Origin of the sequence: Streptococcus agalactiae (genome assembly GCF_949788565.1) — a bacterium.
Lineage (GTDB): Bacteria > Bacillota > Bacilli > Lactobacillales > Streptococcaceae > Streptococcus > Streptococcus agalactiae.
Genome location: NZ_OX460931.1, coordinates 1,789,116 through 1,846,786, shown reverse-complemented (window position 1 = coordinate 1,846,786; position 57,671 = coordinate 1,789,116). Strand labels below are relative to the sequence as shown.

The 57,671-nt window shown below is 36.1% G+C and carries 59 protein-coding genes and 3 pseudogenes (2 of these 62 cut by a window edge); 53 read left to right on the top strand and 9 right to left on the bottom strand.

Annotated features, from left to right (window positions below):
• Window positions 1–19 carry the 5' end (the start) of a replication-associated recombination protein A gene (locus tag QOR44_RS09380; protein WP_000774763.1) on the bottom strand. The gene continues 1,250 nt to the left of window position 1, outside the view, so only the first 19 of its 1,269 coding nucleotides appear in the window; its start codon is at window positions 17–19; the stop codon falls past the left edge of the window.
• Complete coding sequence (locus QOR44_RS09375; RefSeq protein WP_001883431.1) at window positions 12–503, bottom strand: GNAT family N-acetyltransferase; 492 nt, start codon at window positions 501–503, stop codon at window positions 12–14. The genes QOR44_RS09380 and QOR44_RS09375 overlap by 8 nt, the downstream gene beginning before the upstream one ends.
• 533 nt (window positions 504–1,036) lie before the next feature.
• Between QOR44_RS09375 and QOR44_RS09370 the strand changes: the two genes are divergently transcribed.
• The 6 genes and pseudogenes from QOR44_RS09370 to QOR44_RS09345 all read left to right on the top strand — a co-directional run bounded on the left by QOR44_RS09370 (window position 1,037) and on the right by QOR44_RS09345 (window position 3,542).
• On the top strand, window positions 1,037–1,225 hold the full coding sequence (locus QOR44_RS09370) for a helix-turn-helix transcriptional regulator (RefSeq protein WP_001082463.1): 189 nt from the start codon (window positions 1,037–1,039) through the stop codon (window positions 1,223–1,225).
• A gap of 2 nt (window positions 1,226–1,227) precedes the next feature.
• Window positions 1,228–1,755: a DUF3278 domain-containing protein gene (locus QOR44_RS09365; RefSeq protein WP_001031089.1), complete on the top strand. Its 528-nt coding sequence runs from the start codon at window positions 1,228–1,230 to the stop codon at window positions 1,753–1,755.
• A gap of 73 nt (window positions 1,756–1,828) precedes the next feature.
• Window positions 1,829–2,299, top strand: a complete 471-nt coding sequence (locus QOR44_RS09360; protein ID WP_001051342.1) for a DUF3013 family protein — start codon at window positions 1,829–1,831, stop codon at window positions 2,297–2,299.
• A gap of 42 nt (window positions 2,300–2,341) precedes the next feature.
• Complete coding sequence (locus QOR44_RS09355; protein ID WP_001868493.1) at window positions 2,342–2,650, top strand: ASCH domain-containing protein; 309 nt, start codon at window positions 2,342–2,344, stop codon at window positions 2,648–2,650.
• Window positions 2,643–3,100, top strand: a pseudogene (locus tag QOR44_RS09350) (NUDIX hydrolase). The gene QOR44_RS09355 and the pseudogene QOR44_RS09350 overlap by 8 nt, the downstream one beginning before the upstream one ends.
• Entirely contained in the window at window positions 3,072–3,542 is a 471-nt protein-coding gene (locus QOR44_RS09345; RefSeq protein WP_000631756.1) for a GNAT family N-acetyltransferase, read from the top strand. The pseudogene QOR44_RS09350 and the gene QOR44_RS09345 overlap by 29 nt, the downstream one beginning before the upstream one ends.
• A 38-nt stretch (window positions 3,543–3,580) precedes the next feature.
• On the opposite strand, the gene QOR44_RS09340 is transcribed toward QOR44_RS09345, so the two are convergent.
• Window positions 3,581–4,297: a MerR family transcriptional regulator gene (locus QOR44_RS09340; protein ID WP_000859570.1), complete on the bottom strand. Its 717-nt coding sequence runs from the start codon at window positions 4,295–4,297 to the stop codon at window positions 3,581–3,583.
• A 117-nt stretch (window positions 4,298–4,414) separates the two neighbouring features.
• Between QOR44_RS09340 and QOR44_RS09335 the strand changes: the two genes are divergently transcribed.
• From QOR44_RS09335 to QOR44_RS09250, 17 genes and pseudogenes are all read left to right on the top strand, one after another.
• Window positions 4,415–4,879: a MepB family protein gene (locus QOR44_RS09335; protein ID WP_306768180.1), complete on the top strand. Its 465-nt coding sequence runs from the start codon at window positions 4,415–4,417 to the stop codon at window positions 4,877–4,879.
• The gene (prmA, locus tag QOR44_RS09330) at window positions 4,876–5,829 is read left to right on the top strand and encodes a 50S ribosomal protein L11 methyltransferase (RefSeq protein WP_001099293.1); all 954 of its coding nucleotides are present in this window, start codon (window positions 4,876–4,878) and stop codon (window positions 5,827–5,829) included. Before QOR44_RS09335 ends, prmA begins: the two co-directional genes overlap by 4 nt.
• Window positions 5,829–6,569, top strand: coding sequence for a 16S rRNA (uracil(1498)-N(3))-methyltransferase (locus QOR44_RS09325; protein WP_001188242.1), 741 nt, complete (start codon window positions 5,829–5,831; stop codon window positions 6,567–6,569). The genes prmA and QOR44_RS09325 overlap by 1 nt, the downstream gene beginning before the upstream one ends.
• Entirely contained in the window at window positions 6,566–7,126 is a 561-nt protein-coding gene (locus QOR44_RS09320) for a nucleoside/nucleotide kinase family protein (RefSeq protein ID WP_000582346.1), read from the top strand. The genes QOR44_RS09325 and QOR44_RS09320 overlap by 4 nt, the downstream gene beginning before the upstream one ends.
• 129 nt (window positions 7,127–7,255) lie before the next feature.
• The gene (locus QOR44_RS09315) at window positions 7,256–8,137 is read left to right on the top strand and encodes a substrate-binding domain-containing protein (RefSeq protein WP_000716331.1); all 882 of its coding nucleotides are present in this window, start codon (window positions 7,256–7,258) and stop codon (window positions 8,135–8,137) included.
• 14 nt (window positions 8,138–8,151) lie between these two features.
• The gene (gene pstC / locus QOR44_RS09310; protein ID WP_000814831.1) at window positions 8,152–8,997 is read left to right on the top strand and encodes a phosphate ABC transporter permease subunit PstC; all 846 of its coding nucleotides are present in this window, start codon (window positions 8,152–8,154) and stop codon (window positions 8,995–8,997) included.
• A gap of 1 nt (window position 8,998) precedes the next feature.
• A complete protein-coding gene (pstA, locus tag QOR44_RS09305; RefSeq protein WP_000427927.1) occupies window positions 8,999–9,877 on the top strand; it encodes a phosphate ABC transporter permease PstA in 879 nt (292 codons plus the stop codon).
• The gene (gene pstB / locus QOR44_RS09300) at window positions 9,870–10,619 is read left to right on the top strand and encodes a phosphate ABC transporter ATP-binding protein PstB (RefSeq protein WP_000041121.1); all 750 of its coding nucleotides are present in this window, start codon (window positions 9,870–9,872) and stop codon (window positions 10,617–10,619) included. Before pstA ends, pstB begins: the two co-directional genes overlap by 8 nt.
• A complete protein-coding gene (gene phoU, locus QOR44_RS09295) occupies window positions 10,616–11,272 on the top strand; it encodes a phosphate signaling complex protein PhoU (protein ID WP_000621376.1) in 657 nt (218 codons plus the stop codon). Before pstB ends, phoU begins: the two co-directional genes overlap by 4 nt.
• The gene (locus tag QOR44_RS09290) at window positions 11,272–11,949 is read left to right on the top strand and encodes a winged helix-turn-helix domain-containing protein (protein ID WP_000638642.1); all 678 of its coding nucleotides are present in this window, start codon (window positions 11,272–11,274) and stop codon (window positions 11,947–11,949) included. Before phoU ends, QOR44_RS09290 begins: the two co-directional genes overlap by 1 nt.
• Entirely contained in the window at window positions 11,942–13,597 is a 1,656-nt protein-coding gene (locus tag QOR44_RS09285) for a sensor histidine kinase (RefSeq protein WP_000162288.1), read from the top strand. The genes QOR44_RS09290 and QOR44_RS09285 overlap by 8 nt, the downstream gene beginning before the upstream one ends.
• 157 nt (window positions 13,598–13,754) lie before the next feature.
• Window positions 13,755–15,938, top strand: a complete 2,184-nt coding sequence (locus QOR44_RS09280) for a PTS transporter subunit IIBC (RefSeq protein ID WP_000795065.1) — start codon at window positions 13,755–13,757, stop codon at window positions 15,936–15,938.
• A 53-nt stretch (window positions 15,939–15,991) separates the two neighbouring features.
• The gene (locus tag QOR44_RS09275) at window positions 15,992–16,807 is read left to right on the top strand and encodes an endonuclease/exonuclease/phosphatase family protein (RefSeq protein ID WP_001029869.1); all 816 of its coding nucleotides are present in this window, start codon (window positions 15,992–15,994) and stop codon (window positions 16,805–16,807) included.
• Between the two features lie 276 nt (window positions 16,808–17,083).
• A complete protein-coding gene (locus QOR44_RS09270; RefSeq protein WP_001019933.1) occupies window positions 17,084–17,836 on the top strand; it encodes a response regulator transcription factor in 753 nt (250 codons plus the stop codon).
• Between the two features lie 68 nt (window positions 17,837–17,904).
• A pseudogene (locus QOR44_RS10275) lies at window positions 17,905–18,203 on the top strand (GHKL domain-containing protein).
• A gap of 122 nt (window positions 18,204–18,325) precedes the next feature.
• On the top strand, window positions 18,326–19,174 hold the full coding sequence (locus QOR44_RS09255; protein WP_000926589.1) for an ABC transporter ATP-binding protein: 849 nt from the start codon (window positions 18,326–18,328) through the stop codon (window positions 19,172–19,174).
• 5 nt (window positions 19,175–19,179) lie between these two features.
• Entirely contained in the window at window positions 19,180–20,334 is a 1,155-nt protein-coding gene (locus QOR44_RS09250) for an ABC transporter permease subunit (protein WP_000623426.1), read from the top strand.
• Here the strand turns inward: QOR44_RS09250 and QOR44_RS09245 are convergent.
• Window positions 20,329–20,511, bottom strand: coding sequence for a hypothetical protein (locus tag QOR44_RS09245; RefSeq protein WP_001866975.1), 183 nt, complete (start codon window positions 20,509–20,511; stop codon window positions 20,329–20,331). The two genes, QOR44_RS09250 and QOR44_RS09245, sit on opposite strands and share 6 nt — an antisense overlap.
• A 51-nt stretch (window positions 20,512–20,562) precedes the next feature.
• On the opposite strand from QOR44_RS09245, the gene QOR44_RS09240 reads away from it, so the two are divergent.
• The 8 genes from QOR44_RS09240 (at window position 20,563) to QOR44_RS09205 (ending at window position 28,041) form a co-directional block, all read left to right on the top strand.
• On the top strand, window positions 20,563–21,597 hold the full coding sequence (locus QOR44_RS09240; protein ID WP_000369169.1) for an acyltransferase family protein: 1,035 nt from the start codon (window positions 20,563–20,565) through the stop codon (window positions 21,595–21,597).
• 247 nt (window positions 21,598–21,844) lie between these two features.
• Window positions 21,845–22,270 (top strand): PTS sugar transporter subunit IIA domain-containing protein, encoded by a 426-nt coding sequence (locus QOR44_RS09235; protein WP_000823122.1) that lies wholly within the window; start codon window positions 21,845–21,847, stop codon window positions 22,268–22,270.
• A gap of 17 nt (window positions 22,271–22,287) precedes the next feature.
• The gene (locus QOR44_RS09230) at window positions 22,288–22,779 is read left to right on the top strand and encodes a PTS sugar transporter subunit IIB (protein ID WP_000632641.1); all 492 of its coding nucleotides are present in this window, start codon (window positions 22,288–22,290) and stop codon (window positions 22,777–22,779) included.
• Window positions 22,780–22,794: 15 nt separating this feature from the next.
• A complete protein-coding gene (locus tag QOR44_RS09225; protein ID WP_000605775.1) occupies window positions 22,795–23,604 on the top strand; it encodes a PTS mannose/fructose/sorbose/N-acetylgalactosamine transporter subunit IIC in 810 nt (269 codons plus the stop codon).
• Window positions 23,601–24,428, top strand: coding sequence for a PTS system mannose/fructose/sorbose family transporter subunit IID (locus tag QOR44_RS09220; protein ID WP_000841956.1), 828 nt, complete (start codon window positions 23,601–23,603; stop codon window positions 24,426–24,428). Before QOR44_RS09225 ends, QOR44_RS09220 begins: the two co-directional genes overlap by 4 nt.
• Window positions 24,429–24,565: 137 nt before the next feature.
• Complete coding sequence (locus QOR44_RS09215; RefSeq protein ID WP_001215136.1) at window positions 24,566–26,215, top strand: sensor histidine kinase; 1,650 nt, start codon at window positions 24,566–24,568, stop codon at window positions 26,213–26,215.
• A gap of 3 nt (window positions 26,216–26,218) precedes the next feature.
• The gene (locus QOR44_RS09210) at window positions 26,219–26,992 is read left to right on the top strand and encodes a response regulator transcription factor (protein WP_000286068.1); all 774 of its coding nucleotides are present in this window, start codon (window positions 26,219–26,221) and stop codon (window positions 26,990–26,992) included.
• 11 nt (window positions 26,993–27,003) lie between these two features.
• The gene (locus tag QOR44_RS09205; RefSeq protein ID WP_000660658.1) at window positions 27,004–28,041 is read left to right on the top strand and encodes an extracellular solute-binding protein; all 1,038 of its coding nucleotides are present in this window, start codon (window positions 27,004–27,006) and stop codon (window positions 28,039–28,041) included.
• 221 nt (window positions 28,042–28,262) lie between these two features.
• Here the strand turns inward: QOR44_RS09205 and QOR44_RS09200 are convergent.
• From QOR44_RS09200 to QOR44_RS09185, 4 genes and pseudogenes are all read right to left on the bottom strand, one after another.
• Window positions 28,263–28,760: pseudogene (locus QOR44_RS09200) on the bottom strand (kinase).
• Complete coding sequence (locus QOR44_RS09195; protein ID WP_000450418.1) at window positions 28,760–29,797, bottom strand: M42 family metallopeptidase; 1,038 nt, start codon at window positions 29,795–29,797, stop codon at window positions 28,760–28,762. Before QOR44_RS09195 ends, QOR44_RS09200 begins: the two are co-directional and overlap by 1 nt.
• A 10-nt stretch (window positions 29,798–29,807) precedes the next feature.
• Entirely contained in the window at window positions 29,808–30,263 is a 456-nt protein-coding gene (gene nrdI / locus QOR44_RS09190; protein ID WP_001125401.1) for a class Ib ribonucleoside-diphosphate reductase assembly flavoprotein NrdI, read from the bottom strand.
• 156 nt (window positions 30,264–30,419) lie between these two features.
• Window positions 30,420–32,822, bottom strand: a complete 2,403-nt coding sequence (locus QOR44_RS09185; protein ID WP_000033922.1) for a bifunctional 2',3'-cyclic-nucleotide 2'-phosphodiesterase/3'-nucleotidase — start codon at window positions 32,820–32,822, stop codon at window positions 30,420–30,422.
• Between the two features lie 259 nt (window positions 32,823–33,081).
• Between QOR44_RS09185 and QOR44_RS09180 the strand changes: the two genes are divergently transcribed.
• From QOR44_RS09180 to QOR44_RS09165, 4 genes are all read left to right on the top strand, one after another.
• Window positions 33,082–35,298, top strand: coding sequence for a RelA/SpoT family protein (locus QOR44_RS09180; RefSeq protein WP_000237872.1), 2,217 nt, complete (start codon window positions 33,082–33,084; stop codon window positions 35,296–35,298).
• 9 nt (window positions 35,299–35,307) lie between these two features.
• Window positions 35,308–35,751, top strand: a complete 444-nt coding sequence (dtd, locus tag QOR44_RS09175; RefSeq protein WP_000691434.1) for a D-aminoacyl-tRNA deacylase — start codon at window positions 35,308–35,310, stop codon at window positions 35,749–35,751.
• A 254-nt stretch (window positions 35,752–36,005) separates the two neighbouring features.
• The gene (locus tag QOR44_RS09170; RefSeq protein WP_000822452.1) at window positions 36,006–36,929 is read left to right on the top strand and encodes a metal ABC transporter solute-binding protein, Zn/Mn family; all 924 of its coding nucleotides are present in this window, start codon (window positions 36,006–36,008) and stop codon (window positions 36,927–36,929) included.
• A 26-nt stretch (window positions 36,930–36,955) separates the two neighbouring features.
• A complete protein-coding gene (locus QOR44_RS09165) occupies window positions 36,956–39,538 on the top strand; it encodes a pneumococcal-type histidine triad protein (protein WP_001080379.1) in 2,583 nt (860 codons plus the stop codon).
• 281 nt (window positions 39,539–39,819) lie between these two features.
• On the opposite strand, the gene QOR44_RS09160 is transcribed toward QOR44_RS09165, so the two are convergent.
• Window positions 39,820–40,596: a DeoR/GlpR family DNA-binding transcription regulator gene (locus QOR44_RS09160; protein WP_000919190.1), complete on the bottom strand. Its 777-nt coding sequence runs from the start codon at window positions 40,594–40,596 to the stop codon at window positions 39,820–39,822.
• A gap of 208 nt (window positions 40,597–40,804) precedes the next feature.
• Between QOR44_RS09160 and QOR44_RS09155 the strand changes: the two genes are divergently transcribed.
• The 18 genes from QOR44_RS09155 to rseP all read left to right on the top strand — a co-directional run.
• A complete protein-coding gene (locus QOR44_RS09155; RefSeq protein ID WP_000458427.1) occupies window positions 40,805–41,278 on the top strand; it encodes a PTS sugar transporter subunit IIA in 474 nt (157 codons plus the stop codon).
• 1 nt (window position 41,279) lies between these two features.
• Window positions 41,280–41,585: a PTS sugar transporter subunit IIB gene (locus tag QOR44_RS09150; RefSeq protein WP_000590543.1), complete on the top strand. Its 306-nt coding sequence runs from the start codon at window positions 41,280–41,282 to the stop codon at window positions 41,583–41,585.
• A gap of 39 nt (window positions 41,586–41,624) precedes the next feature.
• Complete coding sequence (locus tag QOR44_RS09145) at window positions 41,625–43,073, top strand: PTS galactitol transporter subunit IIC (RefSeq protein WP_001195839.1); 1,449 nt, start codon at window positions 41,625–41,627, stop codon at window positions 43,071–43,073.
• A 240-nt stretch (window positions 43,074–43,313) separates the two neighbouring features.
• Window positions 43,314–45,764 (top strand): sialidase family protein, encoded by a 2,451-nt coding sequence (locus tag QOR44_RS09140; RefSeq protein ID WP_000176336.1) that lies wholly within the window; start codon window positions 43,314–43,316, stop codon window positions 45,762–45,764.
• 246 nt (window positions 45,765–46,010) lie between these two features.
• Window positions 46,011–46,436 carry a galactose-6-phosphate isomerase subunit LacA gene (gene lacA / locus QOR44_RS09135; RefSeq protein WP_000152527.1) on the top strand — a complete coding sequence of 142 codons (426 nt, stop codon included), beginning with the start codon at window positions 46,011–46,013 and terminating at the stop codon, window positions 46,434–46,436.
• A 20-nt stretch (window positions 46,437–46,456) separates the two neighbouring features.
• A complete protein-coding gene (lacB, locus tag QOR44_RS09130) occupies window positions 46,457–46,972 on the top strand; it encodes a galactose-6-phosphate isomerase subunit LacB (protein WP_000686154.1) in 516 nt (171 codons plus the stop codon).
• Window positions 46,973–46,982: 10 nt separating this feature from the next.
• On the top strand, window positions 46,983–47,915 hold the full coding sequence (locus QOR44_RS09125; protein ID WP_000604241.1) for a tagatose-6-phosphate kinase: 933 nt from the start codon (window positions 46,983–46,985) through the stop codon (window positions 47,913–47,915).
• A gap of 1 nt (window position 47,916) precedes the next feature.
• Window positions 47,917–48,894, top strand: coding sequence for a tagatose-bisphosphate aldolase (gene lacD, locus QOR44_RS09120; protein WP_000524690.1), 978 nt, complete (start codon window positions 47,917–47,919; stop codon window positions 48,892–48,894).
• A gap of 53 nt (window positions 48,895–48,947) precedes the next feature.
• Window positions 48,948–49,844, top strand: a complete 897-nt coding sequence (locus QOR44_RS09115; RefSeq protein WP_000996586.1) for an aldose 1-epimerase family protein — start codon at window positions 48,948–48,950, stop codon at window positions 49,842–49,844.
• 94 nt (window positions 49,845–49,938) lie between these two features.
• A complete protein-coding gene (locus QOR44_RS09110) occupies window positions 49,939–50,790 on the top strand; it encodes a helix-turn-helix domain-containing protein (protein WP_000345946.1) in 852 nt (283 codons plus the stop codon).
• A 100-nt stretch (window positions 50,791–50,890) separates the two neighbouring features.
• The gene (locus QOR44_RS09105; RefSeq protein WP_000229966.1) at window positions 50,891–52,024 is read left to right on the top strand and encodes an ABC transporter ATP-binding protein; all 1,134 of its coding nucleotides are present in this window, start codon (window positions 50,891–50,893) and stop codon (window positions 52,022–52,024) included.
• A 128-nt stretch (window positions 52,025–52,152) separates the two neighbouring features.
• Window positions 52,153–53,760, top strand: coding sequence for a glycoside hydrolase family 13 protein (locus tag QOR44_RS09100; RefSeq protein ID WP_000716717.1), 1,608 nt, complete (start codon window positions 52,153–52,155; stop codon window positions 53,758–53,760).
• Between the two features lie 87 nt (window positions 53,761–53,847).
• Window positions 53,848–54,843, top strand: coding sequence for a UDP-glucose 4-epimerase GalE (gene galE / locus QOR44_RS09095; RefSeq protein ID WP_000279629.1), 996 nt, complete (start codon window positions 53,848–53,850; stop codon window positions 54,841–54,843).
• Between the two features lie 185 nt (window positions 54,844–55,028).
• Window positions 55,029–55,373, top strand: a complete 345-nt coding sequence (locus QOR44_RS09090; protein ID WP_000286792.1) for a DUF6568 family protein — start codon at window positions 55,029–55,031, stop codon at window positions 55,371–55,373.
• A 76-nt stretch (window positions 55,374–55,449) separates the two neighbouring features.
• Window positions 55,450–55,791, top strand: a complete 342-nt coding sequence (yajC, locus tag QOR44_RS09085; RefSeq protein WP_000056607.1) for a preprotein translocase subunit YajC — start codon at window positions 55,450–55,452, stop codon at window positions 55,789–55,791.
• Between the two features lie 166 nt (window positions 55,792–55,957).
• A complete protein-coding gene (gene uppS / locus QOR44_RS09080) occupies window positions 55,958–56,710 on the top strand; it encodes an undecaprenyl pyrophosphate synthase (protein ID WP_000469560.1) in 753 nt (250 codons plus the stop codon).
• Between the two features lie 14 nt (window positions 56,711–56,724).
• Window positions 56,725–57,519 (top strand): phosphatidate cytidylyltransferase, encoded by a 795-nt coding sequence (locus QOR44_RS09075; RefSeq protein WP_000664686.1) that lies wholly within the window; start codon window positions 56,725–56,727, stop codon window positions 57,517–57,519.
• 30 nt (window positions 57,520–57,549) lie between these two features.
• Window positions 57,550–57,671, top strand: partial view of an RIP metalloprotease RseP gene (rseP, locus tag QOR44_RS09070; RefSeq protein WP_000900645.1) — the beginning only. The gene runs 1,138 nt beyond the window's last position; only the first 122 of its 1,260 coding nucleotides appear in the window; its start codon is at window positions 57,550–57,552; its stop codon lies off the right edge, out of view.

The following is a 57,671-nucleotide window of genomic DNA, read 5'->3' as shown; positions in this document are numbered from 1 at the left end:
GAGCAAGATTGTCAGCCATGATTATTCTCCAAATCTTTTGCGAAAATTAAAGCATCAACATAATGATTTTTAATGAAAAAGGCTTTAGTGATTCGAGCCTCTTCGGTAAACCCGTATTTTTGATAGAGGGAAATGGCTCTGCTGTTATTGCCCATGACATGCATGGCAATCTTGATATAACCTTGAGCTTTAGCCTCAGTTAGCAGAGCTTTCAAGAGAGTTTTACCCAGCCCCTGACCTTGGTAGGGTTCAGCGATGAGAATGCCGAAAGTGGCAACATGCTTGCCAGCTGGGAAAGGATAGTAGGGACCAAAGTCCAAGACGCCAGCGATCTTATCATCGACCTCAGCGACAAAGAAGGACATGCCATTTGCCAGATTCTTCTCCAAGTCACTCTCAGTCCACTTGCGGTCATAAACAGGAGAGGTAAGAGCAGTCCAGCCTGTATTTTGTAAGGTCAGAACTGCCTCACGGTCGCAGTCCTGCATAGGTCTGATAATCATAATTGATGATACAAAGGGACGGTTCGGTTTACGAAAATTAGTCCCGTGTTCAAATCCTTTCTATTTTTATATAGAGTCTTTCTCTTAGCTGACGCTTTTAATATAGTATAAAGCCGAGGCTGGGCAAAAACTTCTAGGTCTCTTAATTTTTTGTAGTCTGATTTGCAAGACGCAGTGGTTGAGTGGGTTCTAATTCGTTGATGAATCAACTTTTACATCCCTACTCAACTGTGCGGAGGTGGGAGTGAAACAGTCTGGGGATAGACTGTTTCAGGTCAGCAACTGAAAATCAAAACTTGCTGACAAAATCGAATTCCTTTGGAATTACCGATTTTTGTCCCACTCTCATTGTAACATAAAATAAAAAAATTTGAGAAAAGATGTCTAATATAGTTGACAATCCCTTTCAAAAGATTATAATAAAAGTATCAAATATAGTTGACACATTTTAGGCCAACAAAATTTTTTAAGCAAGTGTGTCGTATATATGTGACATGCTCTTGTGAAACCTTACCGCAATAGAAAGGAGATAGATGAATAGAGTTAAGGATTATCGTTTGGAAACTAAGAAGTCTCAGCTTGCTTTGGCGAAGGAAATCGGAGTTTCTAGGCAGACGATAAATATGATTGAGAACAACAAGTATAATCCCTCGCTTGATTTATGTATCAAGCTGGCTAAGGCTTTAGGGACTGATTTGAATGTACTGTTTTGGGAGGATTGAAAATGAACAAAGAAAAATTTACAGACTGCTTGATTAAACGTTTTTACGGTATTTCTGGCCCTTTGGATGAGTACAAGAGACGTGAAGCCGACCGCATGGGGAATATAGCTCTTATCTTTCTGGTATGGTTCTTGATGCTTGGAAATGTTGTAGCGCTCCTATTGGCAGAGGATTTTTCCCAAGAGGTTGCTATGTATTATCCGATGATTCTGGAGCTACTTGTTTTTATCTTGTTTGGTTACCTCGTCTATGCTAGCAATAAGACACAGTTGACGAAGTATGATGAGGATGAATTGTCCGATAAGGAGCGAAAAAGTATACGTCATATTGGTTGGAAGTCAGGTATCTATTTTGGTGTTTTCATGTATTTGACTTCTTACACTTGGATAGATAGTCCGCTTAGCTATTTTGATTATCTATTATCAGGTAAAGCCTTATTCACCTTAGTCTTTACAGGTAGCTTCTTTGGTATATCGACGGCTGTCGTCAATTATTTTAATCGACGAAAAGGTAAGGAAGAGCGTGAATAGCTTCTTGAAAGAGTTGGGAAGACCAGCTCTTTTTTGCTATAATGAAAGAAAGTAAATTTGTAAAGGATTTAAAATGGCTAAATTTGGATTTTTGTCTGTTCTGGAAGAAGAATTGGACAAGCACTTAAACTATGACTTTGCCATGGATTGGGATAAGAAAAATCATACTGTAGAAGTCACTTTTATATTAGAAGCACAAAACAGCTCTGCTATTGAAACCGTGGACGACCAAGGGGAGACGAGTAGCGAGGACATCGTTTTTGAGGACTATGTGCTCTTTTACAACCCTGCCAAGTCACGCTTTGATGCTGAGGACTATCTGGTGACTATCCCCTATGAGCCTAAGAAGGGATTGTCACGAGAGTTTCTGGCTTATTTTGCGGAGACTCTCAACGAGGTTGCCACTGAAGGGCTGAGCGACCTCATGGACTTCCTCACCGATGACAGTATCGAAGAGTTCGGTCTTTCTTGGGATACGGATGCTTTTGAAAATGGCAGAGCAGAACTGAAAGAGACAGAGTTTTATGCATATCCGAGGTATTGAGATAAAGCATGAAATGATGTTAGCACCGGAACCATTTGAAAAATGAAATCAGGTCAGAAAATAATTGAACTCAGGTTATATGACGAACGAAGGCAGACTATTACAATTGGTGATTACATTGTCTTTTATCTGTTAAATGATAAAAGAAAGAAATTGACCACAGAAGTTGTTTGTTTACATATATTTGATGATTTTTCTCAACTTTATGAAAGTTTAGATTTGCTAAAATGTGGATATACATTGGATGATATAGAAACAGCCAGACCAGAGGAGATGGAACGTTATTATCCCCCTGAACAAATTAGAAAATATGGAGCTTTAGGAATAGAATTGAGGTTATTGCATGGATAGTTTTGATGAGTTATTTGATTTCTCAGGTGCAAAGATCGCTCTTTTCTGTGAAGGAAAGATTTTGACCAGCCTAAGAGATGATTTTCCAGATTTGCCTTATGCAGGTTTTGGGACTTACCAGGAGGTGGTCGTGAGGACAATGAAACACCTTTGGAATGTCTTTTTCGAGAAGTTGATGAAGAATTAAATCTGACCTTAACTCGAAACCATATTAATTGGGTCAAGACTTATAGGGGTATGTTGAAGCCTGATAAATTATCAGTTTTTATGGTTGGACATATCAGTCAGAAAGAGTACGATAGCATTGTTCTAGGTGATGAAGGACAAGGCTACAAGCTCATGTCCATTGACGAATTTCTAAGCCATAAAAAGGTCATTCCTCAGTTGCAGGAGAGGTTGAGAGATTATTTGGAGGTGGAAGATGATTACTTTACAAAAGACGGAAGCTAGTGATTTAGAGAAGATTATTGCCATTCAGAGAGCTAGCTTTAAGGCAGTCTATGAGAAATACCACGATCAATACGATCCCTATGTGGAAGAAGTTGAGCAGATTCGATGGAAACTAGTGGAGCGACCAGATTGTTTCTATCATTTTGTCCTTGTTGATGAGACAATTGTTGGTTTTCTTAGATTGGTTATCAAGGACGAGGAGAAGCGTGCTTGGCTTGGTACGGCGGCTATTCTTCCCCAATATCAAGGGCAGGGCTACGGCTCAGCAGCGATGGCTTTATTAGAGAAAACCTATCCTAAGCTTACAAAGTGGGATTTATGTACGATTGCGCAAGAAAAACTAATGGTCAGTTTTTATGAAAAATGTGGTTATCATTCAACCCATACCGAACCTGAGCAAGAAGGAATGGATATGGTCTATATGACAAAGAAGATAGAATAAAAAAAGAAAACTAGATGATTGTCTAGTTTTCTGATAGTTTATTGGCAATAGTAAGCAATAGCTTGGCTGACAAATTCACTTGTTCCTGCTCCACCAGCTTTGTCAATTGATTGACTAAACCGGTCATCTGATTGATACATTTGTCCTAGTCCAGCAAGGATTTCATTGGTACAGGTGTAAAAATGCTGAGAGATATAGTCTTGTAGCCGTTTCACACACATTTGAACAGATTCATCAGATACATTTTGTGTCTTTAATTGCCCAAATTGTACCATTATTTTTGCCATTTCTTGGCTAATTTGTGCAAAGTCATCTGAAGCATGTTTTTGAGCAAATTCTTGGTAGGCTGCTGTTTGTCCCCATTTTTCTTTTGCTTCAGCTTGTAATTGTTCTAATTCTGTTTTATTATAAACATCGAAATTCATATAATCATCTCCTTTTTCTTGTAATCGTTTCGCATGGGTGATAACCTGCTCAAGATGCAATCTTTTCCATTCAAGCAATTTGATTTGTTGGGCTAATAAGTCTTGCCTTTCCTCTTTTGCTTGCTCAAGCAGGTATTTGATATCTTTGAGAGGGAATTCCAACTCACGAAATAGCAAAATTTCTTGCAGGCGAATCAATGCTTCATCGTCATAAAGTCGATAGCCTGCTTCGGATAGGGCGGTAGGTGGGAATAAACCGATTTTATCATAGTGATGCAAGGTGCGCACACTTACACCGCTTAAGATACTGACTTCTTTAACTGTTTTCATGGTAATAACCTCCTCTCACTTACATAGTATAAAGGATAACCTAAGGTCAGGGTCAAGCAAAAAATAAATTATTTTGAAAAGTATGGTTAATCATATTGATTTGAAGATAAAGGAGGGATAGTTATAGAAATAGTTGAGCTACTAAGGGAATGGTATTCTTCCTTTGAAGTTAAAGAAGAAAAGTGGAATGAAAAATATGAAGGTATCCTCATAAGAATTGAAGGCGATAGAAACTATAAAAGGTGTCGTTTAGCTCATAAGACAGCTAGCAAGATGGGGTATTTTACAGTATTTTGGCAGAAAGATGGAAATGGTAAAAATATTCCTTTTTATGAACAAGATGAAGTGGAAGATTTGATTATTGTCATTAAAGATGGTAGGTGGAAAGGTTTGTTCATCATTCCCAAAGAGGTTGCAGTGAGTAAGGGTATTCTTTCATCTGCTAACTCTCAAGGAAAGATGGCTATGCGATTTTACCCTCCTTGGTGTAGCGATTTAAATAGAACAGCTTTGGTGACACAGCGATGGCAGTTGAACTATTTTATTGATTTAAGTAGAAATAATGAAGGAGTTACTACATGAACACATGGAATGAACTAACGGTTCACGTGAATCGTGAGGCAGAGGAAGCTGTCTCGAATTTATTGATTGAAACTGGCAGTCAGGGGGTTGCCATTAGCGATTCGGCTGACTACCTTGGACAGGAGGATCGTTTCGGTGAGCTTTATCCTGAGGTGGAGCAATCTGATATGATCGCTATTACTGCTTATTATCCTGATACGCTTGATATTGAGGCGGTTAAGGCTGATTTGGCTGATCGTTTGGCTAATTTTGAAGGCTTTGGTCTTGCGACGGGTAGCGTCAACCTTGACAGTCAGGAATTGGTCGAAGAGGACTGGGCTGATAACTGGAAGAAGTACTATGAGCCAGCTCGCATTACCCATGATTTGACCATCGTGCCGTCATGGACTGACTATGAGGCTAAGGCTGGTGAGAAAATCATCAAGCTGGATCCTGGTATGGCTTTTGGGACTGGGACTCACCCAACGACTAAGATGAGTCTTTTTGCCTTGGAGCAAGTACTTCGTGGTGGTGAGACGGTTATCGATGTGGGGACTGGTTCTGGCGTTTTGTCTATTGCTAGCTCTCTCATGGGTGCCAAGGACATCTATGCCTATGATTTGGATGATGTTGCGGTGCGCGTGGCTCAGGAAAATATCGATATGAACCCTGGTACTGACAATATTCATGTGGCTGCTGGTGACCTGCTCAAAGGTGTCCAGCAAGAGGCAGATGTCATTGTTGCCAATATTTTGGCGGATATTTTGATCCATCTGACAGACGATGCCTACCGTTTGGTCAAGGATGAGGGTTATCTCATCATGTCTGGTATCATTTCTGAAAAATGGGATATGGTGCGTGAAAGTGCTGAGAAAGCTGGTTTCTTCCTTGAGACTCACATGGTTCAAGGTGAGTGGAATGCCTGCGTTTTCAAAAAGACAGATGATATTTCAGGAGTGATTGGCGGCTAATGCAACAGTATTTTGTAAATGGAAAAGCAGATGACTTTGTGACCATCGAGGACAAGGATACCATCAAGCACATGTTCAATGTCATGCGATTGATAGAAGATGACCAAGTGGTCTTGGTTTTTGATGATGCTATCAAGCGTTTGGCAAAGGTGGTGGATAGCTCTGCTCATCGCTTCCAAATCCTAGAAGAGCTAGACAGCAATGTTGAAATGCCAGTTCAAGTGACCATTGCCTCAGGTTTTCCCAAGGGAGACAAGTTGGATCTTGTGACGCAAAAGGCAACAGAATTGGGTGCTGCGGCTATCTGGGCATTCCCAGCTGACTGGTCAGTCGTCAAGTGGGACGGCAAGAAACTAGCTAAAAAAGAAGATAAGCTGGCAAAAATTGCTCTGGGCGCAGCGGAGCAGAGCAAGCGTAATCGTCTTCCTCAGGTTCGTTTATTTGAGAAGAAGGCTGATTTTCAAGCGGAGCTTGCAGGCTTTGATAAAATTTTTATCGCCTATGAAGAGTCTGCCAAGGAGGGTGAAATGTCAGCGCTAGCCCAGAACTTGCAGACTGTAAAAGCAGGTGACAAGCTCCTCTTCATCTTTGGACCAGAAGGGGGCATTTCTCCAAAAGAAATCGCAGCTTTTGAAGAGGTTGGAGCTATCAAGGTGGGCCTGGGTCCACGCATCATGCGCACAGAAACAGCACCGCTCTATGCTCTAAGTGTTATTAGTTACTCAGCGGAGTTATTATGATTATTGCTATTCAAGGTGGTATGGCTGTAGGGAAAACCATAGCTTTGAAAATCATTGAGAAAGTTTACTCGAAAATCGCTATTAGTTTTGTGGACATTTCTCCAGTAGTTGATAAGATTAATAAACATCAGCTTGATAACAATAAATTAGACGATTATTGTGAAATTCAACAACTATTTATTCAGCATGAGCGAGATAGATACGAACTTGTTAGAGATAATGAAATAGTATTAATGGATTATGGAGCTGAGGAAATTGCTTTCTATACACAATACTTTCCAAAGGTGGCGGGTTATAGTTGGACTTTACCTTCTAATTTGTTACTAGAGGTAAATAGGCTAAAGGAATGTTTTGCTGATTATATTATTTTTCTAGATGCAGATGAGATGGTCCTATACCAACGTCAAAAAAATGATTTTAATAGACGGCGTCATTTTTTCAAATGGTATACTCATCACCTGTTGCCTGCTAAAAAACATTATTTAGACACATTTTCCAATGTTATTCATATTAATACAAATCATTTAAATGCTGAGGAAGTGGCTGAATTACCATAATAGAAAAAAGGAGTTTGGATAATTTTCCAACTCTTTTTAATTTTACATTGATTTTACAAAAATCCTCAAAGAGATTTGATATTTCTTAACTATAATAAAATCAAATCAAAAAATATTTAGGAGTTCATCATGAAAAAACACAAAATGCTATCTCTTTTGGCGGTATCTGGTCTTATGGGAATTGGCATCCTAGCAGGATGCTCAAATGATTCATCATCTTCATCTAAAGGGACAATTAACATTGTTTCTAGAGAGGAAGGGTCTGGAACTCGTGGAGCTTTCATAGAGTTATTTGGGATCGAGTCAAAAAATAAAAAGGGCGAAAAAGTAGACCATACTTCTGATGCAGCAACTGTTACCAATTCAACTTCAGTTATGCTAACCACTGTCTCTAAAGACCCGTCAGCTATTGGTTATTCTTCACTAGGTTCATTAAATAGTAGCGTTAAAGTGCTTAAAATTGATGGCAAAAATGCGACTGTAAAAGATATTAAATCAGGAAGCTATAAGATTTCTCGTCCTTTCAATATTGTAACAAAAGAAGGTAAGGAAAAAGAAGCAACAAAAGATTTTATTGATTATATCTTAAGCAAAGATGGGCAAGCAGTCGTTGAGAAAAATGGCTATATTCCACTTGACAATGCCAAAGCATATCAAGCAAAAGTGTCATCTGGTAAAGTTGTTATAGCAGGTTCAAGTTCAGTAACGCCGGTTATGGAAAAGATTAAAGAGGCCTATCATAAAGTAAATGCAAAAGTAGATGTTGAAATTCAACAAAGTGATTCTTCAACTGGGATTACAAGCGCAATTGATGGATCAGCAGATATAGGTATGGCATCACGTGAATTGGATAAGACAGAGTCATCCAAAGGGGTCAAAGCTACTGTTATTGCAACAGATGGTATAGCAGTAGTTGTTAATAAGAAAAATAAAGTTAATGATCTATCAACAAAACAAGTAAAAGACATTTTTACTGGAAAGACAACGTCTTGGTCTGACTTATCAAAGTAAGGTAAGAGTAAACAATGAAACAAACAAAAGAAGGTCTTATGCAAGCTGTGTTTTTCATCACGGCTTGCGTCAGTGTTATATCAGCTATTTTAATTTGCCTCTTTCTCTTCTCTAGTGGTCTTCCAGCTATTACGAAAATCGGCTGGGGAAATTTTATATTTGGTAAAGTCTGGCATCCTAGTAATAATATTTTTGGCATCTTTCCAATGATTGTAGGTTCCTTATATGTTACAGCGGGAGCTTTACTTTTAGGAGGACCGATAGGTATCCTTACTGCTGTTTTTATGGCTTATTTCTGCCCAGAAAATATTTATAAGCCTTTAAAGTCAGCTATCAATTTAATGGCGGGAATCCCTTCAGTTGTTTATGGTTTCTTTGGACTCGTTGTTATTGTCCCTATGATAAGGCAATATATTGGTGGCTTTGGTATGGGAGTCTTAGCAGCTTCAATTTTGCTAGGAATTATGATTTTACCAACAATTGTTAGCATTTCAGAATCTTCTTTAAGAGCTGTTCCAGAGAGCTATTATGAAGGTGGTATTGCCCTTGGTGCCTCTCATGAACGAAGTGTCTTCTTTGCTGTTTTACCAGCTGCTAAACGTGGTATTTTAGCATCGGTTGTTTTGGGAATTGGACGTGCTATTGGTGAAACAATGGCTGTCATCATGGTAGCGGGTAATCAAGCTGTCTTGCCTCAATCGCTGACATCAGGCGTTAGAACTCTAACCACTAATATTGTCATGGAAATGGGCTATTCTTCTGGTTTGCATCGTCAAGCCTTAATTGGTACAGCTGTGGTACTCTTTATCTTTATATTAATGATTAATATCAGTTTTTCAGCATTACAGAAAGAGGAATAAGATGGAAAATATTAACCAAAGAACGTCAAAACAATATTTAGCATCTTTAAAAAAAGATCCCCTTTCCTTCTTTCTTTTTGCTATTGTCTATTTGGGAGCAATTCTAAGTTTTGCTACAATTGCATTTGTTGTTATTTATATTTTAGTTAAGGGGCTTCCTCATGTGAATACTGGCTTGTTTGCATGGACTTATAATACTCAGAACGTCTCACTATTACCAGCTTTCATTAACACTATCTTTATCATCGCCTTAACTTTATTATTTGCAGTTCCACTTGGTATTGGTGGATCAATTTATCTAACGGAATATGCTAGACGTGATAATCCTTATCTCAAAATTATCCGTGTTGCAACCGAGACATTGGCAGGGATACCTTCAATTATTTATGGTTTATTTGGTGCATTATTTTTTGTAAAATACACACACTTAGGCTTATCTTTGATATCGGGTTCTCTGACTTTGAGCATCATGATTTTACCTTTGATTATGAGGACAACTGAAGAAGCTTTACTATCTGTTCCGGATTCTTATCGAGAAGGAGCCTTTGCGCTTGGTGCTGGTAAATTGAGAACCATATTTAAAATCGTATTACCTAGTGCTATGTCTGGTATTTTTGCTGGTATTATTTTAGCGGTAGGACGTATCATTGGTGAGTCAGCAGCACTTATTTTCACAGCTGGAACAGTTGCAAAAGTAGCACATTCGGTATTTAGTTCATCTCGTACTTTAGCAGTACATATGTATGCTATTTCGGGTGAGGGCTTATATGTTGACCAAACTTATGCGACTGCGGTCATCTTATTGCTTTTAGTTATTATTGTCAATTTTGTATCTGGACTAGTAGCCAAACGATTAGGAAGTGAGTCGAACAGTGAGTAAATTAGTAATTAATAATTTAGATTTGTATTATGGAGAATTTCACGCTCTGAAGGATGTTAATTTAGACATTGAAGAAAAAGAAATCACAGCCTTTATTGGACCTTCTGGGTGCGGAAAGTCTACTCTCTTGAAAAGTATTAACCGTATGAATGATTTGGTCAAAAATTGCAAAATCACAGGGGATATTACTTTAGAAGGCGAGGATGTCTATAGACAATTGGATATTAACCAATTGCGTAAAAAGGTTGGAATGGTGTTTCAAAAACCTAATCCGTTTCCAATGAGCATTTATGATAATGTTGCTTTTGGTCCAAGAACGCACGGTATTCATTCCAAAGCAGAGTTAGATGATATCGTTGAACGTTCCCTTAAACAGGCGGCTCTATGGGATGAGGTTAAAGATCGTCTTCACAAATCTGCTCTGGGTATGTCTGGCGGACAGCAGCAACGTTTGTGTATTGCGCGTGCTCTTGCTATTGAGCCTGATGTTTTACTTATGGATGAACCCACAAGTGCCTTGGATCCTATTTCAACAGCAAAAATTGAAGAATTGGTTATCCAACTGAAGAAGAACTACACTATTGTTATAGTGACACATAATATGCAACAAGCTGTTCGTATTTCTGATAAAACAGCATTCTTTCTGATGGGAGAAGTGGTTGAATATAACAAAACGAGCCAACTCTTTTCATTGCCACAAGATGAGCGTACAGAAAACTACATTACAGGGAGATTCGGATGATTCGTTCACGATTTGCAAGTCAACTTAATGACCTTAATAAAGAAATTATTTTTATGGGGGCATTGTGTGAGGACATCATTGGGAAGTCCTTAGGTGCTCTAACAAATAGTAATGACGTTTACCTTGACGATATTTCTGAAACTTATCACAAGATTGAACAAATGGAACGGGATATTGAGGAGAGATGTTTAAAACTTTTACTTCGTCAGCAACCAGTTGCCAAGGATTTACGCCGTATTTCTTCTGCATTAAAAATGGTTTATGATATGAAACGTATTGGTGCTCAAGCTTATGAAATTGCGGAAATTGTTAGTTTAGGTCATATTATCCAAGGTGCAGGTTCTGAAAGGGACCAACTTAACAGCATGTCTAATAATGTCATTAGTATGCTGACTAAGAGTATAGATGCTTTTATTTATGACAATGAAGAACAAGCGCATCAAGTAATTGAACAAGATAGGACAGTTAACCAGGAATTTGATACAATAAAGAAACAGTTAGTGTTATATTTTTCGGTACAGGATGTTGATGGTGAATATCCCATAGATGTTTTAATGATCGCCAAGTACCTAGAGCGTATTGGTGATCATACAGTAAATATTGCTAAATGGGTGCTTTTCTCAATAACAGGTAACCTAGATGGAGAAGCGTAATGATATATTGTGTTGAAGATGATGCTGATATTCGCGAAATGATGCTCTATACTTTGCAAATGGCAGGTTTTACAGCTCAAGGATTCTCGAGTTCAGAGCTTTTTTGGGAAGCTATTCAGGAGAAAGTTCCAGACTTGATTTTACTTGATATTATGTTGCCGGGAGATGATGGTTTGACTATTTTAGAGCGTTTAAGGAGAAAACATCAAACGGAAATGATACCAGTAATCATGACAACTGCTAAAGGTAGTGAGTATGATAAAGTTAAAGGGTTAGATCTTGGAGCAGATGATTATCTCGTCAAACATTTTGGGATGATGGAAATGATTTCACGAATAAAAGCAGTCTTGAGGCGTAGCCGCCAAGTAGATTCAAAAGCTCATATTATCATTGGAAATTTAGAGATTGACCCGACTAATTATTGGGTCAAAAGGGGAACGAAAAAAATCCACTTAACCCTAAAGGAATTTGAGTTATTAGTATTATTCTTCCGTAATCCCAATAGAGTCTTTACAAGGCAAGAACTTCTGGATAAGGTTTGGGGAGAACAATTTTTAGGAGAAACTAGAACCGTGGATGTTCACATTGGGACACTGCGAACAAAACTTGGTGAGGATGGCTATTTGATCGCTACAGTAAGGGGAGTTGGATACCGTTTGGAGGAAAGACATGACTAAAAAAATTTTCCGTACAACTTTATCCGCTAGTTTGGGAATTGTTTTAGTTACAATTTTGATGATTATGGGATTTCTCTATAATTACTTCAATCACATTCAGCGAGAACAGTTGAGAACACAAACGACACTGGCGTCACAAGGAATTTCCTTTGAAGGTAAAGATTATTTTGAAAATCTTAAAACTTCAAATGTGCGTATTACTTGGGTAGATAATAAGGGACAAGTGCTTTATGATACCCAATCAGATGCAAAACATATGAAAAATCACGCCAATCGTCAAGAAATTAAAGAAGCTATCAAGAGTGGTTATGGTGAGAGCACGAGGTGGTCAGCGACACTTACTGAGAAGTCTATCTATGCTGCGCAACGTTTAAATAATGGAACGATAGTTCGTTTATCAGTTGCGCAACAAACTATTTTTTATCTTCTCCTTGGTATGATGAGTCCCTTAGCAATTATCATCTTACTTGCTATTATTTTATCTGTATTAATTGCACGATATATAGCGAAAAAAGTATCAGAGCCTTTAAACAATATTGACTTAGATCATCCTTTATCAAATGATAGTTACGAGGAGATAACACCATTATTAAGGCGTCTTGATAGCCATCAGGCTAAGATTCAACATCAAAAATTGTTATTACAAAAGCGTCAAAAAGAATTTGATACCATTATTTCTAAAATTAAGGAAGGAATGATTCTTTTAGATGATCAAGCAAGAATCGTTAGTATCAACGCAGAAGCTTTAAAGTTATTCCAAATTAATGATGATTGGCATGGGCGCTTTATGATGGAAGTTAGCCGAGATTTAACTCTCAAAGACTTAATCGATCAAGGACTAAAAGGGAAAAAGAAAGAGGCTAATATTGGCATTGAAAATAATCATTACCGCGTCTTGGTAAGACCAACTACAGATAACAACCGAGTAACAGGATTGGTTGTTCTACTGTTTGATGTGACTGATCAACTCCAAATGGAACAACTTCAACGTGAATTTACTGCCAATGTCTCTCATGAATTGAAAACCCCGCTTCATGTTATTTCTGGTTACTCAGAACTGTTAGCTAATCAAATGGTTCCAAACGAAGAAGTCCCACAATTTGCAGCTAAAATTCATAAAGAATCTGAACGATTAGTTAAATTGGTTGAGGATATTATCAACCTTTCTCACCTTGATGAACAAGAAAAATTACCGCAAGAGACAGTAAATCTGTATGACTTAACACAAAAAGTTTTAGAAGGTTTACAAGCTAAAGCAGATAAGAAGCACATACAAATCAATTTTAATGGAGAAGAAGCTATTTTGCGAGGGAATCCAGTTTTATTGAATTCCTTGGTGTACAACTTGTGTGACAATGCTCTCACCTATAATCATGAGAAAGGTCAAGTAAATGTGACTTTGAAAAATTCACCTGATACAATTACCTTAGAAGTTAGTGATACGGGACTAGGCATTGCAGAGAAGGACAAAAAACGTATTTTCGAACGTTTCTATCGCGTCGATAAAAGTCGCTCAAAAATAGTTGGAGGGACTGGTTTAGGTTTGTCTATTGTAAAGAGTGCTTTAGATTTTCACAATGGTAGTATAAAAGTGGACAGCCATTTGGGGCAGGGAACAACAATGACCGTTTTACTTCACAAACAATAAAAACTCACAAATAAAAGTCTAGATGATATTATCTAGACTTTTTTAGTAATTCAGAAAAAATATACAAGTAAGGGTTTACAAAAAACAAATAAGTGCTATAATAAAACCATAATAACGCAAACGCTTGCACTATTAAGTGCATAAAAGGAGATTGAAGATGAAAAATAATGTCAAACAGCTCTTTAGTTTTGAATTTTGGCAGAAGTTTGGGAAGGCTTTGATGGTTGTTATTGCTGTTATGCCAGCAGCAGGATTGATGGTTAGTATTGGTAACTCCATTAGTCTATTGGATCCATCAAATGTTTTATTAGGGCGCATAGCTAATGTCATTGCTCAAATTGGTTGGGGAGTTATTGGTAACTTACACATCTTATTTGCATTGGCTATTGGTGGTAGCTGGGCTAAAGAACGTGCCGGTGGTGCTTTTGCGGCTGGCTTATCCTTTATTCTTATTAACCTTATTACGGGGAACTTTTTTGGTGTTAAAACAGATATGTTAGCAGACAGTAAAGCAACTGTTCAAACGGTATTTGGTGCAACCATCAGAGTTTCAGATTACTTTGTTAACGTTCTTGGACAACCTGCTCTTAATATGGGTGTATTTGTCGGTATTATTTCAGGTTTCGTTGGTGCAACTGCCTTTAATAAATATTATAACTATCGTAAATTACCAGATGCTTTAACTTTTTTCAATGGAAAACGTTTTGTTCCATTTGTTGTTATTTATCGTTCAGTCATTGTTGCATTAATTTTATCAGTATTTTGGCCGGTTGTTCAATCAGGTATCAATGGCTTTGGTAAATGGATTGCAAGTTCACAAGACAGTGCTCCAATATTAGCACCATTTGTCTACGGTACGTTAGAGCGTTTATTGCTCCCATTTGGTTTACACCATATGTTAACTATTCCAATGAACTACACGCAACTAGGTGGCACATACACTGTCCTTACAGGTGCAACTAAAGGAGCACAGGTGTTGGGACAAGATCCACTGTGGTTAGCATGGGTTGGTGATTTAATTAACTTAAAAGGCTCAAATTCAAGTCAATACCATCACTTATTGACAAGTGTCACTCCAGCACGTTTTAAAGTGGGGCAAATGATTGGTGCTTCAGGTATTTTGATGGGATTATCTTATGCTATGTATCGTAACGTTGATAAAGATAAAAAATTGAAATACAAGTCAATGTTTATTTCAGCAGCGGCGGCTACTTTCTTGACAGGTGTTACTGAGCCAATTGAGTACATGTTCATGTTTGCAGCAATGCCACTCTACCTTGTATATGCTGTCGTTCAAGGATGTGCGTTTGCTATGGCAGATATTGTTAACCTCCGCGTTCATTCATTTGGTAATATAGAATTTTTAACACGTGTTCCCATGGGCATAAAAGCGGGCCTTGGTGGTGATATTTTCAACTTTGTTTGGGTGACACTTCTTTTTGCAGTATTGATGTACTTTATCGCAAACTTTATGATTAAAAAATTCAATTTAGCAACAGCAGGACGTAATGGTAATTATGATAACGAAGAGGTTGATAATGCTCCTTCAACAGCTTCTGGTTCTGCTGATGCAAATTCTCAAGTTGTACAAGTTATTAATTTACTTGGTGGTCGTGATAACATTGAAGATGTAGATGCATGTATGACTCGTCTTCGTGTCACAGTTAAAGATGGAAATAGCGTGGGTTCTGAAGCAGCTTGGAAAAAAGCTGGTGCAATGGGATTGGTGTTAAAAGGTAATGGTGTTCAAGCTATTTACGGACCTAAAGCAGATGTCCTTAAATCAGACATTCAAGATTTGCTAGATTCAGGTACAGTTATTCCAATAGTTGATTTAGAAACAGGCCAACCTGTAGCAGCAGCCCAAGTTACAACTTATAAAGGAATAACAGAAGAAATTGTTTCGGTGGCTAATGGTCAAGTAGAAGCATTGGATGTTGTTAAAGACCCTGTCTTTTCTCAAAAAATGATGGGTGATGGTTTTGCTGTGGAACCAACTGATGGCAATATCTATGTTCCAGTTTCAGGTACAGTTACTAGTGTCTTTCCAACAAAACATGCTTTTGGTTTATTAACAGAAAGTGGCCTAGAAGTTTTAGTACATATCGGTCTAGATACAGTAGCTCTTGATGGTCAACCATTTGAGGTTAAAATTTCTAGTGGTCAAAAAGTGGTAGCAGGTGATCTTGCTGTGGTAGCAGATTTGGAAGCTATCAAAGCAGCTGGTAAAGAGACAAGTGTGATTATCGTCTTTACAAATGTTTCAGATATAAAAACTGTTAAACTTGAAAAATCAGGTCCACAAATAGCTAAAACAGTAGTGGCAAAAGTCGAACTGTAACAAACGATAGGAGCTGGGCAAGTCTCAGCTTCTTTCTGATGAAAGGATACTCTATGGCAAAATGCTTAACGTTAAATACTCATTCATGGATGGAAGTAAATGCTCTAAAGAAATTATTTGATTTAGCAGAGCATATCTTCCGTGAAAAATATGATATCATCTGCCTACAAGAGGTGAACCAGAGCATATCTTCCCCTCTTGCTAAGAGTAGTCCAAATTATCATCCGATTGAAGGTACACCAGCTCTTCATCAAGATAACTTTGCCTTGCAATTAGTGCATTACCTAAATCTTCAAGGTCTACACTATCATTGGACATGGGCTTATAATCATATTGGTTATAGCAAGTACCATGAAGGGGTAGCGATACTTTCTCTGAAACCATTAAAGCCAAATGATATTTTAGTTTCAGCTGTAGACGATGAGACTGATTATCATACTCGTCGTGCTCTGGTAGCTGAGACCACTCTGAATGACAAAGTCGTTACAGTAGTTAGCCTCCATTTATCATGGTTTGAGAAAGGATTTGCGGAGGAGTGGAAACGACTAGAAACTACCCTACTTGAGGTAGAAACTCCACTTTTACTCATGGGTGACTTTAATAATCCTACTGGAAATCAGGGTTATGAACTTGTTCTTAATAGTCCATTAGCATTAAAGGATAGCCACCAAATAGCCAATCATGTATTTGGGGACCATACTATTATGGCTGATATTGATGGTTGGGAAGGGAATAAAAAGGCTCTTAAAGTTGACCATATTTTTACTAGCGAAGACCTTTCAATCAGTTCAAGTCAAGTAGTTTTTGAAGGTGGTGAAGCACCTGTCGTTAGTGATCATTACGGCTTGGAAATTACCATAGATTTCTAATATCTTATAATAAAAGATACCCTTAGATTCAGATAAAGTCTGTATCTAAGGGTATTTTAATAGAAATAATTTATTTTTAATACTTAACTACTTAATTAGGTGTTCAAATAGTTATATATATGTTAAAATTAGCATATATTTATTATGCTTTTAAAATTAGCCTCATGGACGTCACATATTAAGATGGGATAACTCACAAACGATACCTATGAGAAGAATATAGTAGTGGCTCTATTGTGACTATTAATATTCAAGTAATAAGATAGAGGATATAAGGTGAATATTTTTATACTTGAGGATGATTTTGTTCAACAAGCCCATTTGGAAAAAATCATTAAAGAGATTAGAGTACAGTACAATCTGCATTTCAAAACAGTAGAAACGTTTGCTAAACCAGTTCAATTATTGGAGTCAATTTATGAAATAGGTTTGCATAATTTATTTTTCTTAGATATTGAAATAAAAAACGATGAGCAGATAGGCTTAGAGGTCGCAAAACAAATTAGACAAGTTGATCCTTATGCTCAGATTGTTTTTGTTACAACTCATTCAGAATTAATGCCTTTAACCTTTCGTTATCAGGTATCAGCTTTAGACTATATCGATAAAGGACTTTCACAGGAAGAGTTTAGCCAAAGGATTGAGGAAGTATTGTTGTACGTAGATGGCATTTGCAATAAGCCCTTAGTGGAAAATTCATTCTACTTTAAGTCGCGTTACAGCCAGGTACAATTACCTTTTAACGATCTTCTTTATATAGAAACATCCTCAAGATCACATAGAGTTGTCCTTTATACTGAAAAAGATAGAATGGAATTCACAGCCACTTTGGGGGATATTTTAAAACAAGAACCTAGGCTCTTTCAATGTCATCGCTCTTTTTTAGTAAATCCCTTAAATATTTTTAAAGTGGATAGGATAGATAGATTAGTTTACTTCCAAAATGGAACGACTTGTCTGATTTCACGCAATAAAGTGAGAGATATAGTATCTATAGTGGATAAATATCAAAAGGATAGAAAAAGATGAGTTCTATTTTAGACTGTCACTTCAAAACTTCTTTACAGGAGAGGTTGGTTGTTCAAAGAAAACTCCAATTGGCTAATATGATAGATTATAGCCACCATATTGAAGTTTCTTTAGAGACAGATGAACCTAAGATAGCCATGTCTTATTTTACATTAAACATAAGCAAATTTTTATCATAGAAAATTCGATAGTCGAGGAAAGAATAGATGCTTCACGTTTGTTTGGTTATGGAGCAAGTAGCAAGGGAGAAGATAGAGGGTTAGGCCTTTATAATGTCATGAAAGTTATTGACCGTTATCCTAATGCATCTATTAGTACAAATAGTGAACAACATACTTTCCGTCAGGGCTTAGAAATAATCTTTTAGCTATATTACTTTACAATCATTTAGAGAGTAAGTGAGAAAGCTCATTTTTAACCTTTAGCTCAGTCGCTATATTTTAGTAATTGATTTTTCAACTGTCTTAATTATTGAAAGGAGACAATACTATGTTATTACAGCTAGATAATATCACTAAAAGCTACGGAAAAAAAATAGTACTTAACCAGATTTCCTACCAGTTTACTCCTGGTTTGTATGGACTCTTAGGAGCAAATGGTACTGGCAAAACAACCTTATTAAATTTGATGAGCCACTTTACATTCGCAGATAGTGGGAATATTTATTGGAATGGACAGGAGCAGTCGGAAGAATTTTATCGTCACATTGGTTTTTTACCGCAACATTTTCGCTATTATGATCAATTTACTGGCATTGCTTTCTTAAATTATATCGCTACCTTAAAAGGTGTTGATAAAAAGAAAGCTAAACAAGAAATTCCTAGATTACTAGAGCTTGTTGGTTTAGGCGATGTAGGTAAAAAGAAGATTTCATCATATTCCGGTGGTATGAAGCAACGTTTAGGCATTGCTCAAGCACTTATCAATGACCCTGAAATACTTATTCTGGATGAACCAACTGTTGGACTTGATCCTAAGGAACGGGTTAAATTTCGCCATATTTTGAGTCAGTTATCTACCAATAAAATTATCATTTTATCAACGCATATTGTGTCGGATGTGGAAGCTGTTGCCAAAGAAATTATAGTATTAAAAAATGGTAAATTTATCGAACAGGGCAACACCGCACAGTTGTTGAAAACTATTGAGGGAAAAGTGTGGGAAATAACGACTGAACCAGATTTATCTCAGATACCCAATATTGCTATTGTTAATGAAAAAGTCATTTCAGATAGTCGGGTATTTCGTGTAGTGAGTGATATTTGTCCGAGTGATTCGGCACAGTTGGTTATTCCGACTCTAGAAGATTTCTACATCTATCATTTTAGAGGGGAGTAAGCAAGATGATATCAATTTTTCCTTTTGAATTAAAAAAACTTCTACAACGTAAGGCAGCATTGGGGGCTTTTATTATCTTCCTTCTTGCTATTTTTGGTCTATTTTACCAGCATTTTTTTGTTGGGCAAATTAGTGGCTATTCTGCAGATAAAATACATGGTCGAGAAGCGGTTGCCATTAATCGTAGAATAGCTGAAAAATATTCAGGGGATTTATCTGAAGAACGAGTAACAAATATTATTAAAAACTATGTTAATCCACCAGCAGGACGCCCCCCTATATTTGATGTTTTTAGTTATTATGTGGCAGACACTTTTGATCGTGATTTTTTAATTTACTATAACCAATTGAAAGATGATAAAACAATTGATTTTAATAAAATAAATATTAAAGATCAAAAACAGTTGGGTTCTGCGCTACCACTAAAACAACTAAAGTTAGGTAACTTTGCTCCTTGGAATCAACTTTTCGAAGTAAGTAATAGTACTTATATTTTAATTGTCTTATTTACTCTATTCTTATCAGCTCCTCTTTTTTCAGGAGATAGGGCTAAGAAGATTAATCCTATACTACTGACGACTCGGTATGGACGTGGTCAGTTGACCTGGGCTAAGTTAGCTAGTACAATGACCATCGGTATTTCCACATTTATCCTAGCATATGCCCTCATTCTGACGGTATTTGCAGATTATTTTGGTTTTAGTGGTTGGGAGACAAGCGTTCAACTGAATTTATACTGGACATCACCTTTGGCTAATATTATGGGATTTCCTGTACCTATGACAATATCAACTGCTTTTGTTCATATTATTGTCTTACAATTTGTTGGACTCCTTTTTATAGCCAGTCTTAATTTCTTTATATCAAGTATCACAAATTCGCCATTAACATCTTTTGCTGTTTCAACGCTTGCCTTTTTTGCTCCTAGCTTTTTAATGGCTATGTTTAATAAAGGTGTGATAAACAAGTTATTAACTATTTTCTCAGTATCAACGACAGACACTTCAGCTTTACTTTTAAAATTATCACGTAATGGTAGTCCTGGCTTTTTCTTTGATAGTTTTTCTGCTAATGAAATCTGTCTGATCAGTCTACGTATGTTAATTGCAGTGTTATTGATAGCTTATACCTATCGTTTAATGCGACGAAGAAGTTTATAGTTCCCACTGGTTATCTGAACAAGAAATTATTCTAAGCTGATTTTCTTTTGCGAAATCAGCTTTTTTATTTCCTAATATGGTTGATAAGGTATTAACAATAATTATCAGATACCATTTAAGGCGTTTCAATGACTTTTTGGGATAATTGAGATATTCTTCTGAAGAGATTGGTATCATAGTAATGATAACTTATAGAAAGTAATGTTAAGGATGAAGAGAAGTAAGTGCGTGGATAATAAGCAGCATAATACATCAATGATTAGCTTGCTACAATACCTTTTTTCCATACTGGTCATTTTAGTTCATAGTGGAAGGTTATTTAGTCAGGATGTCATTCATTTTACCTTTAAAAGTTTCCTAGGTCGGATGGCTGTTCCTTATTTTTTGATTTGTACTGCTTTTTTTTTGAGAGGTCGTATACAGCAAGGTTTGTGTAATCACTCCTACTTTCGTAAACTGATTAAAAAGTATAGCATGTGGACTATCATTTATTTGCCTTATGGTTATTTCTTTTTTGAATCTCTAAATATAGCGAAGATCTATTTGCTGCCGGGTTTTATTGTGGCATTTTTGTATTTGGGTATGTCACATACTCTTTGGTACATCCCTGCTGTTATTCTAGGTTGGTTCATTATTCAAGGATTATTGAAGTATGTAGGAACTAGGGGGACATTTATCACAGTTGTTGTACTCTATTGTATTGGAGCAGTAGAGACCTATTCTGTCTTTGTACAGTCAACAAAATTTTATCCCCTGATGTCCACTTATATGTCAATTTTTCAGACAACACGAAACGGATTATTTTACACTCCAGTTTATCTTCTAGCAGGATATTTACTCTATGATTATTTTAATACTGACCTATTTACCAAATCGCGTGGTCTTAAGTATATCCTCTTCCTTTTACTTCTAGCTTTAGAGAATGTTCTTATTTATTTTAATCAAGGGTTGGATAAAAATTTCTTCTTATTAGCTCCTTTATGTGCAGTATTCTTATTTAACTGGAGTATACGTACATCACTGTTTAAGGACTATCGTTTAAGTCCTTTAAAGCAGTTGAGTGTCTATTATTTCTTCCTTCACCCTCTTTTTATTGGCATAGTGTCTTACTGTTTAAAATCAACTTCCTTAGTTGCACACCATCAAGGAAAAGTGATTTTTGTGATAACCTTGGCATTAACACATGCTTGTGCTCTACTCATAATAAAGGTTGTTAATAAGATACCCTATCAAAAAATTATTCCATTATCTCTTTCGAAATAGTGATTCATATAAGAGAAAGTTTAAAGTTATAGTGATGTAAAGGTTGTGTAAACTATTAGGATACATGACCTTTTTATTGTTCTGTTTTTAAAAATTAATTATATAGAATAGTCCACACATAGAGTAGAATAGTCCATTTTTTAAACCGCTTTCATTTGTTAGAATGATAGTAAAGGTTATCTTATTCAAAGTATTGATAAAACTTTCAGAACTAATTTAGGGTAATGTAATAAATAGGAGGAGAAAGATGAAGCGGAAATTCCTAATTGGCAGTCACGGAAAACTTGCGAGTGGGTTGCAGAGTTCTATTGATATTCTGACAGGCAAGGGACAAGAGATTCAGACAATAGATGCTTACATTGATGATAGTGACTATACCAAGTCTATTGTAGAATTTATTGATGAGATTGCACCAGATGAACAGGGGCTTATTTTTACAGATTTGTTAGGTGGCAGCGTTAATCAGAAAATGGCGACTGCTGTAATGAATAGTGGGAAAAATAATGTTTTTTTAATAACGAATAGCAATTTAGCGACCTTGTTGTCATTACTATTTTTGAAACCTGAAGAGGAATTAACTAAAGAAGAAATTGTAACCGTTATCAATGAATCTCAAGTGCAGCTGGTAGATCTCAGCTTTAAAGCGGGTTCAGAAGATGACTTTTTCGATTAATAATTAGGAGGAAAAAAATGATTACTCAAATTCGTGTTGACGACCGTTTGATTCACGGGCAAGTGGCAGTTGTATGGACTAAAGAATTAAATGCACCACTTTTAGTGGTGGCTAATGATGAAGCTGCAAAAAATGAAATCACACAGATGACTCTTAAAATGGCTGTGCCTAATGGCATGAAATTATTAATCCGTTCAGTTGAAGAATCAATAGCTCTATTTAAAGATCCACGCGCAACTGACAAGCGTATTTTTGTGATTGTCAATTCTGTTAAAGATGCCTGTACAATTGCTAAAAATATAACTGATTTAGAAGCAGTAAACGTCGCTAATGTAGGACGCTTTGATAAGTCTGATCCAGCTACAAAAGTCAAACTAACATCAAGTCTCTTATTAAATCCAGAAGAGTTGGAAGCCGCAAAAGAATTAGCCAGCTTACCAGATTTAGACGTCTTTAACCAAGTATTGCCTTCAAATACTAAGGTTAACTTGAGTCAGCTAGTCAAATAAAGTGAGGTATGACATATGATAATGCCAGCGACGATGGCAGCTTTAGCTGTATTGATTTGTTTTGGGGGAAATTACTTAACAGGTCAAAGTATGATGGAGAGACCACTTGTAGTTGGTCTTGTAACAGGAATGCTACTAGGTGATATTAAGGTTGGTATCTTAATGGGAGCCTCCCTAGAAGCGCTATTTTTGGGAAATGTTAATATTGGGGGTGTTATTGCAGCAGAGCCAGTAACAGCAACAGCGATGGCAACAACTTTTACCATTATTTCAAACATTGATCAAAAAGCAGCAATGACTCTAGCTGTTCCGATTGGAATGTTGGCAGCATTTGTTGTTATGTTTTTGAAAAACGTCTTCATGAATATCTTTGCACCGATGGTGGATAAAGCTGCAGCCGCAAACCATCAAGGTAAACTTGTGATGCTTCACTATGGTACATGGATTATTTACTATCTCATTATCGCTTCTATTTCTTTCATTGGTATTTTAGTAGGTAGTGGGCCTGTTAATAGTTTTGTCCATCATATTCCTCAAAACCTGATGAATGGCTTAAGTGCGGCGGGAGGCCTCCTTCCAGCTGTTGGTTTTGCTATGCTGATGAAATTATTATGGACAAATAAATTAGCTGTTTTTTACTTGCTTGGTTTTGTTTTAACAGCTTATTTAAAATTACCAGCGGTTGCAGTTGCTGCCCTAGGAGCAGTTATTTGCGTCATTAGTTCACAACGTGATATAGAATTAGACGCAATTACTAGAGGTGCGATCAGTAAACAGACAACCTTTGACTCTAAAGAATCAGAAGAGGAGGACTTCTTCGCATGAAATCACAGGATAATTTGACTAAAGAAGACCGTAAAATGCTTCGCTCAGTCTTCTGGCGCTCATGGACGATGAATGCTAGTCGTACTGGGGCAACACAATACCACGCAGTAGGGGTTATTTATACTTTACTACCAGTCATCAATCGTTTTTATAAGACTGATAAGGATAAAGCAGAGGCACTGGTCCGTCATACAACATGGTTTAATGCCACCATGCACATTAACAATTTTATTATGGGTCTTGTTGCATCTATGGAAAAGAAAAACAGTGAAGATCCTGATTTTGATGCTAGTGCCATCACCGCAGTTAAGGCTTCTTTGATGGGACCTATATCTGGCGTTGGTGATTCATTCTTTTGGGGAATTCTAAGGGTTATTGCGGCAGGTATCGGTATCTCCTTGGCAAGTACAGGCTCAGCCATGGGAGCTGTTGTCTTTCTACTCTTGTATAACATTCCAGCTTTTCTGATTCATTATTATAGTCTCTATGGAGGTTACTCTGTAGGTGCAGGGTTTATCAAAAAATTGTATGAATCAGGTGGTATTAAAATTGTTACTAAGACTTCAAGTATGCTTGGTTTAATGATGGTAGGCTCAATGACTGCTTCAAATGTTAAATTCAAGACAATCTTAACGGTAGCAGCTAAAGGAGCTAAGGAAGCAGCTTCCATACAAAGTTACCTTGACCAATTATTTATTGGCGTAGTGCCACTGTTGGTAACGATATTAGCCTTCTGGCTTCTACGTAAAAAAGTCAATATCAACTGGATCATGTTTGGTATTATGGTGTTAGGTATTGTACTTGGTCTCTTAGGTATTTGCTAATAATCTCCTAGCATTAAAGGTAAGTGGAACAAGACGATACTTGTTTAGCTTATCTTTTTTTCTTTTGAAAGTTATTGTATGAAAGGAGTTGACTATCTTTATTGGATAGCTATTTGCTATAATAAAAGGAGATGGAAATGAGAGGATATAGAATGGAAGAACGCTTTAAGAAACGACTACAAGATGATATCTCTAAACATTTTTCCCGCCAGTCTTTAATTTTATCCTTGTTATTGATTGCACTTTTCGTCCTTTTTTCTTTAGCGCCTCAGCAGATAGGCCTTTATAAAGATGTTAATTCAGTTTCCTATAGTTATAAGCAATTGATTCAAAAACATGATACCTTATTAGATGACTTAGGTAAAAATAGTTTGAAACCATTTGTCTCAGGACACTTAGGAAGTGCTGATTTGAGTAAGCAATATTATCATTTAAGGAATCATTTACAAAGTCAAACAGAACTTTTAGTATTCTCACCTAATCAAGAACTTTTGTTTGCTAGTAATTCACATTTAGGTAATTTTTTTAGTAAGTCTATTTACATTAGTGAAGTTTTAGATAAGGCTAAAATAAATCAAAGGCTACTAAAAATTATTGTAGATAGTGAGGGAGGGCATTACCTTGCACTCATTAAGCCAATTATAGTTAATAAAAAAGTTTCAGGTTATGCCTTTTTATTGATGAATGGGAAAGACTTTTTACTTCCAACGAAGGCTATTAACTCAGACTTGATTATTGCCGATCAGCTAAATAATAGCTTTACTTTTACTAATCGTGATTTTATCTCCTCTAGTTTAGATAAGGTAGATAGTCAATTCTTAACTAGATATTTTAGTTTTCACGATCATCGAGCTTTTGTTGTTAGGAAAGTAGCTCTGCAAGACAATATCCTACTTTACATGTATCGTCCCCTGATACCAGTAACTCTGGTCGTCCTTTTTTCTCTAGTATCATCAGTTATTATTTTTGTAATTTTACGACGAAAATCTAGAGTTCTAGCCGATCGCATCGCAGTAAAAAATTCTAGCGCCATAAATCAAATGGTGCTAGATATGGATGCCATTTCCCGCCAAGAAAAATCTAGTATTGAGCTTGATAGTCAAGATGAATTTCAATATCTATCTGTTCAAATCAATCAGATGGTTTCACGGTTAAAAGATTTACATGAGAAAACTCTCGATTTGGAAACACAAAAGTTGCTGTTTGAAAAGAGGATGTTAGAAGCTCAGTTTAATCCTCACTTCCTTTATAATACCCTTGAGACAATTTTAATAACCAGTCACTATGATTCACAATTAACAGAAAGAATCGTTATACAACTAACAAAATTATTGCGCTATAGCCTTAGTGGTAGCACAGAGGCAGCTGTGCTTAAGGATGATTTAGCAATCATTGAATCCTACCTCTTGATTAATCAAGTGAGATTTGAAGAATTAACTTACACTATTTCAGTATCCCCTGAACTTGAACACATGCGTGTACCAAAACTTTTCTTGTTACCGCTAATTGAGAATGCTATTAAATATGGCTTAAAAGAACGTCATGATGTAGCAATAAACATAGATATTTGGCAAGATAGTGATGGAATTTGGTTTACTGTTTCAAATAATGGATCAGGTATTAGTTTGGCTAGGCAAAAAGCCATACGTACAATGTTAAGATCAACTCACTCGCATCATGGGCTTATTAATTCTTATAGACGATTACAATATCAATTTTCAACAGTATTGTTAGAGTTTACGAAGACAGATGATGCTTTTCGAGTTAGCTATATAGTAAAGGAGTGAGTTATGTATAGATTACTTATCGTTGAGGATGAGCACCTTATTCGTAAGTGGTTACGCTATGCTATTGATTATCAATCATTGAATATTTTAGTGGTTGGTGAAGCAAAAGATGGTAAAGAAGGAGCTCAATTAATTCAGGAAGAGCAGCCAGACATTGTTTTAAGTGATATTAATATGCCAATTATGACAGCATTCGATATGTTTGAGGCAACCAAAGGACAATCTTATGCCAAAATTATTTTATCTGGCTATGCTGATTTTCCAAATGCGCAATCAGCTATTCACTATGGCGTTCTTGAATTTTTAACAAAACCACTAGAAAAGCAAGCTTTGATTGATTGTTTAAAAACAATTATGGCTAGAATTGAGGAACATAAGGAGAAGCACCTACAAGAGCATACAGAATTGTATTTACCTCTACCACAAGCTAATGACCAAGTTCCTGAAGTTATTAAAGATATGCTAGCATGGATTCATAGCCATTTTCATGGGAAAATTGTGATTAGCCAGTTAGCTCACGATTTAGGTTACAGTGAAAGTTATCTTTACACAGTCACTAAAAAGCACCTTCATATAACTTTGAGTGATTATATAAATCAATATCGTATTAATCAAGCCATTCAGTTGATGTTTAGAGAACCAGACCTAATGGTTTACCAAATTGCAGAAGCTGTTGGTATTTATGATTATCGTTATTTTGATAGGGTTTTTAAAAAGTACTTGGGTCAGACAGTAAAAGCGTTTAAGGAAGAACATATTTTTAAACAGATGGATTAGGTAGGTGAAAGATGAAAGAAAAACAGTCGAAAAGGCTTATTTATATACTACTGGTTGTTCCCATTATTTTTATAAGTGTTTTTACATACAGTATTAGCCAGCCTTCTAAACTACTTCCACCAAAAGAATTAGTTATTCTAAGTCCAAATAGTCAAGCCATTTTAACAGGAACGATTCCAGCTTTTGAGGAAAAATACGGTATAAAAGTTAAGCTTATTCAAGGTGGGACAGGGCAACTAATAGATAGATTAAGTAAGGAGGGTAAGCAGTTAAAGGCGGATGTTTTCTTTGGAGGAAATTATACGCAATTTGAAAGTCATAAGGCATTGTTTGAGTCTTACGTATCAAAGAATGTTCATACTGTTATTCCAGACTATATCCATCCAAGTGATACGGCGACACCTTATACTATAAATGGGAGTGTCTTGATTGTAAATAACGAATTAGCTAAGGGACTTACCATCAAGAGTTATGAAGATTTATTACAGCCTTCCTTAAAAGGTAAAATTGCCTTTGCAGATCCGAATACTTCCTCTAGTGCTTTCTCACAACTCACCAATATACTCTTGGCAAAGGGTGGTTACACCAATCCAAAAGCGTGGAACTATGTTAAAAAGCTACAACATAATATTAATGCTATCAAATCTTCTAGCTCTTCAGAAGTTTATCAATCAGTTGCAGAAGGCAAAATGATTGTGGGGCTGACTTACGAAGACCCTAGTGTCAATTTGCAAAAAAGTGGTGCCAATGTTTCTATTGTGTATCCGACAGAAGGGACAGTTTTTGTCCCATCTTCGGTTGCAATTATAAAGAATGCTCCTTCTATGAAAGAAGCAAAGTTATTTATTAATTTTATGCTTTCTTTAGATGTTCAAAATGCCTTTGGGCAGTCAACGAGTAACCGACCTATTCGTAAAGATGCCCAAACGAGTAATGGCATGAAAGCTTTAAAGGATATTGCTACTCTTAAAGAAGATTATCGCTATGTCACTAAGCATAAGGGCCAAATCCTTAAAACCTATAATCGTATTCGTAGAAATGCTGATTAAATGAGAATATAGAAAAACTCCTCGGAATCATTGATTCCGAGGAGTTTAATCATCGTCCTCGTCGCTTTCGAAATCTTTTTTCCAATAACGATAAAGACTAATGCATGCCAGAAATCCGGCTATAATGGGAACGATAATAAATAAGAGGTCAATCACTGTATCCATGGGCAATATACTCCAATGATAAGAAGTCATTATTGTTTATAGTGCGTACAATAATGTTAAGGTAAAACGTCGGTCATTATAAGTTTTTTGACATCCTCTAAACTCATAGATTTTGTTAATATTTTTTCAGGTATCTCTTTTAAGAAGTCTTTCTCAAGCCACCATCTTGCAAGAGAATCTTCTCCAAATTCTAAAGATTTAAGTCGAGTTGAATGTCTTTTAACAGTTTCTTAAAAGCTTAAATCATAGTAATAAGCATAAGTATTGTTGGGGTTATGTTTTAAAATATGTTTCCAAACAGGCGTATACCAATCAGAACGAAGTATGCCTTCAAGGATGATGTAGGAACAGTTATGGTAACCATAATTTAGTAAATTGATCAAAAGGGGAATGGTAGTAGTATTTTCACCATCCTTAGTTCCTAACATCTCTCTACGAAGGTAATCCTGAGATAAGAGAAGGGTATCTTCCCCTAATTTGGCTTGAAGTTGTTTAGCTATTGTAGACTTTCCGCTAGCTCAATTTCCCCTGATAATAATGAGCGTGGCTACCATTAGTTCACCATATTGCTTTTGAGATAGGCATCCACTAAGAGTTCAGTTGCTTGAATAGAATCGATATGGGTACGTTCATAAGAATGACTAGATTCAATACCTGCACCAAGTAGCGCGTGTTTAACTTCCGCACCAGCACGCATGGCAGCGGAGGCGTCACTACCATAATAAGGATAAATATCAAGTTTATAAGGAATATTATTGTTTTCAGCTAGAGAAACAAGATGTTGACGTAATTCATAATGATAAGGACCAGAAGCATCTTTAACACAGATAGAGACAGTATATTCGTCAGTTTCTTGATCGTCTCCCATAGCTCCCATATCAACTGCTAGATATTCTACAGTTTCATTTGGAATGCTTGAATTTGCTCCATGTCCTAGCTCTTCAAAGGCACTAAAGTAGAAATGAGTAGTATAAGGAAGTTGAATGTCTTCTTTCTTGTAAACAGAAAGAAGTTCCATTAGGATACCAGCGGATACCTTGTCATCTAGGTAACGTGATTTAATAAAGCCGCTGTCTGTTATGATTGTACGCGGATCAAATGAAATGAAATCACCGACCTGGATGCCTAAAGCACGTGTTTCGTCAGCAGTTGTTACTTTCTCATCTAAACGAATTTCCATATTTGTTTGATTACGTTCAGCAGTTCCAGCGTCTTTGTAAACATGGACACTAGTTTGATGAATAAGAGCAGTTCCAGAAATTTCTTTACCATTTTTTGAGAGGTGTATAGTACAGTTTTCTCCTTCAATGGCATTGTATGTATATCCACCAATAAGGTCAATTTTTAACCGACCATCTGGTTTGATGGCCCTAACCATAGCACCAAGTGTATCAAGGTGAGCAGTTATCATGCGATGTTTAGTATCATTTTTTCCTTTTAGAGAAACCATGACGCCTCCCTTGTTTGTGCGAATTGGTGAGTAGCCAAACGCTTCCAATTCTTTGATGATATAGGTCATGATTGTTTGGGTAAACCCTGTTGGTGAAGGGATTGATGTCAGGGTTTTAATGTAGTTTAATGTTGTTTCCATACTATTTCCTTTAGGCTTTAAAGTTCGATAATGTTTCAACGATAATATTTGCGATACGTTCAACGTCGCTAGAAGTTCCTCGCAATTCAAAGTCTCCTAACATAGGAAACCCAAACCGTTCAGAGTATTGTTTTGCAGTTAAACAGTACTGATTGTTAAAATTTCTATTTCCAGAGCCAACAATTCCGATACAATTTTTGACATTATTGTGTGCAGCTATAAAATCACCAAGTGGAATGGTAAGAATTTCTTGATCGCCATTGTCAATGCCATTTCCTCCCTCGAGGTAAGTGGGTAATAGTGCTACGAAAGGTTGGTCAACAGGAAAGGTTTGATGATTTTGTTCCTTGATATTAATAGTCGAAACCTGACAGTTATGCCAAGTTGACAGTTGTTCACTAAGACGTTTGACAAAGCTTTGAGTATTGCCGCTAAGACTGATATAGACTAGGGTTAATTTAGGCATTTAGTACTCCTTAAATCTAAATTTCTTGTTATCAGTTTAGCAAAATCATGTCAGATAAACAAGCTAGAGTGGTATCTCAATATCTGACTATTTAGAGAGAAAATCTATTGTTGAGACTAAAAACTGAGGTTGATTGGCCTCAGTTTTTAGTGATGACTATATTTGTTTCTTTTTAAGTAAACTTCCCACGAGTCCAAGTATTGCGACACCAAAGAAAGCCAGATAAGATTGTTTTTCTTGTCCAGTTTTAGGTAATGTTTTTTCTTTCTGTTGTGTATAGATAGTGTCTGCGATATTTGGAGAAGCTTTTGCTTTTGTATAAGCAGTTGCAACCATGTGGTGAATTTTTTGTTTCTCTATTTGGCTTAACTTTTCTTGATGTGATGGCTCAGTAAGGTCTACTTTTTCTTGTTCAGTATAGACAAATCGATAATCACCAAATCCTTCATCTTTGGTAGAACTAGCGATATACTGAATATCCTTGCTATTAGTAACAAGATTTTTAGCTTTATCGGCTGTTTGGAATCGTAAATCAAGGCCTTTAATAGACTCTGTGAAGCCCCAGTTATTATCAGCTGTAGGATTGATGGTTTTCTCTGAAATAATATAGTTGATAATAGTTTGGCGATTTTCTAAGTTCAGCAAACGGTTCATTGTGGCATTTTTAGCCCCAGGGAAGGTACCACTAGCACGGTAGTTATTGGTCACAATCATAAACTCTTGTTTGTCTGCAACAGGCTTACCATTGTACATTAAATCGCGTACTCGACTAGCTTGACTATTAACAACTTTTCCATCTTTATTGTATTTATTAGGTTGTGTAATATCAAATTTATAAGTCAAGCCGTCAATAACGTCAAAATTATAGGTACGATATTCGGTATTGATAATATTTTGCGGTGCTTTATTGTTAGGGTCAATTTGGTTAAATTGACCAGCGGACATTTCTAACCATTCACGTAAGTCTGCTCCGGTCACTTTTAAAAGTGCAGTAACATTATCATAAAGGTAAAGATCAGCTACGTTTTTAATTGCAACAGGTCCAGCTGGAATATCAGTATATGCGGTAGCATCGCCACGTGTTCCAGCTTTAAATGGTGCTGCAGCAGATAGAAGTGGTAAATTTGCCTCAGGTGTTCCTTTCAATTCATTTGCAACGTACCAACGTTGAGCGTTGTTAACAATTTGAACTGAAGGGTCATCTTTAACTAGTGCAAAGTAACTTGTAATTGGCGCAGTTGTTGTACCTACTTGTTGGCGAACATAGTTGATAGTGCCATCGTGTGCTTCCTTAGCCAATGCAATGATACGCTCGTCAGCAGTTGTTGAGTTCATATCAATTTTACGGATTTTAGCACTACTTTCGGAGACTTGCCATTTTCCATTAGTATAACTAAGTCCTAAATCAATAATACCAAGATGATCTCCGTACTTGCCTGCCATTGTAACAGGTGTTCCATTTATTTTTCCGTTGATACCATCAACTCCAGTGTATTTTTCATAGAAGCCCGTACCGTTACCTGATGGAAATTCAGCGTGTGAGTGTCCCGTAACGACGGCATCCACTCCCTTGATGCTGGCAATTTGATAGCCAACGTTTTCTTCACCTTCTTCATATCGATCATCTCCAATGCCAGAGTGTGATAAAACGAGAATGACATCTGCTCCTTTAGCACGCATAGTAGGAACGATTTCTTCGATTGCTTTAACTGAATCTTTGACAATAACCTTTCCCTCTAGGTTAGCCTTGTCCCAGTTTAAGATTTGAGGAGGTACAATTCCTGTAATTCCAATATTTAGTGCAACAGATCTTCCTGTTGAATCTTTGAAGGTTTTAGTAATGATGTCATAAGTTTTAAAAACTGGTTGATGTGTTTTGAAATCCAAAACATTTGCGTTGAGGATTGGAAGGTTGGCTGTAGCAATGATTTTTTTGAGGTAATCTAAACCGTAATTAAACTCATGATTACCTAGTGTTGATGCATCATAACCAAGAGCATTCATGGCTTGGTACATAGGATGTTCTTCATTTTCTGCGACAGGTTTAACGATTGCTTTATAAGTTCCTAAAGGTGTCCCTTGAATGACATCTCCGTTATCAACTAAGACGGTATTAGGATTTTCTTTTTTTGCTTCTTCAATAAGGACAGCAGTTTTTGCTAACCCTATTTTTTGAGATTCTTTATCTTGATAATAATCATAGTTAACTAAATTGGTGTGTAGGTCTGTGGTTGACATGATGCGAAGGTCAACTTTTTCACCTTCAATAGGTTTGAGATCACCAGTTGTGGTTTCTGTGGCAACAGGCTGTGGATTTTGATTATTGGCAGTGGTATTTGTGCTTGTGGCTGTTGAAGCATCAGTTATTGCAGTTGGAGTAGAAGTAACGTTTGACTTTTCCTCTGCAATTGTGCTAGTGGGGGTAGTTGATTCAACCTTTGTAGCGGTTGAACTTGGTGTTGTAACAATGTCTTCTGCTTGAACAGCTAAACCACTTGTTGCTGTAGCTGTTAAGACAGTTAAAGCGAATACGCTTTTTGAAAAATAATGTTTTGACATAAATCTCCTCCATTAAAACATTACATGTATATTATCCTAATCTAAAAACTATTATAGCTTATTGAAAACGTTTAATCAATCTCATTTACGAATTATTTTTGGTGATTACACCAAAAATAATCGTTTATTTATAAAGGATAACTTGGTGAGACACATTTACTTGGTATTTAATTCTTTTTGAGCCTCTAACTTCTTTTATTTTTAGGTTAAAAAGTGATAAAATAGGTACAATCTATCACTATGATTAAAGAGGATAACTATGGTCAAAGAAATTAATTTAACAGGAGAAGAGGTTGTTGCAATCACATCCCAGTACATGAGTGAGACGGATGTTGCTTTTGTAAAATTTGCCTTAAATTACGCAACCGCAGCTCATTATTATCAAGCAAGAAAGTCGGGCGAGCCCTACATTATTCATCCAATTCAAGTAGCAGGTATTCTTGCAGATTTACACCTTGATGCCGTTACGGTAGCTTGTGGTTTTTTACATGATGTTGTAGAAGATACGGAAATTACCCTTGATGAGATTGAAACTGATTTTGGCAAGGATGTTCGCGATATTATTGACGGCGTAACAAAATTGGGTAAAGTTGAGTACAAATCTCATGAAGAACAGTTAGCAGAAAATCACCGTAAAATGTTAATGGCTATGTCTAAGGACATCCGTGTTATTTTGGTTAAGCTCGCTGACCGCTTACATAATATGAGAACCCTTAAACACCTCAGAAAAGATAAACAAGAGCGTATTTCACGTGAGACTATGGAAATATACGCTCCTTTAGCGCATCGTTTGGGGATTAGTCGTATCAAGTGGGAATTAGAAGATTTATCTTTTCGTTACTTGAATGAGACGGAATTTTATAAGATTTCTCATATGATGAGTGAAAAACGTCGTGAACGCGAAGAGTTGGTTGATATAATTGTCGATAAAATCAGATCCTATACTGAGGAACAGGGTTTATATGGTGATATTTATGGTAGACCAAAACACATTTATTCTATTTACAGAAAAATGCGTGATAAAAAGAAACGCTTTGATCAGATTTATGATTTAATTGCGATACGCTGTATTATGGAAACTGCTAGTGATGTTTATGCCATGGTGGGGTATATCCATGAGTTATGGCGTCCTATGCCAGGAAGGTTTAAAGATTATATTGCGGCACCAAAGGCCAATGGTTATCAATCTATTCACACGACGGTTTATGGACCTAAAGGGCCAATTGAAATTCAGATTCGAACTAAAGAAATGCATCAAGTTGCCGAGTTTGGTGTTGCAGCCCATTGGGCCTATAAAAAAGGAATCACCAGTAAGGTTAATCAAGCAGAGCAATCGGTTGGTATGGGATGGATTCAAGAATTAGTTGAGCTTCAAGATGAATCAAAAGACGCCAAGGATTTTGTTGACTCTGTTAAGGAAGATATCTTTACAGAACGCATCTATGTTTTTACCCCAAATGGTGCTGTTCAGGAATTGCCAAGGGAATCTGGACCAATTGATTTTGCTTATGCTATTCACACGCAAGTTGGAGAAAAAGCTACTGGCGCTAAAGTAAATGGACGTATGGTTCCATTGACTGCTAAGTTAAAAACAGGAGATGTTGTTGAGATTATCACAAACCCTAATTCATTTGGACCAAGTCGTGATTGGATTAAGATTGTTAAGACCAATAAAGCTCGCAATAAAATTCGTCAGTTCTTCAAAAACCAAGATAAAGAAACTTCTATTAATAAAGGTAGAGAATTACTGGTTGATTATTTCCAAGAACAAGGTTATGTGCCTAACAAATATTTAGATAAGAAACATATTGAAGAAATCCTTCCACGTGTCAGTGTTAAAAGTGAGGAAGCTTTGTATGCAGCCGTAGGTTTTGGTGATTTGAGTCCGATTAGTATTTTTAATAAACTGACGGAAAAAGAACGCCGTGAGGAGGAACGTGCTAAGGCTAAAGCGGAAGCAGACGAACTTATTAACGGTGGCGAAATCAAGACCGATAAGCGTGATGTTCTCAAAGTTAAGAGTGAAAATGGTGTTATCATTCAAGGAGCTTCAGGTTTATTAATGCGTATTGCAAAATGTTGTAATCCTGTTCCTGGAGATCTTATTGAAGGCTATATAACTAAAGGTAGAGGCGTGGCTATCCATCGTTCAGATTGTCAAAATTTAAAGAGTCAGGAGAACTACGAACAACGTTTGATTGATGTTGAGTGGGATGATGATGGATCTAAAAAAGAGTACATGGCTGAAATCGATATTTATGGTTTGAATCGTAGTGGCCTCCTTAATGATGTCCTTCAAACCTTATCAAATGCAACAAAGCTAGTATCGACAGTAAATGCACAACCAACAAAAGATATGAAATTTGCTAATATTCATGTTAGCTTTGGAATTTCAAATTTAGCACAATTGACAACTGTGGTTGATAAAATCAAAATTATCCCAGATGTTTATTCTGTTAAACGTACGAATGGTTAGGAGAGCAAAATGAAAATCATTATTCAACGTGTTAGTCAAGCAAGTGTTTCTATTGAAGATGATGTAGTCGGATCTATTGAGAAGGGTTTAGTACTTCTAGTTGGGATTGCTCCAGAAGATACAACAGAAGATATTGCTTATGCAGTTCGTAAAATTACTAGCATGCGTATTTTTTCTGATGATGATGGGAAAATGAACCTTTCAATTCAAGACATTAAAGGAAGCGTCTTATCTATCTCACAATTTACACTCTTTGCAGATACCAAAAAAGGAAATCGTCCAGCTTTTACTGGGGCAGCTGATCCTGTTAAAGCGAATCAGTTTTATGATATCTTTAATCAAGAATTAGCAAATCATGTTTCGGTAGAAACAGGTCAATTTGGAGCTGATATGCAAGTCAGTCTGATTAATGATGGACCAGTGACTATCGTTTTAGATACTAAAAATAAATAAAAAACCAAAGAGTTGGGCAAAATGCTTGGCTCTTTTTATTGTGGTTCTAATTATACTCCTTAACCCATGCATGTTTATGAAAAGGTTTACTGTAGCTTGGAAAGGCATGAATAAAGGTTGTTGATATGAAATTAAGTGCACTTAACAATATTAAAAATAGAAAAATATTAGATTTATGGTTTTTCGTTGACACTAAAATAAGAATACTCTAAAATGTTAACTGGTTAAGTATTTTTTATTTTAAAGGAGGTTTAATGAAAAGGATACGGAAAAGCCTTATTTTTGTTCTCGGAATAGTTACCCTAATTTGCTTATGTGCTTGTACTAAACAGAGCCAGCAAAAAAATGGCTTGTCGGTCGTGACTAGCTTTTATCCAGTATATTCCATTACAAAAGCAGTTTCTGGTGATTTGAATGATATTAAAATGATTCGATCACAGTCAGGCATTCATGGTTTTGAACCCTCATCAAGTGATGTTGCTGCCATTTATGATGCTGATCTATTTCTTTATCATTCGCACACACTAGAAGCTTGGGCGAGACGTTTGGCACCTAGTTTGCATCACTCTAAAGTATCTGTAATTGAAGCTTCAAAAGGTATGACTTTGGATAAAGTTCATGGCTTAGAAGATGTAGAGGCAGAAAAAGGAGTAGATGAGTCAACCTTGTATGACCCTCACACTTGGAATGACCCTGTAAAAGTATCTGAGGAAGCACAACTCATCGCTACACAATTAGCTAAAAAGGATCCTAAAAACGCTAAGGTTTATCAAAAAAATGCTGATCAATTTAGTGACAAGGCAATGGCTATTGCAGAGAAGTATAAGCCAAAATTTAAAGCTGCAAAGTCTAAATACTTTGTGACTTCACATACAGCATTCTCATACTTAGCTAAGCGATACGGATTGACTCAGTTAGGTATTGCAGGTGTCTCAACCGAGCAAGAACCTAGTGCTAAAAAATTAGCCGAAATTCAGGAGTTTGTGAAAACATATAAGGTTAAGACTATTTTTGTTGAAGAAGGAGTCTCACCTAAATTAGCTCAAGCAGTAGCTTCAGCTACTCGAGTTAAAATTGCAAGTTTAAGTCCTTTAGAAGCAGTTCCCAAAAACAATAAAGATTACTTAGAAAATTTGGAAACTAATCTTAAGGTACTTGTCAAATCGTTAAATCAATAGGTAGTTATATAAAGAAAGGACGCAGGATGAATCGTAAAAAAACAGTTATTATTAGTGCTTTATCAGTAGCTCTATTTGGTACTGGTGTAGGTGCTTACCAATTAGGTAGTTATAATGCCCAAAAATCAGACAATAGTGTTTCTTATGTGAAAACAGATAAATCTGATAGCAAAGCACAAGCAACAGCTGCAAATAAAACGCCCGACCAAATCAGTAAAGAAGAAGGCATATCTGCAGAACAAATCGTTGTTAAAATTACTGATGATGGTTATGTAACTTCTCATGGAGACCATTACCATTATTACAATGGTAAAGTGCCATATGATGCCATCATTAGTGAAGAATTGATTATGAAAGACCCTAGCTATGTCTTTAATAAAGCTGATGTCATTAATGAAGTCAAAGATGGTTATATTATCAAAGTTAACGGTAAGTATTACCTCTATCTTAAAGAAGGTAGCAAACGAACAAATGTTCGTACAAAGGAACAAATCCAAAAGCAACGCGAAGAATGGTCTAAGGGGGGTTCTAAGGGAGAATCAGGAAAGCATAGTAGTGCAAAAACTCAAGCTTTATCAGCCAGCGTACGTGAAGCGAAAGCTAGTGGTCGCTATACTACAGATGATGGTTATGTTTTTAGTCCAACAGATGTCATTGATGACATGGGAGATGCCTTTTTAGTACCACATGGCGATCATTTCCATTATATCCCGAAAGCTGATTTATCTCCATCAGAGTTATCAGCCGCACAAGCATATTGGAACCGCAAGACTGGCCGATCAGGTAATAGCTCAAAACCATCAAATTCAAGTTCATACATTCATGCAAGTGCACCAAGCGGTAATGTATCAACAGGAAGACATGCTAATGCCCCTATTTCTATTCCAAGAGTCACTCACGCAAATCACTGGTCAAAACCAGCTGGTAATCATGCTACGGCACCAAAACACCATGCACCTACAACCAAACCAATCAACAAAGATTCTGCTTTAGACAAAATGTTGAAACGTTTATATGCTCAACCGTTATCTGCTCGTCACGTAGAAAGTGATGGTTTGGTTTATGACCCAGCACAAGTTAATGCTTTCACAGCAATCGGTGTTTCTATTCCGCACGGTAATCATTTCCACTTTATTCACTATAAGGATATGTCTCCATTAGAGTTAGAAGCAACAAGGATGGTGGCAGAGCATAGAGGACATCATATTGATGCATTAGGGAAAAAAAATTCTACAGAGAAACCAAAGCATATTTCTCATGAACCTAATAAGGAACCTCACACAGAGGAAGAACACCATGCAGTAACACCGAAAGACCAACGTAAAGGCAAACCAAATAGCCAGATTGTCTACAGTGCTCAAGAAATTGAAGAGGCAAAAAAAGCTGGTAAATACACAACATCTGATGGTTACATTTTTGATGCCAAAGATATTAAAAAAGATACAGGTACAGGTTATGTCATTCCACATATGACACATGAGCATTGGGTACCAAAGAAAGATTTATCAGAGTCGGAATTAAAAGCAGCTCAAGAATTTCTTTCAGGAAAATCTGAAGCAAATCAAGACAAACCAAAAACAGGTAAAACAGCTCAAGAAATCTATGAGGCAATTGAACCAAAAGCAATTGTTAAACCTGAAGATTTATTATTTGGAATTGCACAAGCGACAGACTATAAGAATGGTACATTTGTAATTCCTCATAAAGATCATTACCATTATGTGGAATTAAAATGGTTTGATGAAGAAAAAGATCTTTTAGCTGATTCAGATAAGACATATTCTTTAGAAGACTATTTAGCTACGGCTAAATATTACATGATGCACCCAGAAAAACGTCCTAAAGTTGAAGGATGGGGTAAAGATGCTGAAATTTATAAAGAAAAGGACTCTAATAAAACAGATAAACCAAGTCCTGCACCAACTGATAATAAATCAACATCAAATTCTAGTGATAAAAACTTAAGTGCTGCAGAAGTATTCAAACAAGCAAAACCAGAAAAAATTGTACCGCTTGATAAAATTGCTGCTCACATGGCATATGCAGTTGGATTTGAAGATGATCAATTGATTGTTCCTCATCATGATCATTATCATAATGTTCCTATGGCATGGTTTGACAAGGGTGGTTTATGGAAAGCACCAGAAGGCTATACATTACAACAACTCTTCTCAACAATTAAATACTACATGGAACATCCTAATGAATTACCAAAAGAAAAAGGTTGGGGACACGACAGTGATCATAACAAAGGCTCAAATAAAGACAATAAAGCCAAAAATTATGCTCCAGATGAAGAACCTGAAGATTCAGGGAAAGTAACTCACAACTATGGTTTTTATGATGTTAATAAAGGTTCAGACGAAGAAGAACCAGAAAAACAAGAAGATGAATCAGAGCTAGATGAATATGAACTAGGAATGGCACAAAACGCTAAGAAATATGGTATGGATAGACAATCTTTTGAAAAGCAACTCATCCAATTATCAAATAAATATAGTGTAAGTTTTGAAAGCTTTAATTATATTAATGGTAGTCAAGTTCAAGTTACTAAAAAAGATGGCTCTAAAGTGCTTGTTGATATTAAAACACTAGCAGAAGTGAAATAATAAAAGAGTTGAGTAAACTTAGCTGACAACTAAAAACAAACAAGTCACCGTACTTGTTTGTTTTTTAGTTATGATTTCTAGCGTGCGAAGATTTTAATGATATATCTAATTCTTCTTTTGAACAACCATTGTTTTACGCTTAAAAAGAGAGTTAATGTATTTTTGTTTGAGGAAGTTTTCTTGTTTTGACTTTTATAAAACGACTAAAGTTATAATCACTAAATAAAGAGCCACTACTAAAAGCTGTATAACAGGTTTCTAGTAGTGGCTCACTTGTTTTATTACATGTAATTGTTATTAGTTAAAATTTTGGTGAAGCTACTGTATTGCTCCTTAACAACATTATCAATATTATGATCTGTTAATACAAAATCAATATCGTCTAATTGATAAAAAGTATAAAAATCATATTTACCAAATTTTTGGCTATCAACTAAAAGGAATTTTTCAAAGGAATTATTAAGAGCGATGCGCTGGATTTCACCTTCTCCCTCGTCATAAGTAGCGATAGACTTTTCAAAAACACCATTACTACTAACAAAAGCTTTTGAAAAATTAAGTGATTTAATAGAGTTAATAGTAACAGAACCGACAAAAGCACCAGTAATTTCTCTGTACTCTCCCCCTACAAGGATAAGGTCAAGTGTTGAACTTTGATTCAGAATATTGAAAACAGGAAGGCTATTGGTTACTACCCTAATTTTAAAATCAAGTAATTGCGTAGCTAATTTCTCTAAGGTTGTTCCAGGCCCAATAAAGATTGTTTCACCATCATTGATGAATTGTTTTGCAAATTGGGCAATTTCTAATTTTTCATTTGTTTGAATATCGTATTTTTCAGTGTTTGATTTTTCATAATTTTGTGGAATTGGTGATGCGTTTACTTTTTGTGCACCACCGTGGATGCGTATTAACAGTCCTGCTTTATCTAATTCATCCAAGTCACGCCTAACAGTCATGTCTGATACATCAAGTTCTTCCATGATTTCATTAACAGTGACAATGCCATTTATATTGACTTTTTCTATTATTTTTTGTAATCTTTCTCGCTTTAACATAATGACCTCTCCTACCTCTTCGTTATATATATCATACCATAAATAGAGCTAAAATAATAATAATTTTGAAAAAATAAACAATAATAAACAAAAATAAATAAAAAATGTCTTGTAATGTTTTATTTTGTTTTGTATAATATTGATGTAGATAAGTTGATAAGGCTTATTTGCCTTACAACAAAATGTAACCGCTTAACTAAAAAGAAAGGTGTTTGCTGTGACTCAAGATATTTTATTTATTGATGCCCATTCTCAGGAAGAATTATTTGACTTAGTATCAAAAGCATTGATAAAACAACACTATGTTAGTCCTGACTACCGACAGGCAGTAAAAGAAAGGGAGAGAGAGTTTCCAACGGGGTTAAAAATTGATTTAAAAGATGGGACTCCTATTCAATATGCTGCTATTCCACACACTGAAACGCAGTATTGTCTAGTAGATAGAATCTTTTATGTCAAAAATAGTCAGCCAATTACTTTCAAACATATGATTAATCCAGAAGAGGAGTGTAGGGTTCAGGATTTTTTCTTCATCATTAATAGTAGGAATAGTAACCAAAGTGATATTTTATCTAATTTGATTACCTTCTTTATTACAAAAGGAAACCTAGATCGGCTACATGAGATTGGCGACAATAAGGAAAAAATTAATCATTATTTAATAGAAAAAGGAGTGTTTTAACATGATCAAAATATTAGCAGCTTGTGGTGCAGGCGTAAACTCAAGCCATCAAATTAAAGATGCTATCGAGACACAATTAGGAGATAGAGGTTACAATGTACATTGTGATGCTGTTATGGTTAAGGATATCACTGAGGAAATGGTCAACAAATATGATATCTTTACTCCTATTGCTAAAACTGATTTAGGTTTTAATGTACCAATTCCAGTTGTAGAAGCAGGACCTATTCTTTATCGCATACCAGTTATGAGCGAACCAGTATTTACTGCTTTAGAACAAGTTATCAAAGAACACAACCTATCATAACATATTTAAAATTGGAATTAGTCTTAAAGGAGAAGGAACATGCAGGTATTTTTAAATATTGTCAATAAATTCTTTGATCCAGTTATTCATATGGGTTCGGGAGTTGTGATGCTAATTGTCATGACAGGTTTAGCCATGATATTTGGAGTGAAGTTTTCTAAAGCACTTGAAGGTGGTATTAAGTTAGCTATTGCTCTTACGGGTATTGGTGCTATTATTGGTATTTTAACTGGTGCTTTTTCCGAATCACTTCAAGCTTTTGTTAAAAATACAGGAATCAATCTAAGCATTATTGACGTTGGTTGGGCTCCATTAGCAACTATTACATGGGGATCACCATATACGCTTTACTTCTTATTAATCATGCTTATTGTCAATATTGTTATGATTGTTATGAAAAAAACGGATACCTTAGATGTTGATATTTTTGATATTTGGCATTTATCTATCACAGGTCTTTTAATTATGTGGTATGCTAAAAAAAATAATCTACCAACACTTTTATCTGTCATTATTGCAACTGTAGCTATTATCTTTGTTGGTGTTCTAAAAATTATCAATTCTGATTTGATGAAACCTACCTTTGATGATTTATTGGGGACAGGTCCAACTTCTCCCATGACTTCAACGCATATGAATTATATGATGAACCCCATTATTATGGTTTTGGATAAGCTTTTTGATAAAGTTTTTCCAGGGCTAGATAAATATGACTTTGACGCGGCTAAATTAAATAAAGCCATTGGATTCTGGGGATCTAAGTTCTTTATTGGTATGATTTTAGGACTTGTCATAGGGATTATGGGCAACCCCGTGTTCTCATTTGCAGCATTAGGTGGCTGGTTCTCTCTCGGTTTTACAGCAGGTGCTTGTTTAGAGTTGTTCTCTTTGATTGGTTCTTGGTTCATTGCTGCAGTAGAACCACTTTCTCAAGGAATTACTAATTTTGCTAATGGTAAAATGCATGGTCGTCGTTTCAATATTGGTTTGGACTGGCCATTTATTGCCGGACGTGCAGAGATTTGGGCATGTGCTAACATTCTTGCACCGATTATGCTAGTAGAAGCTATTTTACTCTCTAAAGTTGGTAATGGTATTCTACCGCTTGCCGGTATTATCGCAATGGGCGTAACCCCTGCTTTGCTGGTTGTTACACGTGGCCGTTTAATTCGTATGATTACCTTTGGAACATTGCTATTACCGCTATTCCTTTTATCAGGAACAATGATTGCTCCATTTGCAACTGAATTAGCTAAAAAGGTAGGCGCATTCCCAGCTGGGGCGCGAGCAGGTTCACTTATCACTCACTCTACACTAGAAGGCCCTATGGAGAAAATCTTTGGTTACGTTATTGGTAAAGCGACAACAGGTCAATTATCAGCGATTATAACATTAATTATTTTTGCGACAGCTTATCTTGGTTTGTTTATGTGGTATGCTAAACAAATGAAACGCCGTAATGCAGAATATGCAGCTAATCAAAAATAAATAGAATAAACAAAAACCTAGGAAATATCACATTCTCCTAGGTTTTTGATATATTAAATATTTTAAAAATAATATATATAATTAATTTTCGCTCATTTTAATAATAAAAAACTAGTAAAATTATAAAAATATATTGAAAATAGTGATAAGTTGGTATACAATCCTTTTTGGAAACATTACTGAACTCCCATTTTTCTAGAGTTGATGTATGCAACCAATATTTTAAGACTTGGAGTTTCTATGACATTAACCTTTGGGAAACCTTCTATAACGATACGCCGTCTAGGAGTGATAACTAGTACATATATGATGCTAGGTTTTATTTTATTATGTGGATTTTTGCATCCTAGTACAATTTATAGTGAGGAAATAAAATCTAATATAAATTCTTTTATATCAATAGATGATGAAAAAACTACTGCTCCCATATTTGACTCTACTTTAGATAAGCTTACTAATTCAACAGAGGAGAGGCAGTTAGAATTAGATTCTGATACATCGGACGGTTTAATAGTAGATGATCAAAAAGATAAAAATATGGTAGTAGTCTTAGGTGATTCTGACAGTCAAGAAAAATTGTCATCTCCTCTAAAAGCGGAAATAGTAACAGAAGAAAATCGTAAACAGGCAAATTTAGCAGAACTAAATGTAACTCAACTTGATAATAGAACTACCTATATTATACCCGAAAGCAGTCATTCCATCGCAGAACAACAGAGATTCCTGATAGAATCAAAGGGTTCTTCGGTTGCATTACTTAATAGCGATGAATTTAGAAAGACAGCGGGAGAGGATAGAGGTTTTGAAAGGGATAAGTTGAGGTCTTTGGATATCATTCCTAAGGGAGATTTATCGACAAGTAATGTCATAGGTAATACGGACATTGCTAGTCAGATATCGTTGGGCTTTAAAAAGAATGCGATGCAGGAACACCATCTTACTAAAACATTCTCTCAAAAGGATGGAAAGTTATCGTCTGTTATAGAGGGGATGCTTGCTATTGGCAAAGAGAAAGTAGAGAAGGAAATAAAATATAGTGGTAATTTATGGCAAAAATTAAAAGCTAAGGCACACTGCCTTGTTTGCTGTGTTGATAATTTGAATTTTGAAGATATAAAATCTTATTTTCAATATTATTGTCATCTAAACCATCAGCTCAAATTACCTAAAGGTGCTATACTTTCTGCTAAAACAGAAGTATATAGGGGAGGAGATTTTGGGAGAAAAAATAAAGATAATGTGTTTGGTTACCGTATCCCCTCATTATTGAAAACCGAAAAAGGAACTTTACTTGCGGGAGCTGATGAAAGAATTGAGCAAGCTTGTGATTGGGGAAACATAGGAATGGTTATTCGCCGTAGTGAGGATGATGGTGTCACTTGGGGAAAAAGAGAAACTATTGTCAATCTCCGTAATAACCCTAGAGTTCCGCTAGTTACTAGTGGTGACTATAGTGGCTCACCTATTAATATGGATATGGCATTAGTTCAATATACTAGCTCCAAGACGAAACGTATTTTTTCAATATATGATATGTTTCCAGAAGGAAGAGGCGTTATTAGTATTGCTAACACACCTGAAAAAGAATATACCCAAATCGGAGGACAGTCTTATCTTAATTTATATAATAATGGAAAGAAATCGAAGGTTTTTACTATCCGTGACAAAGGTATTGTATATAATTTTAAAGGGAAAAAGACTGATTATCATGTTATAACAGAAACTACTAAAAGTGACCATTCAAATCTAGGGGATATTTATAAGGGAAAACAGCTACTTGGAAATATATATTTTACAAAACATAAAACGTCGCCATTTCGTTTAGCAAAATCAAGCTATGTGTGGATGTCATATAGCGATGATGATGGTAGGACATGGTCATCACCTAGAGATATAACAGCAAGTCTTCGTCAGAAAGGCATGAAATTTTTGGGAATAGGACCTGGAAAAGGTATAGTTTTAAAATGGGGGCCACACGCTGGTCGTATTATTATTCCTGCCTATTCTACGAATTGGAAATCTCATCTAAGAGGTTCACAATCTTCACGCCTAATTTATTCAGACGACCATGGAAAAACGTGGCATACTGGAAAAGCAGTCAATGATAACCGTGTACTTTCTAATGGTGAAAAAATTCACTCATTAACAATGGATAATAAAAAAGAACAAAATACAGAATCCGTACCCGTTCAATTGAAAAATGGGGACATTAAGTTATTTATGAGGAATCTAACTGGTAACCTAGAAGTAGCCACAAGTAAAGACGGCGGGGAGAGTTGGCAAAACCATGTTAAACGATATAAGGAAGTTCATGATGCTTACGTCCAACTATCAGCTATTCGCTTTGAGCATGACAAAAAAGAGTATATTTTATTAGTGAATGCTAATGGGCCAGGTAAGAAGCGCCAAGATGGATATGCACGTCTAGCGCAAGTTAATCGAAATGGTAGTTTTAAGTGGTTATATCACCATCACATTCAAGATGGTTCGTTTGCTTACAACTCTGTTCAACAACTTAATAATGATCAATTTGGTGTCCTTTATGAACATAGAGAAAAACATCAAAATAGTTTTACTTTAAATTACAAAGTTTTTAATTGGAGTTTTCTTAGTCAAAATACAGAGAAGCAAGGCACTTTATGGGAGAAAATGGCAGCAAATTGGCATGTTTTGTTTAAATTTTATTTATGATTATGGCTTGCGGAATAACCGTTCCTACAAATAAAAATAATGAGAAGTATCAAACTTCGTGATAGCTAGCTAGTAGTGAATTCTAGTTGACATAGTTATCACGGAGTTTTTTTGTTCATTTCAAACAAAAACAAAACAAAACATTGACAAAAACAAAAATAAGATATATGATGATATTACAAACAAAAACAAACAATATCTTCCAACTACATACAATTGTATTAAAAGTGAAATAAGGAGAAAGAAATGACAATTATTATTGGGGCGGATGCGCATGGTGTTGAACTTAAGGAAGTGATTAGACAACACCTTACAAGTTTAGGTAAGGAAATTATTGATTTAACGGATACTAGCAAAGATTTCGTTGATAATACCTTAGCAATCGTTGCTAAAGTGAATCAAAAAGAAGATAACTTAGGAATAATGGTTGATGCTTACGGTGTTGGTCCTTTTATGGTAGCCACTAAGGTTAAGGGGATGATTGCAGCAGAAGTTTCAGATGAACGCTCAGCTTATATGACTAGAGCTCATAATAACGCTAGGATGATTACTTTAGGTTCAGAGATTGTTGGTCCAGGAGTTGCTAAACATATAGTAGAGGGTTTTGTTGATGGGACTTACGATGCAGGTCGTCATCAAATTCGGGTCGATATGTTGAATAAAATGTGCTAAGCGTAAGAGAGGTAAAGCAGATGAAAATTGCGGTCGGTTGTGATCATATTGTAACTTATGACAAAATTGCAGTTGTGGATTATTTAAAAACAAAAGGGTATGAGGTTATTGATTGTGGAACTTATGATAACATCCGTACTCACTATCCTATTTATGGTAAGAAAGTAGGAGAAGCTGTCGCTAGTGGAAAAGCCGACTTAGGTGTATGTATTTGTGGAACTGGAGTTGGTATTAATAATGCTGTTAATAAAGTTCCAGGAATTCGCTCAGCTCTGGTACGTGATTTGACATCAGCTATCTATGCTAAAGAAGAATTAAATGCTAACGTTATCGGATTTGGTGGGAAAATTACTGGTGGGCTGTTAATGACAGATATCATCGAGGCATTTATAAGAGCTAAATATAAACCAACAAAAGAAAACAAAGTATTAATTGAAAAGATAGCCAAGGTTGAGACTCATAATGCCCATCAAGAAGAGAATGACTTTTTCACAGAGTTCTTAGATAAATGGAATCGTGGTGAATATCACGACTAAGGAGATATCTATGATTTTAACAGTAACTTTGAACCCTTCTATTGATATTTCGTACTGCTTAGAAAACTTTAACATGGATACTGTAAATCGAGTTACCGACGTCTCCAAAACACCTGGTGGTAAGGGATTAAATGTGACTCGTGTTCTTTCTCAACTTGGCGATAATGTAGTGGCAACTGGTCTATTAGGGGGGCATTTTGGAGATTTCATCCGAAGTGGCTTAGATGCATTGGAAATCAGACACCAATTTTTAAGTATTGGTGGAGAAACACGTCATTGTATTGCAGTTTTACATGAGGGTCAGCAGACTGAAATTCTAGAAAAAGGTCCACATATTACTAAAGATGAAGCAGACGCCTTTTTGAATCATCTAAAACTTATCTTTGATGCTGCAACTATCATAACAGTATCAGGAAGTTTACCAAAGGGACTCCCCTCAGATTATTATGCTAGGTTAATCTCCCTAGCGAATCACTTTAATAAGAAAGTTGTTTTAGACTGTTCAGGAGAAGCATTACGTTCGGTTTTAAAATCTAGTGCTAAGCCGACCGTCATTAAACCTAACCTTGAAGAATTAACACAATTAATTGGAAAGCCAATTAGCTATAGTTTAGATGAATTAAAATCTACCTTACAGCAAGATATTTTTAGAGGAATTGATTGGGTTATTGTTTCTTTAGGTGCTAAGGGAGCTTTTGCTAAACATGGGAATCACTACTATCAAGTGACGATTCCAAAAATAGAAGTTATCAATCCAGTTGGTTCAGGGGATGCAACGGTTGCAGGAATCGCGTCTGCTTTAGAACATCAACTAGATGATATAAATTTACTTAAGAGAGCTAATGTCTTGGGTATGCTTAATGCACAAGAAACATTAACAGGGCATATCAATCTGACCTACTATCAAGAATTAATCAGTCAAATCCAAGTGAAAGAGGTATAGGATGGGATTAACGGAACAAAAACAAAAACATATGGAACAATTGAGTGATAAAAATGGTATTATTTCGGCCTTGGCTTTTGACCAACGTGGAGCATTGAAGCGATTAATGGCAAAATATCAATCTGAGGAGCCCACTGTTTCTCAAATAGAAGCACTTAAAGTTTTGGTAGCTGAAGAATTAACCCCTTACGCTTCATCAATGTTGTTAGATCCAGAATATGGGTTGCCAGCTACGAAAGTTTTAGATGACAATGCCGGTCTTTTACTAGCGTACGAAAAAACAGGTTATGATACCAGTAGTACCAAGCGACTCCCAGACTGTTTAGACATTTGGTCTGCGAAACGCATTAAAGAAGAGGGGGCAGACGCAGTTAAGTTCTTACTTTATTATGATGTTGATAGTTCGGATGAAGTAAACGAAGAAAAAGAAGCTTATATTGAACGGATTGGTTCTGAATGTGTTGCAGAAGACATTCCTTTTTTCCTTGAAATTTTGTCATATGATGAAAAGATTACGGATAGCTCAGGTATTGAGTATGCCAAAATTAAGCCACGTAAGGTTATTGAAGCTATGAAAGTTTTTTCAAATCCTCGATTTAATATTGATGTCTTGAAGGTGGAAGTGCCTGTCAATATGGACTATGTAGAAGGTTTTGCGCAAGGAGAGACTGCTTATAATAAAGCGACAGCTGCGGCATATTTTAGAGAACAAGATCAGGCGACACTACTCCCCTACATTTTTTTGAGTGCAGGAGTTTCTGCTCAGCTTTTTCAAGAGACTCTTGTGTTTGCTAAAGAAGCTGGTGCTAAATTTAACGGTGTCCTTTGTGGTAGAGCAACTTGGGCTGGAAGTGTTAAAGAGTATGTTGAAAAAGGAGAAGCTGGTGCACGTCAATGGTTACGTACAATAGGTTTTCAAAATATTGATGAACTAAATAAAATTTTGCAAAAAACAGCAACTTCTTGGAAGGAAAGATAATTGCTAGAGAAAAGCTGGTAAAGCAATTATTGCTCTTTATGAAAGGAAAAATAATGGCTATTATGATACAAAATCATGAGTTGCAAGTGACATTAAAAGCGTTAGGTGCAACAATGACTTCTATTACAGATAGTCAAGGCGTTGAGTACCTTTGGCAAGGGGACCCCACTTATTGGGGTGGGCAAGCTCCTATTTTATTTCCTATATGCGGAAGTGTTCGAAATGATTGCGTCATTTACAGACCAGCTCAAGCTCCACATTTTACGGGTATCATACCAAGGCATGGCTTTGTACGTCACAAAACATTCGACTATGATTACATATCGGATTCTTCTGTTCGTTTTACAATTAAAAGTAGTGAAGAAACGTTGATAAATTATCCTTATCGTTTTAGTTTAGAAATAACTTACACCTTAAGAAATAAAAGCATTGACATTACATATATTGTCAAAAACTTAGAATCAGAAAAAAATATGCCATATGCTATCGGAGCTCACCCAGGCTTTAATTGCCCTTTGTTTGAAAAGGAAGTATTTAGTGATTACTATCTAGAGTTTGAACAGTTTGAAACTTGCACAATTCCTGAGTCGTTTCCGGATACAGGCTTGTTAGATTTACAAGCTAGACATCCTTTTTTAGAAAATCAAAAACAATTATCTCTTAATCATGCTTTATTTGAAAAAGATGCTATTACTTTAGACCAACTACGATCTAAGACGGTTTACTTAAAATCTAGAAATCATGCAAAAGGAATCCAACTTGACTTTGATGATTTTGAGAATCTTATTCTTTGGACAAGTAACAATGGTGGTCCTTTTTTGGCTTTGGAACCCTGGAGTTCTTTGTCAACTTCTATTGAAGAGTCTGATATTTTAGAAGATAAACAAAATATCGTACGGCTTAATCCAAAGCAGTCGAAACAGCATTCTATTCGGATCACTATTTTATAACAGAAACTTTCTGAGGAGACATTCTCCTCTTTTTCTGTGCTCAAAAAGAGGTTATAAATATGATATAATGAACAAAACTGTAGTGGAGGATGCCATGGATTTTAAGGAACTGTTTCCAGAAGTTATTACTAAACAGGAAGTTAAACAGAGTGAGGATTATATCATCGTTGAGCAAGATGGTCATGTCCTCCACTTTCCAAAATCTTCGCTAACTAAGCGTGAACTATACTTATTACAAATGACACCAAGCCTGGAAGATGCGAGTTCAGTGGATTCTCAGAATCCTTGGTACCGCTATCTAGTTGAAGGTCGTGGAAGGTTGCCCCAATCTCATTCGGCAGTCCAATTTATTTTTATTGAGCATCAATTTACCTTATCAGAAGAACTTAAGGATTTCTTGTCGCCTTTAGTAATAAACGTAGAAACAATTATGACAATTAATCAAACCCAAAGTGTCATGATTTTAAATCAGGATAATTTCTTTAATGCTACGGAATTACTAACAGATATTTTACCAACGATTGAAAATGACTTTAACACGCGTTTAAGGTGCTATTTTGGAAATAGTTGGACGCATCTACAAGCAGTGGACTGGAAAGAATTATATGAAGAAGAATATAAACTTTTTACGCTTTTTCTTAGTCACAAGGCCGAACAACATTACTGTCGATTTCCAAAGATGGCTTTATGGGCTTTGGCAAATCAATCGCCCATGCCTTCTATTAAAGCAAAATGTTTACAACATATCCTTGATACGAGTGATACTTCGGCTATAATAAAAGCCTTGTGGCAAGAGCAAGGGAATCTTGCTAAAACGGCTAAGGCACTTTTCATTCATCGGAATTCATTGCAATATAAATTAGATAAATTTACCCAATCTTCGGGGCTTAATTTAAAAATATTAGATGATTTAGCCTATGCCTATTTAATTTCGATGGATACCTAAAATTTAGTTAGTTTGCACAAGAAATTTAGGCAAGGTTACCATTATATGAAAACCCTTTCTTTGCTATAATAAAATCACAATAATAAAAGAGGTCAATCTAATGGTAGAATTAAATTTAAATCATATTTACAAAAAATATCCAAGTGCATCGCATTATTCTGTTGAAGACTTTGACTTGGATATTAAAGACAAAGAATTTATTGTTTTTGTTGGACCATCAGGTTGTGGGAAATCAACAACACTTCGTATGATCGCAGGTCTTGAAGATATTAGTGAAGGTGAGCTCAAGATTGATGGCGAAGTTGTCAATGACAAATCACCTAAAGATCGTGATATTGCTATGGTTTTCCAAAACTATGCTCTTTATCCACATATGACTGTTTACGATAATATGGCTTTTGGGCTCAAATTGCGTAAATTCTCAAAACAAGAAATTGATAAGCGCGTTCGTGAAGCAGCAGCTAATATTGGCCTTACTGAATTCTTAGAGCGCAAACCTGCGGATTTGTCAGGTGGACAACGCCAACGTGTTGCTATGGGACGTGCTATTGTGCGTGATGCCAAAGTGTTCTTAATGGATGAGCCTTTATCTAATTTAGATGCTAAATTACGTGTTTCAATGCGTGCTGAAATTGCAAAAATTCATCAACGTATTGGTTCAACAACTATTTATGTTACCCACGACCAAACAGAGGCGATGACTTTGGCAGACCGTATTGTCATTATGTCAGCTACTAAGAACCCTGATGGTGATGGTACAATTGGTAAAATTGAGCAAGTTGGTTCACCACAAGAACTCTATAATCTTCCTGCTAATAAATTTGTTGCGGGATTCATCGGTAGTCCATCTATGAACTTCTTCAAAGTTAAAGTTGAAAATGGTATGATTATTAGTGAAGATGGTCTTCGAATCGCTATCCCTGAAGGTCAAGAAAAACTTTTAGAATCACGAGGCTATAAAGGAAAAGAATTGATTTTTGGTATTCGTCCAGAAGACATTTCAAGCAATCTTCTTGTCCAAGATACTTATCCAAATGCCAATGTTGAAGCAGAAGTTTTAGTTTCTGAATTACTCGGTAGCGAAACTATGCTTTATGTTAAGTTAGGTCAAACAGAATTTGCTTCTCGTGTTGAAGCGCGTGACTTCCATAATCCAGGAGAAAAAGTTAACCTAACGTTTAATGTTGCTAAGGGGCATTTCTTTGATGCAGATACTGAACAAGCTATTCGTTAAGGTATAAGCGATATTCATAAAAAGGTTGGGTTCCAGCCTTTTTATAATGTTATTTGCGCAAACGCTTGCACTAAAAGAGGAAAAACGTTAAAATAAAAGATGAATGAATTATTGATAGGAGAAGAATAATGAAGAAACACTGGTGGCATAAAGCTACGATTTATCAAATTTACCCACGTTCATTTATGGATTCAGATGGTGATGGTGTGGGGGACATTAAAGGGATTACTAGCAAACTAGACTACCTTGAAAAATTAGGGATTACTGCTATCTGGTTATCACCTGTTTACCAAAGTCCAATGGATGACAATGGTTATGATATTTCAGATTATCAAGCCATTGCAGATATTTTTGGTGACATGAATGATATGGACCAACTGTTACAAGAGGCAAATCAACGCGGGATTAAAATCATCATGGATTTGGTAGTGAATCATACCTCTGATGAACATGCTTGGTTCGTAGAAGCGCGAGAAAACCCTAATAGTCCTGAACGTGATTTTTATATTTGGCGAGATGAACCTAACGATTTGACTTCTATTTTTAGTGGCTCAGCTTGGGAATATGATAAAGCATCAGGTCAATATTATTTGCACCTTTTTAGCAAACGTCAACCAGATCTCAACTGGGAGAATGAAGCTTTACGTCATAAAATTTATGATATGATGAATTTCTGGATTGATAAGGGTATTGGTGGTTTCCGTATGGATGTCATTGATTTAATTGGGAAAATTCCAGATAAGGGTATTACTGGTAATGGACCAAAACTCCATGATTATCTTAAAGAAATGAACAGAGCTAGTTTTGGAAAGCATGACTTATTGACGGTGGGTGAAACTTGGGGAGCAACGCCAGACATTGCAAAACAATACTCAAATCCCGATAATGAAGAATTATCTATGGTCTTTCAATTTGAACATGTAGGTCTTCAACATAAACCTGACGCTCCTAAGTGGGATTACAGTGACGGATTAGATGTTCCAGCATTGAAAGATATTTTTACAAAATGGCAAACACAATTGGAGCTTGGCCAAGGTTGGAATTCTTTATTCTGGAATAATCACGACCTTCCTCGAGTGCTCTCGATTTGGGGAAATGATAGTGATAACAGAAAACAATCTGCCAAGGCTCTAGCAATCCTACTACATTTGATGCGTGGAACGCCTTACATCTATCAAGGTGAAGAAATTGGTATGACTAATTATCCATTTGAGTGTTTAGCGGATGTAGATGATATTGAATCCCTTAACTATGCTAAAGAAGCCATGGATAATGGGGTATCTGAAGCAGCAATTTTAGATAGTATTCGTAAAGTCGGTCGTGATAATGCTCGTACTCCAATGCAGTGGAGTCAAGAACATCAAGCTGGTTTTACTAAAGGTACCCCATGGTTAGCAGTCAATCCCAATTATCAGGAAATTAATGTGGAGGCCGCGTTAAATGATACGGAAAGTATTTTTTATACTTATCAAAAATTAGTTGCTTTACGTAAAGAACACGACTGGTTAGTTGATGCTGATTTTAAACTTTTGGAAACAGCAGATAAGGTATTTGCTTATGTTCGTCAAACAGATAAAGAACGTTATTTAATAGTTGCGAACTTATCCGATCAAAACCAATCTTTTGAATTTCCAGAAGCTGTTAAAGAAACTATTATTTCAAATACAGAGGTTCAAGAAGTACTATCAAATAACACTCTTAAGCCGTGGGATGCCTTCTGCATAGAGCTATTCTAATTTCGGTAGATATTTGCAAAAAAAGCTTATTCTCAGTATAATGAGGTAACAAATGATGTTAAAAGAGTATTGAAATAGGAGAAAAATATGGCAGTTCTGATTTTAGGTGGCGCCGGCTACATTGGCTCGCATATGGTTGATCAGTTAATCACACAAGGAAAAGAGAAAGTTATTGTTGTTGATAACTTGGTAACAGGTCATCGTCAAGCGGTGCATTCAGATGCGATTTTTTATGAAGGAGATTTATCCGATAAAACATTTATGCGTCAAGTTTTTAGGGAAAATCCTGATGTAGATGCTGTTATCCATTTTGCGGCATTTTCACTAGTTGCTGAGTCAATGGAAAATCCTTTAAAATATTTTGATAATAACACTGCTGGAATGATAAAGCTTTTAGAAGTAATGAATGAATGTGATATCAAAAATATTGTCTTTTCATCAACAGCTGCAACATATGGTATTCCAGAACAAGTTCCTATTTTAGAAACAGCTCCTCAAAATCCTATTAATCCTTATGGCGAAAGTAAGCTTATGATGGAAACAATTATGAAATGGGCTGATCAAGCCTACGGTATTAAGTTTGTCGCTCTACGTTACTTCAACGTTTCTGGAGATAAACCGGATGGCTCAATTGGGGAAGATCATAAACCAGAAACACATTTGTTACCAATCATTCTTCAAGTTGCTCAAGGAGTACGTGACAAAATAAAGATTTTTGGAGATGATTACAATACTCCAGATGGAACTAATGTTCGAGATTATGTGCATCCATTTGATTTGGCAGATGCTCATATATTAGCAGTTGATTACCTTCGCCAAGGGAATGAATCAAACGTGTTTAATCTCGGATCTTCGACAGGTTTTTCTAACCTTCAGATGTTAGAGGCAGCTCGTCGTATTACTGGGAAAGAAATTCCTGCTCAAAAGGCAGCTCGTCGTCCAGGAGATCCAGATACGCTTATTGCTTCCTCAGAGAAAGCTCGTCAAATCCTTGGGTGGGAGCCTAAATTTGATAATATTGATAAAATTATTTCATCGGCATGGGCATGGCATTCTAGTCATCCAAATGGCTACGAAGATTAAAAAAACTTAGGTCTACAGGCCTAAGTTTTTTTGATGAGTCATTTAAATATGAGTGAGCATTTTTGAGGATAGTTTGAAGCGAGAAGTGAGTTAATGATTTTGATAGGATCGTTGTTACTCTTGCCTTGCAAGTTTTGCCATCATAGGTTATTCTTTAAATATAAGATTTAGAAAGTTGGTTAACTATGTATTCTTTTGAAGAACTTTTGGCAACCATGACTTTGATAACGGCTGCCGAAATTGAAGATAAAATTGATTCAAATCAAGATTTTGTACTGTTCATTGGTCGTATTTCTTGTCCATTTTGTCACCTCTTTGTTCCTAAAATTGTAGAAGTAGCTGATGAAGATGAATTTGAATTATTCCATTTAGATAGTGAAGATTTTGATCATTGGACTGCAAATAAAGAATTTCGAAATAAATATGACATTCCTACAGTGCCAGGTTTGATGGTTGTTAAAAACGGAACTATCAAGGTGAAGTGCGATTCAAAAATGACAAAAGAAGAAATCCGTGAATTTATTGGCTAAGAGACAGTATCTCCTTGCAGATATAGCATAAATCTGCTATAGTAATGATTACGTAGAACACGGAAAGGAGAATCAAATGAGCTTACCTATTATTATGCTTGTTGTTATGGTTGGTATGATGTTCTTCATGCAACGTCAGCAAAAGAAACAAGCACAAGAACGTCAAAAACAATTGAATGCTGTTCAAAAAGGTGATGAAATTGTCACAATTGGTGGTCTTTTTGGAGTAGTTGATGAAGTTAATACTGAAGCACAACGAATGGTTTTAGATGTTGATGGTGTCTACTTGACGTTTGAGTTGGCAGCTATCAAATCTGTTGTCTCTAAGGCAGCAACACCAACAGAACCAGTTGAAGATGTTAAGATTATTGAAGTCAATGAAGACGAAAATAAAGAAACAGCCATCGAAACTGAATAAGATATGTAGGACCAGATGATTGTTCTGGTCTTTTTAGTTTGCTGTCACAAATGGCATTTTAATACTCAAAAATAAGTTAAAATGTGGTAAAATGTTATAGTATGGGATATTTCCAGCTCTTTTAAAAGGGCTGATAAGAAAAACGATTGCTAAATTAAGGAACATTATGTTTATATTTAAAAGAAAAAAACAAGTAGAAATGCCTTTGGAGAAAATACCAGCACATATTGGTATTATCATGGATGGTAACGGACGTTGGGCAAAAAAACGTTTAAAACCACGCGTTATGGGACATAAGGCGGGGATGGATGCTCTTCAAGAAGTTACAATAGCAGCTTCAGAATTAGGTGTTAAAGTACTAACTGTCTATGCCTTTTCTACAGAAAATTGGTCACGCCCAGATGATGAAGTTAAGTTTATTATGAACCTTCCGGTTGAATTTTTTGATAAATATGTACCAGAGTTAGATAAAAATAATGTACGTGTACAGGTCATCGGAGATACTCATAAATTACCCAAGGCAACATACGATGCAATGCAACGCGCTTGTTTGAGGACAAAACATAATTCAGGGCTCGTCTTGAATTTTGCGCTAAATTATGGCGGACGTTCAGAAATCACTAATGCCATTAAGGAAATTGCTCAGGATGTTTTGGAAGCTAAGTTGAATCCTGACGATATTACAGAGGATTTAGTAGCAAATCATTTAATGACAAATAGCTTACCCTATCTTTATAGAGACCCTGATTTGATTATCCGCACTAGTGGAGAGTTACGCTTGAGTAACTTTTTACCTTGGCAATCAGCTTATAGTGAATTTTACTTTACTCCCGTTTTATGGCCAGATTTTAAAAAAGACGAACTACATAAGGCCATTGTGGATTATAATCAACGCCATCGTCGATTTGGTAGTGTATAGAAAGAAGAGAGAAAATGAAAGAACGTGTTATTTGGGGAGCTGTCGCGCTTGCCATATTTATCCCTTTTTTAGTAATGGGTGGTTTGCCTTTCCAATTTTTAGTTGGACTTTTAGCTATGATTGGTGTTTCTGAATTACTTCGTATGCGTCGTTTAGAAATATTTTCCTTTGAAGGTGCATTAGCTATGATAGGAGCCTTTGTTTTAACAGTTCCTTTAGATAGTTACTTGTCCTTTTTACCAGTTGACGCTAGTTTATCAGCATACGGTATTGTGATTTTTATGATTTTGGCAGGTACTGTTTTGAACAGTAATTCTTACAGTTTTGAAGATGCTGCCTTTCCAATTGCGTCTAGTTTTTATGTGGGTATTGGCTTTCAAAATCTAGTTAGTGCTCGTATGGCTGGAATAGATAAGGTGTTGTTAGCTTTATTTATTGTCTGGGCGACTGATATCGGTGCTTATATGATTGGTCGTCAATTTGGACAACGCAAACTACTACCCTCAGTGTCTCCAAATAAAACAATTGAAGGGAGTCTGGGGGGGATTGCTTCAGCCATTGTGGTAGCTTTCTTTTTTATGCTTTTTGATAAGACCGTCTATGCGCCTCATAGCTTCCTAGTCATGTTAGTTTTAGTGGCTATCTTTAGCATTTTTGGTCAATTTGGAGATTTAGTTGAAAGTAGTATTAAACGTCATTTTGGTGTTAAAGATTCGGGTAAATTGATTCCGGGTCATGGGGGGATTTTGGATCGCTTTGATAGTATGATTTTTGTTTTCCCAATCATGCACTTCTTTGGCTTATTCTAAAATAATATATTGTATTTAGAGAGGAATTGAATGCTAGGAATTTTAACCTTTATTATTATTTTTGGTATCATTGTAGTTGTTCACGAATTTGGGCATTTCTATTTTGCAAAGAAATCAGGAATTCTTGTTCGTGAATTTGCTATTGGTATGGG

Bases quoted from the DNA above. Each gene is read 5' to 3' on its own strand.
- QOR44_RS09375 (WP_001883431.1), bottom strand. From the start codon at position 503: ATGATTATCAGACCTATGCAGGACTGCGACCGTGAGGCAGTTCTGACC.
- QOR44_RS09370 (WP_001082463.1), top strand. From the start codon at position 1,037: ATGAATAGAGTTAAGGATTATCGTTTGGAAACTAAGAAGTCTCAGCTT.
- QOR44_RS09365 (WP_001031089.1), top strand. From the start codon at position 1,228: ATGAACAAAGAAAAATTTACAGACTGCTTGATTAAACGTTTTTACGGT.
- QOR44_RS09360 (WP_001051342.1), top strand. From the start codon at position 1,829: ATGGCTAAATTTGGATTTTTGTCTGTTCTGGAAGAAGAATTGGACAAG.
- QOR44_RS09355 (WP_001868493.1), top strand. From the start codon at position 2,342: ATGAAATCAGGTCAGAAAATAATTGAACTCAGGTTATATGACGAACGA.
- QOR44_RS09345 (WP_000631756.1), top strand. From the start codon at position 3,072: ATGATTACTTTACAAAAGACGGAAGCTAGTGATTTAGAGAAGATTATT.
- QOR44_RS09340 (WP_000859570.1), bottom strand. From the start codon at position 4,297: ATGAAAACAGTTAAAGAAGTCAGTATCTTAAGCGGTGTAAGTGTGCGC.
- prmA (WP_001099293.1), top strand. From the start codon at position 4,876: ATGAACACATGGAATGAACTAACGGTTCACGTGAATCGTGAGGCAGAG.
- QOR44_RS09325 (WP_001188242.1), top strand. From the start codon at position 5,829: ATGCAACAGTATTTTGTAAATGGAAAAGCAGATGACTTTGTGACCATC.
- QOR44_RS09320 (WP_000582346.1), top strand. From the start codon at position 6,566: ATGATTATTGCTATTCAAGGTGGTATGGCTGTAGGGAAAACCATAGCT.
- QOR44_RS09315 (WP_000716331.1), top strand. From the start codon at position 7,256: ATGAAAAAACACAAAATGCTATCTCTTTTGGCGGTATCTGGTCTTATG.
- pstC (WP_000814831.1), top strand. From the start codon at position 8,152: ATGAAACAAACAAAAGAAGGTCTTATGCAAGCTGTGTTTTTCATCACG.
- pstA (WP_000427927.1), top strand. From the start codon at position 8,999: ATGGAAAATATTAACCAAAGAACGTCAAAACAATATTTAGCATCTTTA.
- phoU (WP_000621376.1), top strand. From the start codon at position 10,616: ATGATTCGTTCACGATTTGCAAGTCAACTTAATGACCTTAATAAAGAA.
- QOR44_RS09290 (WP_000638642.1), top strand. From the start codon at position 11,272: ATGATATATTGTGTTGAAGATGATGCTGATATTCGCGAAATGATGCTC.
- QOR44_RS09285 (WP_000162288.1), top strand. From the start codon at position 11,942: ATGACTAAAAAAATTTTCCGTACAACTTTATCCGCTAGTTTGGGAATT.
- QOR44_RS09280 (WP_000795065.1), top strand. From the start codon at position 13,755: ATGAAAAATAATGTCAAACAGCTCTTTAGTTTTGAATTTTGGCAGAAG.
- QOR44_RS09275 (WP_001029869.1), top strand. From the start codon at position 15,992: ATGGCAAAATGCTTAACGTTAAATACTCATTCATGGATGGAAGTAAAT.
- QOR44_RS09255 (WP_000926589.1), top strand. From the start codon at position 18,326: ATGTTATTACAGCTAGATAATATCACTAAAAGCTACGGAAAAAAAATA.
- QOR44_RS09250 (WP_000623426.1), top strand. From the start codon at position 19,180: ATGATATCAATTTTTCCTTTTGAATTAAAAAAACTTCTACAACGTAAG.
- QOR44_RS09245 (WP_001866975.1), bottom strand. From the start codon at position 20,511: ATGATACCAATCTCTTCAGAAGAATATCTCAATTATCCCAAAAAGTCA.
- QOR44_RS09235 (WP_000823122.1), top strand. From the start codon at position 21,845: ATGAAGCGGAAATTCCTAATTGGCAGTCACGGAAAACTTGCGAGTGGG.
- QOR44_RS09230 (WP_000632641.1), top strand. From the start codon at position 22,288: ATGATTACTCAAATTCGTGTTGACGACCGTTTGATTCACGGGCAAGTG.
- QOR44_RS09225 (WP_000605775.1), top strand. From the start codon at position 22,795: ATGATAATGCCAGCGACGATGGCAGCTTTAGCTGTATTGATTTGTTTT.
- QOR44_RS09220 (WP_000841956.1), top strand. From the start codon at position 23,601: ATGAAATCACAGGATAATTTGACTAAAGAAGACCGTAAAATGCTTCGC.
- QOR44_RS09215 (WP_001215136.1), top strand. From the start codon at position 24,566: ATGAGAGGATATAGAATGGAAGAACGCTTTAAGAAACGACTACAAGAT.
- QOR44_RS09210 (WP_000286068.1), top strand. From the start codon at position 26,219: ATGTATAGATTACTTATCGTTGAGGATGAGCACCTTATTCGTAAGTGG.
- QOR44_RS09205 (WP_000660658.1), top strand. From the start codon at position 27,004: ATGAAAGAAAAACAGTCGAAAAGGCTTATTTATATACTACTGGTTGTT.
- QOR44_RS09195 (WP_000450418.1), bottom strand. From the start codon at position 29,797: ATGGAAACAACATTAAACTACATTAAAACCCTGACATCAATCCCTTCA.
- nrdI (WP_001125401.1), bottom strand. From the start codon at position 30,263: ATGCCTAAATTAACCCTAGTCTATATCAGTCTTAGCGGCAATACTCAA.
- QOR44_RS09185 (WP_000033922.1), bottom strand. From the start codon at position 32,822: ATGTCAAAACATTATTTTTCAAAAAGCGTATTCGCTTTAACTGTCTTA.
- QOR44_RS09180 (WP_000237872.1), top strand. From the start codon at position 33,082: ATGGTCAAAGAAATTAATTTAACAGGAGAAGAGGTTGTTGCAATCACA.
- dtd (WP_000691434.1), top strand. From the start codon at position 35,308: ATGAAAATCATTATTCAACGTGTTAGTCAAGCAAGTGTTTCTATTGAA.
- QOR44_RS09170 (WP_000822452.1), top strand. From the start codon at position 36,006: ATGAAAAGGATACGGAAAAGCCTTATTTTTGTTCTCGGAATAGTTACC.
- QOR44_RS09165 (WP_001080379.1), top strand. From the start codon at position 36,956: ATGAATCGTAAAAAAACAGTTATTATTAGTGCTTTATCAGTAGCTCTA.
- QOR44_RS09160 (WP_000919190.1), bottom strand. From the start codon at position 40,596: ATGTTAAAGCGAGAAAGATTACAAAAAATAATAGAAAAAGTCAATATA.
- QOR44_RS09150 (WP_000590543.1), top strand. From the start codon at position 41,280: ATGATCAAAATATTAGCAGCTTGTGGTGCAGGCGTAAACTCAAGCCAT.
- QOR44_RS09145 (WP_001195839.1), top strand. From the start codon at position 41,625: ATGCAGGTATTTTTAAATATTGTCAATAAATTCTTTGATCCAGTTATT.
- QOR44_RS09140 (WP_000176336.1), top strand. From the start codon at position 43,314: ATGACATTAACCTTTGGGAAACCTTCTATAACGATACGCCGTCTAGGA.
- lacA (WP_000152527.1), top strand. From the start codon at position 46,011: ATGACAATTATTATTGGGGCGGATGCGCATGGTGTTGAACTTAAGGAA.
- lacB (WP_000686154.1), top strand. From the start codon at position 46,457: ATGAAAATTGCGGTCGGTTGTGATCATATTGTAACTTATGACAAAATT.
- QOR44_RS09125 (WP_000604241.1), top strand. From the start codon at position 46,983: ATGATTTTAACAGTAACTTTGAACCCTTCTATTGATATTTCGTACTGC.
- lacD (WP_000524690.1), top strand. From the start codon at position 47,917: ATGGGATTAACGGAACAAAAACAAAAACATATGGAACAATTGAGTGAT.
- QOR44_RS09115 (WP_000996586.1), top strand. From the start codon at position 48,948: ATGGCTATTATGATACAAAATCATGAGTTGCAAGTGACATTAAAAGCG.
- QOR44_RS09110 (WP_000345946.1), top strand. From the start codon at position 49,939: ATGGATTTTAAGGAACTGTTTCCAGAAGTTATTACTAAACAGGAAGTT.
- QOR44_RS09105 (WP_000229966.1), top strand. From the start codon at position 50,891: ATGGTAGAATTAAATTTAAATCATATTTACAAAAAATATCCAAGTGCA.
- QOR44_RS09100 (WP_000716717.1), top strand. From the start codon at position 52,153: ATGAAGAAACACTGGTGGCATAAAGCTACGATTTATCAAATTTACCCA.
- galE (WP_000279629.1), top strand. From the start codon at position 53,848: ATGGCAGTTCTGATTTTAGGTGGCGCCGGCTACATTGGCTCGCATATG.
- QOR44_RS09090 (WP_000286792.1), top strand. From the start codon at position 55,029: ATGTATTCTTTTGAAGAACTTTTGGCAACCATGACTTTGATAACGGCT.
- yajC (WP_000056607.1), top strand. From the start codon at position 55,450: ATGAGCTTACCTATTATTATGCTTGTTGTTATGGTTGGTATGATGTTC.
- uppS (WP_000469560.1), top strand. From the start codon at position 55,958: ATGTTTATATTTAAAAGAAAAAAACAAGTAGAAATGCCTTTGGAGAAA.
- QOR44_RS09075 (WP_000664686.1), top strand. From the start codon at position 56,725: ATGAAAGAACGTGTTATTTGGGGAGCTGTCGCGCTTGCCATATTTATC.